Source organism: Halpernia sp. GG3 (genome assembly GCF_052976925.2).
In genome coordinates this window covers 346,028-403,698 of the sequence record NZ_JBRIIR020000006.1, presented here as the reverse complement: position 1 = coordinate 403,698, position 57,671 = coordinate 346,028, and the positions used below count along the sequence as shown (strand labels likewise).

Genomic DNA, 57,671 nt, shown 5'->3' with positions numbered 1-57,671 from the left:
GAAAAATCCAAACTAGAACTTGCAGATTTTAACACAACTTGATCTTCTGATACCTTTTCAATTTTTAAGGCAATCTCGGGCATTCCTTTCAAACCAAATTTAAATCCATCGTCTCTCGCTTCAAAATTTTGAAGTGAATCTGGCATCAAATGTCTATAATCTTCGGGGGTTTTTAACATTGCGACTAAATCTTCCCGGGATTTATTAACTAATATCTTTCGTCCTTCTAAATTCATTTTTATATTTTTGTATTAAATCTAAAGCCTTGCAAATGTATAAAGTTTTTGTGAATGAAAAAAAATTAAGTCTAACACAATTGCCAGAATTAGAAGTTAAGCATATAAAATTTGACGGTTCACACAGTCTGGAAATGGCAATTGACTTTTTAGAAAATACTGCATTGGAAGCTGTAAATATTTATGGCAAGCCAATAGAAGAAGTTTGGGAAAAATTTAAACATTTACACCGGGAAATAGAAGCTTCTGGAGGAATTGTTTATAATTCACAGAATAAAATTTTATTTATACATAGACTTGGCAAGTGGGATCTACCCAAAGGTAAATTAGAAAAAGGCGAATCTGTAGAGGAAAATGCCATTCGCGAAGTGGAAGAGGAAACAGGTTTAAGTGGCTTAATTTTAGATAAATTTATCAACCAAACTTACCACATTTATACAGAGCGAACTGGTGAAAAAATTTTGAAGAAAACCAATTGGTTTAAGATGTTTTACAAAGGAAATGAAACTCCAGTTCCGCAAATTGAAGAAGGTATTAAAGAAGTCTCTTGGAAAAATAAAGACGCAATTGAGAAAGATGTTTTACCTAAAACGTTTAAAAATATAAAATTAATTTTAAAAGATGTGCAAAAGTTAGAGCACTTCTAAAATCCTTTCTAGCGCAATTCCCCGCGAGGCTTTAAGTAAAATATTTTTAGTTTTAATCGGATTTTTCTCTAAATCATTCATTAAATCTTGTGTTGACGCATAAGTTCTTTCTGGTGAAACATTCATGAAATGAGATCCTACACAAATAATTTTATCAAAATTTAAACTTTCTGCTAATTTTAAAATGACAATATGTTCTTTTTCACTTTCAGCGCCCAATTCTAGCATATCACCAATAATAATTGTTTTCGAGCCTTCAAATTGGCTGAAATTTTTCAAAGATTCTATCATTGAGCTTGGATTGGCATTATAAGTATCGAGAACCAGAGTTTTCCCGTCGCGCTGCATTATCTGACTGCGCATGTTTGTCGGCTCATAATTTTCAACAGCATCTTTTATTTCATCAATAGAGACGCCAAATTCCAGACCTAAAGTAGCTGCCGCGCAGAGATTAGTAAAGTTATAATCGCCAGTTAATTGCGACATAATTTCTTGATCTTTATATTTAAAACCAACGAAAGTATTTTTCCGGATCAACTCAAAATCAAACTGACTTTTTGCATTTCCAAAGGTTATTTTAGAAAAATAATCTTTAGTTTTTTCAACCTGAGTGAAATCATTTTCGTTGATTAAAATTGTTTGGTTGTGTGAGATTAAATAGTCATACAATTCAGACTTGCCCTTTATTACACCTTCTACTCCACCAAAACCTTCTAAATGTGCTTTACCAAAATTAGTGATGTAACCAATATTTGGCTGAGATAAAGTGCAAAGAAATTCGATTTCATTCTGGTGATTTGCACCCATTTCAATTACGCCAATTTCATGAAAATCCTTTATTGAAAGGATGCTAAGTGGAACGCCGATGTGATTATTTAGATTTCCAAGGGTATATTGAACATTAAACTTCTGCGATAACACGGCATGAATTAATTCTTTTGTCGTGGTTTTACCATTGCTCCCGGTAAGCCCTATAATTGGAATTTTTAACTGGGATCGGTGATAAAGTGCCAATTCTTGCAAAAATATTAAAGTTGAGGGAACTAAAAGAATATTGTTTTTTAAATCTTCGAATTCAGAATCTTCAACAATCACCGCCAAAGCGCCCTTTTCAATTGCTTCCGAAGCTTTGGTAGCACCATTAAAAGTTTTACCAGAAAATGCAAAAAACAAATCATTTTCAGATACGTCTTTACTGCTGATACAAACCTTATTTGACCGTAAAAAAAGAGAATAAAAATCTTTAATATTCATTTTTCAAAAATAAAAAATAAAGTCTGAAATTACGCTAAAAATGAAAAACTTAAGCAAAATTAATTTACTTAAGTTTAATTTTAAGAATATAGTTTATTATTCTATTTAAAAATATAACTCAAGCCAACACTTAGTATTTGCTGAGATTTTTTCTTAGCAACATTGGGATCAGTAGTTTTGATTTCTTCCGGTGAATTTTTCAAATCTGGCAAAGCATTAGATAATCCTACATCATACTTCACGGTCAACTCCAGTTGTCTTCTATAACTGTAACCAACGCCAGCACCTATATTTAAATTAAAAGAACCAGCTTTACCGTAGGAATTAACTTCATAAGAAGCTTTGCTTGAATTTTTAATATCCTGACTAATCAAAAAGTCAAATCTAGGTCCACCAAAAGCAAAAAACTCACTTTCTGCTTCAGAGAAATAGGCTTTAAAATTTATAGGAACACTGATGTAATTTGCTGCATAAAGCGCATTATATCCTATTTTCCCTTTTGCCAGCGGATCTTTTCCAGTTTCACCAGCACTTAGATATAATATTTCTGGCTGGATGTAAAATTGATTATTGTAATCAATCGGAATGAGAGCTAAAACTCCGCCATAAAAACTATATCTTGGACCAGAAGGATTATGCGCATTTTGCACACGGGAATAGTTTGGTCCTGCTACAATACCCAACCGTGTGCTGTTAAAGTCTATCTGAGCAGACAGCAAAGTTATGCTCAGGACAGACATGATTAAAATAATTTTTTTCATATTTGTGTTTTTATTATTTATCTTAAAACTTTTGCAACAGTTTTGCCAATGTCTGCTGGTGAATCTACCACATGGATTCCGTTCTTTCTCATAATTTCCATTTTTGCCTGTGCAGTGTCGTCCTCACCACCAACAATTGCGCCTGCGTGGCCCATTGTTCTTCCTTTTGGAGCAGTTTGACCAGCGATAAAACCTACAACTGGTTTCTTAGAACCACTTGCAGAATAATATTTTGCTGCTTCTGCTTCTAAATTACCACCAATCTCACCAATCATTACAACGGCGTCAGTTTCAGGATCATTGATAAACATCTCTAAAGCTTCTTTCGTAGTTGTACCAATAATGGGATCTCCACCAATTCCGATGGCTGTGGAAACGCCGAAACCAGCTTTTACTACTTGATCTGCAGCTTCATATGTCAAAGTACCAGATTTAGAAACGATTCCTACTCGTCCTTTTTTAAAGACGAAACCTGGCATAATGCCGATTTTGGCTTCATCAGAAGTGATAATTCCTGGGCAGTTTGGTCCGATTAAACGGCAGTCTCTACTAGAAATATAATTTTTAACTTTTACCATGTCTTCCACCGGAATTCCTTCAGTGATACACACAATTACTTTAATACCTGCTTCTGCGGCTTCCATAATTGCATCTGCAGCAAATGGCGGCGGTACAAAAATAATACTTACGTTGGCGTGCGCTTTTTCAACTGCTTCTGCAACTGTATTAAAAACTGGTTTTCCTAAGTGCTCAGAACCACCTTTTCCTGGAGTTACTCCACCAACAACGTCAGTTCCATATTCAATCATCTGACCGGCGTGGAAGGTTCCTTCATTTCCTGTGAATCCCTGTACAATTACTTTGGAATCTTTGTTTACTAATATTGACATTTTAAAAATTATTTTATTTTATTATTAAGACTTCTTATGGTAAATTACTCGTTATACTTTTTTAAAATTTCTAAAAGATCTTCATCTTTGAACTTATTATAATTAATTTCGTCAATTGATGAGGCTAATTCTGGTTTATCAGATGTAAGTTCTTCTAAATTTTTCTTGTTATCTGAAAACAGATTTAAGACAAATTTTTTGTCCCCTTTTTGTAAATAGTCACCAATCTGTGTAGTGCTTCCATAAGTATTATTGGAATAAGTTCTGCACCAACTGATCTTTCCTTCCAACTTAACCTCAACCAAACCTCTAAAATTAGGATTCGATTTAAAAATTCTTGGTTTATTCTGTAAATGTATAAATTCTACCCTCTTAATATCAGATGAAGGATTATTCTCATATCTGATACCTTTGTCACCCGTTTTTATATTTAATCCTGTGATGCTTTGTTCATCAAGGTAAACTTCATGATAGCGATTTGTGTCAAATAGAATTTTCGTGTTAAGCTCATGACCATCATTAAAAGTAATTTTACTATTTATATATTCACTTTCAGAATATACGAAACTACTTATCAGCGAAAAAAAAAGTATAAATTTTTTCATTTTTACAAATTTAATTAATATTAACTGAAACTAAAATATTAGCAGTTCATTATTTTAAATTCTTGATTTTTATTTCCTTTTTTAAATAATCCCGAAACTCTTCAGCTAACTGTCCGAAGTAGGTTTTGCCACCTTCAAGATCTTTATTGACGCCAGTTTTACCGAGGATTATAGCACCTTTACCTATTCTTTTTCCGGAAGCCATCGCAACCTGTCCCCAAATGGTGACATCATCCTCAATAATACAGCAACCAGCGATTAAAGCACCAGAAGCAATTAAAGTTCTGTTTCCTAAAACCGTATCGTGACCAATCTGGATTAAATTATCCAGTTTTGAACCCCTTTTAATAATTGTAGAATCAGTAACGCCACGGTCAATGCAGCAGTTATTACCAATCTCTACATTATCTTCTAAGATTACATTTCCGACAGAGATCATTCTGTCATATTCACCGTTTAATTTTCTGTAATAAAAAGCATCGCCGCCTAAAACAGTGTTTGACTGAATAATACAATTATCGCCAATCTGGGTTCTATCGCCAATCACGACATTAGGAAAAATGGTACAATTATTACCAATAGACACGTCATTTCCAATTATTACGGAAGGATGAATATGCGTGCCATCTCCAACTTCAATGTTGTGAAGCTCGGTTATAAATGGATTAATTTTGGTAAAATGAGAATTTATCAAATTAAAATCACGAAAAGGATCATCAGAAATCAGAAGTGACTTTCCTTCTGGCACTTCTACTTTTTTATCAATTAAAATGATAGTTGCTTCAGAATTTAATGCTTTATCATAATACTTTGGATGATTAACAAACACTATTTCACCAGCTTTTACACGGTGAATTTCATTCGTGCCATGAATTGGAAAATTTTCATCGCCGATAAATTCAGAGTGAATTAAATCTGAAATTGATTTTAAGGTTTGAGGGTATTGAAAAGTCATATTGAAAGATAAATTTTAGATTTAGAATTATCCTATATTTATGAAAATTTTTTATTTTTATGCACATTGCAGCCCGACTTGAGTGAAGCTCATTTTGCTATAAAATATTTTCTAAAATGAACAAAATATTAAAAGCAAAATAGCGGGAACGGAAGGCGGAAATGTCTGCCCAAAAAAAATTATTTAACCCGTTCCAAATAACTGCCGTCTTCGGTATTTACTTTAATTTTATCACCTGCTTCTATAAATAAAGGCACGTTTACAATCGCACCAGTTTCCAAAGTTGCTCTTTTAAGTGCATTAGTTGCGGTATTTCCCTTCACACCTGGATCTGCTTCTACGACCTCCAAATAAACAGTTGGCGGTATTTCTGCGGAAAGTGGAGATTCATCTGCTTCTTTTAAAATGATGGTTACTTCTTCGCCAGGTTTCATAAACTGAGCATTTTCAATCATATCTTTGTCGATATAAATTTGAGAGAAATCATCATTGTTCATAAAATGAAAGCCATTTTCGTCATCGTATAAATATTGAAATTTTCTGGTAATTACTTTTACCTCATCAATTTTGTTACCGGCAGAAAATGTATTATCTAAAACCTTTCCGTTAGTTACACTTTTCAATTTTGTTCTTACAAATGCAGGACCCTTGCCAGGTTTTACGTGCATAAATTCAATTACTTTAAAGATATCATTGTTAAATTCAATACAAAGTCCTTTTTTAATGTCGCCGCTTGTTGCCATTTATTTATTTAAAAAATTATTTATTTATTCTTTACTGCTTCCGTAGCCTTTTACAATGCCCCGGGGTGAATTCTGTATGAAAGTTAAGATTTCATCCCGTTCTAAAGTTGGAAGCATTTCTTTCTCGATGTAACTTGCTGCTTGCGAAACATTTAGTTTCATCTGAAATATTGCACGGTAAATTTTTTGAATTTCAAAAATCTTTTCGTTGCTATAACCTCTGCGTCTTAAACCTACAGAATTTATTCCCGCATAAGTAATCGGAACTCTACCAACTTTTACATAAGGTGGAATATCTTTTCTGATAAGTGACCCGCCAGAAATCATAGCGTGTTTACCAATTTTTCCAAATTGCTGAATAGCAGAAAGTCCACCCATTATTACATAATCGCCAATTTCCACATGACCTGCAATTCCACAACCGTTTGCGATAATTACATTATCTCCGATTAAGCAGTCATGCGCAATGTGAGATGTTGCCATGATGAGACAATTTTTTCCTAGTTTAGTAAAACCTAAAGCTTTCGTGCCACGGTTTACCGTCACACATTCTCGAAGCGTGCTTCCATCACCAATAATAACCTGCGTGACTTCCCCATCAAATTTTAAATCTTGAGGAACAGCAGAAATTACGGTCCCTGGAAATATCCTGCAATTTTTACCGATTCTTGCCCCTTCATAAATTGTTACATTAGAACCTATCCAGGTCCCTTCACCAATCTCGACATCAGCGGCTACACTCGTAAATGCTTCTATGACCACATTTTTCCCAATCTTTGCTCTCTTATCTACAACGGATAACTGGTGGATCATATGCTATTAATCTTTTTTCATTTTTGCGACTTGAGCCATAAGTTCTGCTTCTACCACGACGCTATCTCCTACATATCCATAACCTTGCATGTGAACTATGCCTCTTCTTATAGGTTCCAAAAGTTCAATTTTGAAAATAATAGTATCGCCTGGAACTACTTTTTTCTTAAATTTTACTTTGTCAATTTTAATAAAATACGTAGAGTAATTTTCTGGATCCGGTACGCTTGCTAAAACTAAAATACCCGCAGCTTGAGCCATTGCTTCTACCTGCAGAACTCCCGGCATTACCGGTTCCTTAGGAAAATGACCTTGAAAATAAGGCTCATTCATCGAAACATTCTTCAAACCAACAACATGACTGTCAGAAATTTCAAGTATTTTATCTATTAATAAAAATGGAGGCCTGTGCGGTAGCATCCGCATAATATCAACGATATCAAAGACAGGTGGTTTAGTTAAATCAAAATCAGGAACATTCTTTTTTTTCTGAAGCTTCCACTGACGGTTTAATTTTTTTGCAAATTGCGTATTTACATGATGACCGGGTTTATTTGCAATAACTTTTCCTTTGATCTTAACACCAACTAAGGCCAAATCACCGATTACATCTAAAAGTTTGTGGCGTGCAGCTTCATTAGGATGGTTAAGCGTTAAATTATCTAAAATCCCATTTGGACGAATTGAAATACTTTCTTTCCCAAATGCTTTTTTTAATTTATCCGTTGTTTCTGGTGTCAATTCTTTATCTACATAAACAATTGCATTACTGATATCTCCACCTTTTATTAAACCATTATCCAAAAGTGTTTCTAACTCATGAAGAAAACTAAAAGTTCTAGCGTTTGCAACTTCATCTTTAAATTCAGAGATATCTTTAATAGTTGCATTTTGCGTACCTAAAACTTTGGTTCCAAAATCCACCATGGTAGTCACTTCATAAGTATCAGACGGAATGATTGTAATCTCTGAACCAGACTCACTATCTACATAACTTAAGACTTCTTTTACTACTAAATACTCTCTGTTAATATTCTGCTCTACAACACCAACTTTTTCTATGGCTTCTACAAAATACTTCGAAGAACCGTCCATTATTGGTGGCTCGGCGTTATTCATTTCAATAAAACAATTGTCAACATCCATTCCAACTAAAGCAGCTAATATATGTTCACAAGTATGGATTTTAACGCCTAATTTCTCTAAAGTGGTTCCTCTATCGGTAGTTGTTACATAATTGACGTCTGCTTCCACTTGAGGATGTCCTTCTAAATCTGTACGCACAAAAACAAAACCAGTGTTTTCTTTCGCAGGCTTTAAAGTTACATACACCTCTTTTCCTGTGTGCAAACCAATTCCAGAAAGACTTACCGCTTCATTAATTGTTTTTTGCTTATCACTCATTATTTTTGTCGTTTGAGTTTTTTTCTAATTTATTTAGTCTTTGCACAATGGCTGAAAGGTTTCTGAAATGAACGTAATTCCTACGATAATCACTCGCATTCATTGAAGGTGATCCATATAAAATTTCGCCATCTTTCACATTACTAATTATGCCGCTTTGTGCCTGAATTTTTACTTCGTTCCCTATTTTGATATGGCCCACAATTCCAACCTGTCCACCGATCATATTCCAGTCACCAATTACACTTGATCCTGCAATACCCGTTTGGGCCGCAATTACATTATGTTTACCAATTTTTACGTTATGTGCAATCTGGATCAAGTTATCAATCTTTGTTCCTTCGCCAATTATGGTTGAACCTATTGTTCCTCTGTCAATACTGCAGTTTGAGCCAATTTCTACATTATTTTCCAAAATAACGTTTCCCAGTTGAGGGATTTTTTCAAAACCATTTTTTGTCGGCTGGAATCCAAAACCATCGGAACCCACAACTGTATTTGAATGAATGATACAATTATCGCCAATAACACAAAAATCATAGATTCTGGCGCCGCTGTAAATTTTGCAATTACTGCCAATTTTTACATTTCGACCTATATAAACTTGCGGATATATCTGCGTAGAATTACCAATATTAGATTTTTCTGAAATATAAGCATGGGATCCAATATAGATATCACTGCCTAATTTTACGCTCTCATGAATATGGGCGCCTTCTTCAATGCCAGATCTTTTAGACTGCATTTCCTGATAGAGATTCATTAAAACCTGAAATGAGAGATAAGCATCTTCGACCACAATAATCGTGGGGCTGTATTTTTTATCTTCAATTAATTTTTGAGAAACAATTAAAACAGAACAGCGTGAATTTTGCAAATGTTCAGCAAACCTTTCTTGTCCAACAAAAGACAAATGGCCCTCCAAGCCATTTTCTATAGGTGAAACTCCGCTGATCACGGCATCCTTATCCCCTATAATTTTACCGCCAATAATGCCGGCAATTTGCTCTGCTGTAAATTCCATATTTTGCAAAGATAATAAAAAACTCTTTTACGAAAATAGTTTATAAAGTGGAAATATTTACCCTATTTCCCGCGGGAAATACAGAATATATTTTGTGTTCACCTGTGTTATAAATGAAGAGAGAATCTGATTTTCAGATTCTTCAAGCTTTACTTTTTTTCCTTCCTTTTGAAGTAAATAAATAGGTTCATTTTCCGCATCGTAAGGCAGAAGAATTCTGATAGTTATTCCAACCATTTCACTTCCTTCTTTAATATCAAAATACTGATTTACTTTTTCAATTTTTTCATTAATTAAATCTTCCGAGAATGGTTTTGACGAAATAATTGTCTTAGGAAAATTCCGGTTGATAATAGATTTACAGTAATACGACAAAAGAAAATCTGAGCTTTTAGTCCACATTTTAATACTTAAAAGTACATCATAATCATCCAGCTCTGTAAATCGCTCGATATCTTCCACGCCAGTTTCCGAATTCGGATTTCTGTTTAAAAAATATTTTAAATTATCAGAAGCTGGCAAATCCTTTCCTGCCGAACTCAAATATTTTGCCCGTTCTAAAATTTTAACTAAAAAATGCTCCGCCAGAGATGCCGTTTTATGAAAATACACCTGCCAGTACATAAACATTCTGGCTGTGAGAAAATTTTCAATAGAATAAATACCTTTTGCGTCAATCACCAGTTCATCTTCCGAAACGTTCATCATAGAAATAATGCGTTGCGCATTGACATTTCCTTCGGAAACACCAGAAAAAAAACTGTCGCGTTTCAGATAATCTAGACGATCGACGTCAATTTGAGAAGAAATTAACTGATTGAAAAATTTTCTGTGGTATTTGCCTTTAAACATTTCGATCGCCATTGTCAGTTCGCCAGCAAATTCTGTGTTCAACTGCTCCATTAATAATAAAGACAATTTCTCATGGCGCCAGTCTTCAATTAATATATTTTCTAAAGCGTGTGAAAATGGACCGTGACCAATATCATGCAATAAAATTGCTAGAAGCGCTGATTTTTCTTCCTCTTTTGAAATTTCAATTCCCTTTAATTTTAAATTCTCCAACGCTTTAAACATTAAATGCATCGCTCCTAAAGCATGATGAAATCTAGTGTGAGTCGCACCCGGGAAAATTAAATTTAAAAGACCTGTCTGAGAAATTCTACGCAACCGCTGGAAAATCGGATGCTCAATGATATCAAATAAAATTTCATAAGGGATTTTTATAAATCCGTGAACGGGATCGTTTATTATTTTTAATTTGTTCGTCATCAACACAGTATTTTTAAAACTTCACAAATCTAAAACTTATAAAACCAAACCGATAATAAATAAATAGATTTCTACTCAATATTTTCTTTTTAAAGCCTTGGTAATTAACTAATATTTAACTTTAAAATAGCACAATTTGGCTATCCCAAACCAAAGAATGGTTGTAATTTTGAAATTATAAATATTAAAATTAAATAGAATGTCAGGAAAAATATTATGGATTGATGATGAAGTGGACCTTTTAAAACCACATATTGTTTTTCTGGAAAACAAAGGATATACCTTAAAACCAATTAATAACGTAAATGAAGCTTTAGAAATATTAAGTAAAGAAAAATTTCAGTTAGTCCTACTGGATGAAAATATGCCTGGAATTTCTGGTTTAGAAGCTATTCCACTTTTAAAAAATATCGATTCTTCTTTGAAAATTGTAATGGTTACAAAAAACGAGGAAGAAAATATTATGGAACAGGCCATTGGCTCTCAGATTTCAGACTATCTGCTAAAACCGATTAATCCCAATCAGGTTTTATTGTCTTTAAAGAAAAATCTTCAAAGCGAAACTTTAGTTGAGCAGCACACCATATCAGAATACCAGCAGGAATTCCGTAATCTAAGTCTAGAATTATCTTACCTAAAAACCTACGGTGATTGGGCAGAATATTATAAGAAAATTCTTGCTTGGGAAATAAAGTTTGATAAAGTTTTCGATAATGATTTTGCAGATCTGTTGCAGAGTCAAAAAGAAGAAGCGAATATCCAATTTTCAAAATTCATAGAAAATAATTATGAAGATTGGTTAAATACCAGTGACAAACCATTGATGAGCCATACACTTTTTAAGGAGAAAGTAAAACCTGTGATTGAGAAATATAAAACTCTGCTTTTAATGGTCGATAATTTACGCTATGATCAGTGGAAAATGATTGAGCCACTTTTTACAAAATTCTATGATAAGACATCTGAAGATTATTATTACAGCATTTTACCAACAGCGACACAATATGCTAGAAATTCCTTTTTTGCTGGACTTCTACCGTCAGAAATAGAAAAAAGATTTCCAGATAAATGGTTTAATGACAATGAAGAAGGCAATAAAAATGAATTTGAACGTGATTTTTTAGAAGACCAAATGAAAAGATTAGGGCTCTCTAACAAAAGTATAAAATATCTAAAAATATTAAATTCAGATTTTGAAAAGAAAGTCTTGGATGATTTTAATCAACATAAAAACAATGATTTATTGGTAATCGTCTATAATTTTATAGATATTCTATCTCATGCAAAAACAGATAACAATATTGTAAACCAATTGATTAGAGACGATAAAACTTTCCGATCTCTTACTTTAAACTGGTTTGAAAATTCTTCTTTAATTAAAATTATAAAGCTCGCGGCAGAAAATGGTTTCAAACTCGTTCTTACGACAGATCATGGAACAATCTATGTGAAAAAACCAAGTAAAGTAGTGGGTGACCGTGAAACTTCTACCAATATCCGATACAAAACCGGCCGAAGTTTGACTTATGAAAACAGCGATGTTTGGGCCGTAAATAATCCTGAAAAACTGTTTTTACCCAAAGGAAATCTAAGTTCCAAATATATATTTGCGAAAAACAATTTCTTTCTGGCTTATCCTAAAAACTACAATCATTTTGTAAATTATTACAAAGAAACTTACCAGCACGGCGGAATTTCATTAGAAGAATGTATCATTCCGATCTGCACATTTGAACCCAAATAGTTTTTTCATAGTTTATTTTATTTGGGCTCAGGCGGGAAAAATCTCTGGATTTTTCCCGCTTTTTTTATAAAAATTTTGTAGTTAGTTAGAATATAATTGTCTATTATAACTCTAAATATTGAATAATTGCTGTTGAAAAAAAGTGCTCAAAATTCTAGCCCCGGGTGAAGCGGCATCCTTTTGTGGCGCGAGCGCAGCGAGCGCCACAAAAGATACAGCGGAAAACGGGAACAATCTTCTAGGGAAGCACTATTCTTCTAGCTCCTTATTTTCAGTTTTATTGCGGTTGATAAAAAGATAAACCGGCACACCGAGAAGAATTAAAATAAATCCTGGCCAAGTGTATTGTGGTTTATAAAATATTAGAAGCACGCAAAATGCAGTACCAATAATTAAATAAATGAGCGGTGTAATTGGATAAAGCCACGTTTTATAAGGTCGTTCTAAATCTGGACTTTTAAATCTGAGATAAATAACGCCAAAAACAGTGATCATATAAAACAAAACAATTACAAAAGAAATCATATCTAATAAATCACCGTACTGACCGCTTAAAGCTAATAGACACGCCCAACCACCCTGCATCCAAAGTGATTTTTCTGGGACATCGTTTTTATTATTTGCAATGGCGGCTTTGAAAAATAAACCGTCTTTTGCCATAGTTTGAAAAACCCGCGAACCTGCGAAAACCAATCCGTTGATACAGCCAAAAGTTGAAACCATCACTAAAACGGCAATAATGACTGTTCCACCATTACCGAAAATTTGTTGGGAAGCGGCGACTGCAGTTCGGTCATTTGCGGCAAAAGCAATTCCATTTCTATCTAAAACATTAAGGTAAACCAAATTGATTAAAAGATATAAAACCATTACCACAGAAGTTCCTAAAACCATTGATTTTACAACGTTTTTCTTCGGATTTTCAATCTCGCCAGACATGAAAGTCACATTTTCCCAAGCCACGCTCGAAAAAACGGAACCAACCATTGCAGCAGCAATCCCTCCCAATAAAGTGACACCAGAAATTGGAACCCAACTTGTATTTTTAAGATTTTGAAACGCTTGGGTTCCAAAACTCATATTTTCTGCCCAATGTGAATTTTTCACCAAAATAAAACCTAAAATAATAATTCCTAAAAGCGCAATTACTTTGGAAGCTGTAAAAATGTCCTGTACAATTTTTCCATTTTTCATCCCTTTTGTATTAATGTAGGTAAGGAAAAGTATTACAACAATAGATAGAATTTGAATCCAAGTGATTTGAAAAGTGCCATGTTGGAAAATTGGCGCTGCTTCATTTAAACTCGGAATTAAATACGCGGTAAATTTGCTGAAAGCCATTGCAACGGCGGCGATTGTCCCAGTTTGTATCACGGTAAAAAGTCCCCAACCGTAAAGGAAACCTGTCATTTTACCAAAAATCTTGGTGATGTACGTGTATTGTCCGCCAGCTTTTGGGAATAAGGCGGAAAGTTCGCCGTAACTTATTGCTGCGGCAATTGTCATTACTCCGGTAATTACCCAAACGACGATGAGCCAAAACCCGGAACCGAGATTTCGCATCATATCTGCGCTCACGATAAATATTCCGCTACCGATCATTGAGCCCATTACAAGCATTACGGCGTCCCAAAGTTTGAGTTTTCTGTTCATTAGTTTTAGTTTTTAAAGCAGTAAATATAATTTTTTTTGGGATAAATTATTAATGAATTTCAAAAAGGTTTTTATAAATATTAAAAATAAAGTTCTAATTTTACCAGAATCAAATTAGAAAAATAACTGATCATGAGCAAATTCGGATTTTCATTTTCACTAAACAGATTATTAGGTGTTACTCGTGCAAAACAAAGATTTGCCAGACAAACCGGAATCCCAACCACAAAAAGTGGATTGCAAAGGAAAATTGGAAGTCGTATTTTGAATTTATTTTTTAAAAAATAAGTATCGAAAATCTTTACTAGTTTAAAATGAAATCTTACACTATTTATTTTGTGCTGGACTTTTTTGAAAGAAAAAAACTAAACCTCAACTTTAGCCCTGATCGTAATGGAAATCCTGGCATTGCATGCTGACAATTTCAACGAATTACTCCGTTCTTCGCAATGACAGATTGCAATGAAGAGCGGGAAGACACTTTGAAAAAAGCAGAAATTTCCTGCTCCAAATATTTACAATTACTAAAATTTTAGCAAAAAAAATCCGCTCTAATATTAATTAAAGCGGATTAAATATTTAATGAGAATTACGATTTCGCCATTCTGTCATTTCTCTTTCTTTCGTCTTCAGACAAGACTTTTTTACGCATTCTGATAAAGTTTGGCGTTACTTCTATCGCCTCGTCTTCCTGAATATATTCCATACATTCTTCTAGAGAGAACAATGTTTTAGGCGCAATATTTCCGTCTTTATCTTTACCGGCTGCACGGATGTTATTCAATTGCTTTGCCTCCACGATATTGATAACCAAATCTCCCGGTTTGTTTTGCTCACCGATAATCATTCCACCGTAAATTTCTTCACCTGGATTTACATAAAATACACCTCGATCCTGTAATTTTGCGATAGAATATTCCGTTGCTGGACCTTGCGTTTTACTAACTAAAACACCATTACTTCTACCTGGAATTGAACCTTTGAATGGTTTGTATTCTAAAAAACGGTGTGCCATAATTGCTTCACCTGCGGTTGCAGTTAACATCTGAGAACGTAAACCGATCAAACCTCTGGAAGGAATTTCAAATTCCAAATGTTGCATTTCACCTTTTGTTTCCATAATGTGAAGATCGCCCTTTCTTTGTGTGGCTAAATCAATCACTCTAGAAGCAAATTCTGCGGGAACGTCTACAACCATACTTTCGTAAGGCTCACATTTTACGCCATCTATTTCTTTTATGATAACTTGTGGTTGTCCGATGGTCATTTCATAACCTTCTCTACGCATGGTTTCAATTAAAACTGATAAATGCAAGATACCGCGTCCGAATACTAAAAATGTATTGGCATCTTCAGTTGGCTCCACTTTTAGGGCTAAATTTTTCTCCAGTTCACGCATCAACCGCTCTTTCAAGTGATTGGATGTGACGAATTTTCCGTCTTTTCCAAAGAAAGGTGAGTTATTAATTGAGAACGTCATATTTAAAGTCGGCTCATCAATTGCAATTCTAGGCAATGGATCTGGATTTTCTAAATCTACAAATGAATCGCCAATTTGGAATTTATCAAAACCAACAATGGCGCAAATATCTCCTGCTTTTACTTCTTGAACTTTCTTTTTACCAAGACCTTCAAAAACGAATAATTCTTTTACTTTACCTCTTACAATTTTGCCGTCTTCCTGCGCAAGACCGATCCACTGTGATTCTTTTACAGTTCCCTGGATGATTTTACCAATCGCAATTCTACCTAAAAATGAAGAGAAATCAAGAGATACAATCTGCATTCTTAAAGGACCTTCTTTAGCTTCCGGCGCTGGAACGTGCTCCAAAATACCGTCTAATAATGGGAAAATATTATCAGTTTCTTCTAGTGAAGTATTAAACCAACCTTGTTTTGATGAACCATAAAACGTTGGGAAATCCAATTGTTCTTCCGTTGCATCTAAATTATAAAAAAGATCAAAAACCTGATCGTGAACTTCATCTGGACGACAGTTTGGTTTATCAACTTTGTTGATAACGACAACCGGTCTTAAACCTAATTCTAATGCTTTAGAAAGCACAAATCTTGTTTGTGGCATTGGTCCTTCAAAAGCATCAACTAATAAAAGTACACCATCTGCCATTTTCAAAACACGCTCTACTTCTCCACCAAAATCGGCGTGACCAGGCGTATCAATAACATTAATTTTTGTACCATGGTACATCACAGAAATATTTTTTGACAAAATGGTAATTCCACGTTCTCTTTCAAGATCGTTGTTATCCATGATCAATTCGCCAGTTTCCTGGTTGTCTCTAAAAACACTTGTTGCGTGGATAATTTTATCAACCAAAGTTGTTTTACCGTGGTCAACGTGCGCTATAATCGCGATATTTCTAATATTTTGCATACCTATTTTTTACGTGTGCAAAAGTAATCATTTTTTTTGGATTATGTTTAATGTAATCATTGATGTAAATCATTGTTAATATTAAAATTTAAATAATTTCACAATTTATAAATGTACAAGTTTGACAATAGGATTTGCGGGAAGACTTAACCTGATTTATTAAAATAATTTTTTGGATGAAGCTTTACCAGAGAAGTTTTAGTAATTTTCTAAAAATTAATTTAAAGAAGTAATTTTCTTTCTCCGACCCTAAAGCGCGGAAAATTTCTCACAAAATTTCATTAAAATTACATCCTTTAGGGTTGGGGACATATTTTTGATGAAATTTTCCACCAATTGCATTTAGTAAACTGAAACCTTACTTTTGTCTTTTAACTATTAGTTATGACAAACCTCAATTTCATTCAGCAAAAACTAAATATTCCCACCAATAGTATTGAAAGTACTTTAAAATTGTTTGCTGAAGACTGCACGATTCCATTTATCGCCAGATACAGAAAAGACAGAACGGGAAACCTTGATGAAGTCCAAATTGAAGACATTTTTAAACTTAATAAAGAGTTTTTAGAAATTGTAAAGCGAAAAGAAAGTATTTTAAAATCAATTGAAGAGCAAAACGCTTTAATGCCGGATTTAAAACAAAAAATAGAACTAAGTTTTAACCTTCAGGAATTGGAAGATTTTTATCTGCCTTACAAGAAAAAACGCAAAACCAAAGCCGATTCCGCCCGCGAAAATGGTCTAGAACCTTTGGCTAGAATCATCATGGCGCAGAATTCTTCTGGTCTAAATTCTTTAGCCAGCAACTATTTAAATGAAAATATTTCCACAATTGAAGAGGCTTTTCAAGGTGCACGCGATATTATGGCAGAATGGATCAATGAAAATATCTACGTCCGAAAAAACCTGCGACGATTGTTTCAGAAAACGGCTTTGATTACTTCTAAAGTCATCAAAACAAAAGCCGAAGAAGAACCGGCACAAAAATTTAAACAGTATTTTGATTGGCAAGAAAGTTTAGACAAAATCCCTTCGCACCGTATATTGGCGATTTTGCGCGCCGAAACAGGAGGTTTTGTACGCATGAAAATTGAAGTTGAGAAAAATGAAGCCTTAAATTTCATGGACAAAACTTTAATTAAAAATAACTCTGAAAGTGCGGAACAAATTTATTCAGCCATCGAAGATTCCTACAAAAGATTGCTAGAACCTTCCCTTTCCACCGAAGTTTTAGCCGAAGCCAAAGCGAAAGCCGATGAAAAATCCATTCAGGTCTTTGCAGAAAATTTAAGTCAGTTATTGCTTGCGCCACCTTTGGGCGAAAAAAGAATTTTAGCCATTGATCCTGGCTTTAGAACCGGTTGCAAAGTAGTTTGTCTGGATGAAAAAGGCGATCTTTTGCACAACGAAACCATCTTCCCGCATCCGCCACAAAATGAAACGGCAATGGCGGTAAAAAAAATAAAATCTTTAATCTCTGCTTATAATATTGAAGCCATTTCGATCGGCAACGGAACAGCAGGAAGAGAAACCGAATTTTTCATTAAAAAGATCCGTTTTGAAAGAGATCTCGAAGTCTTCGTGGTTTCGGAAGCGGGCGCGTCCATTTATTCGGCGAGTAAATTGGCACGTGAAGAATTTGGCAATTATGATGTTACCGTTCGGGGCGCAATTTCCATTGGCAGAAGATTGTCTGATCCGTTGGCAGAACTGGTAAAAATTGATGCAAAATCTATCGGCGTCGGACAATACCAACACGATGTGGACCAAAGCAAACTTAAAAACGAACTCGATTCTGTGGTGATGCGCTGCGTGAATTCCGTCGGCATCAACCTCAACACGGCGAGTAAATCTTTGCTTAGTTATGTTTCCGGCATCGGGGAGAAAATGGCGGAAAATATTGTGACTTACCGCACAGAAAATGGCGCCTTCCAAAGCCGGAAAGACTTAAAAAAAGTGCCGCGTTTGGGTGAAAAAGCCTTTCAGCAGTCGTCTGCGTTTTTGAGGATCCATCAGGCGAAAAATCCTTTGGATAATTCTGCCGTTCATCCCGAAACTTACGCTTTGGTAGAAAAAATGGCCAAAGACCTCAAATTAAAATCCGACGAACTGATCGGCAATAAAGAGAAAATAAAGTTGATCAATCCCGAAAACTATATTTCTGAAAACACCGGGATTTTAGGCATCAAAGATATTTTAAAAGAACTTGAGAAACCCGGTTTAGACCCACGAAAATCCGCAAAAGTCTTTGAGTTTGACCCGAATTTAAAATCCATAAAAAACCTAAAAGTGGGCATGACCGTTCCCGGCATTGTGAACAACATCACGGCTTTTGGCTGCTTCGTGGATCTGGGCATTAAAGAAAGCGGCCTCGTGCATATTTCCCAGTTAAAGGAAGGTTTTGTGTCGGACGTCAATGAAGTCGTAAAACTGCAGCAGCAAGTGATGGTGAAGGTTTTGGAAGTAGATGAAGACCGAAAACGGGTGCAGTTGACGATGGTTTTGTGAAATTTTTATAGCTAGGAAAGGCTGCTTTTTAAATTTCACAACAGAACAATAAAATTTGTATTTTAGTTGAATAAAAATAATGTAAAAAGACACGAATAATTAAATTTTAAAGATTTCAGAGTTTGATTGATATAAAAAATCAAAAGAGAAGAAGAATTAGAATTCAGTAAGTTTTTAAAGGTAAGGAAACTAAAAGTAAAAGGCTTGAATCGGTTAAATTTATAAATAAAAAATAATCACATGAAATTAGAAAAAATATTAGATAAACTTGGCTCTTTGGAGAAAAATTCATTTATAAAAATTATCGACCATATAATTACAAACAATCCAAAAAACACAAAAGAAATTGAGAAGATTTTAAGTTCGTCTGACAAGGGATTAAAGTCGGTTGATAATCTAAATGTTTCTAATATTTTTAGTCTAACTTCTGACGAATTTACCAAATACTTAAAGTGTGAATTTCAAGAAGCAAACTCTCAATTAGACATTCTCATAGACATTATAATTCGAGATGGAAATTGTATAATGAAACAAGATTGGTTTTCGAGATTGTATGAAATTGAAATCAAAAATTTAAAGGTCAAAATTAAATCTTTAAGCAGCGAGTTAGAAAACGATAAATCTGAAATTAGTGAATACAAAAAAAGAGATTTTCGAATTTACAAATCTTGCCTGTTTACCGCCTATAACAACGATATTGAAAATAATCGTGAAGCAAAAATAACATCAGACGAGCTATCAATCATTTTAACTTTATCAAAGCAACTTGGTTTATCACAAGAAGATGTAAAACTTATAAATTACTCTATTTTACCAATTAAAAAATTTGATATTCAAGAAGTTATTAATAGTTTAAAAAATCTTGGAATTATTTTCTTTTCAAAAAAAGAAAACACAATTTATGTAGCTGATGAAATGATCAGTCTTTTGCGAAAAGTTAGAAAAAAAGAAGTTGCAGAAAAATTTTACCGGCGAACTTTAAAATTATTGAGAGAACCGATAATTAATCAAATAGCCAAAGAACATAATATTGACCGAAAATTAACGGCTTCTCAAAAAATAGAAACAATTATAAAAGAAGGTATTTCATTTTCGAATTTACTTTCTAATGAAATTTACAAATTGGGAATCACTTTAACAGAAAAGAAAAAAAGTATAAATGAACTTTGTGAGAAAGGACTTAATATTTCCAATTTAAAAGGTAATACTTTAGAAGAAAAAATAAATAGTCTTATTAATCATTTTGAAAATATAGAGAAAGACGAGAAAGTTGGAATCTCAATAGATGGATTTGCCAAAATGCTAACAGAATTAAATGTTTCTTTACCAAAACTAAATAAAGAATTAAAAGAACAATATGAACTTCAAGAAGAATTTGTTTTAAACGCTGATTTTCTTTTAGATTATAATATCAAGCCACGAGATATATTAGATTTAATTACAAAATCAGATTTAGCAACATTTATAAAAGACAATAAAATTAGACAAAGAGGTGATGATATTTTAAATATTCTTGAGCATTACAAAGATGTTGAAAACTTATATCTTGAAAATTATGAAAATGTTGCTTACCGAAATTTAAACCTATTAAAAGAAAATGGGATTTCAGTAAAAGAAAGTGAATTAGGACTAAAGTTTGAAGAACTTACTAAAATAATGCTCATTTCATTAGGTTTTAATGTTGATGACAAAGCAAAAAATCTACTGAACACTCAGAAGGACAAAATTGATATTCTATTAAATTTAGGGAATAGTGAAATAATTATTGTAGAGTGCAAAACGATAAAAGAAAAAGGTTACAATAAATTTAGTACAGTTTCAAGACAGCTCAAATCATATCAAAACTTGGCACTAAAAAATGATTTACGAATTGTAAAGATTCTACTTGTTGCTCCCGAATTTAGTGATGACTTTATCTATGACTGCGAAATGGATACCGAAATGAATTTGTCGCTTTTAACTGCATCAACTTTATCTAAAATTTTTGATGCTTTCAAAACATCTAAATATAAAGAGTTTCCACATGTTTTGTTTAGAGATATTGTAATTAATGAAGAAAGAATAGTGAAGGCTTTAACAAAATAAAAAAAATCCCGATGGCGCGGATTTTTAATTCGTGTCCCGATGGCGCGGATTTGCAATCCGTGACCAATAATCATAAAGTTTTTGTTTACTTCATCAAAAACTTTTACAAGAAAATAAAATTTAAAATTTGTCCTTTATTGTTGTGTTAAAAGTCACGGATTAAAAATCCTCGAAATTGAATTAAAAAATTCGCCCTATTTAAATTTTTAAAAAATAAGCAAAACATTTAAACCAAAAATAAATTTCTACTTTTAGGAAAACAATTAAATATTAAAATTATGATGAAGAGTTTTAGTCTGGAAGAAATGGCGCAAAAAAATTGGGATAAACAAAAAGAAGGCAGAATATTTATTGATCATTTGTATAAATTGTTTAACGAAAATAAATTTCAAAATTTTAAATTAGAAAAAATTCAAAACGGATATAGTTTAAAATCAGAAGAAATTTCCTATTTTTTGGAAAAAGAATCAGTGAATGATTATAACTCACGACTTACTGTTATTTATAAAGATGGGACAAAATGCATGTTTAAAAGAGATGAAATACTTGAAGAAAAATATATTAATGGAAGTTTAAAAGTAGGTCTTGATGAATTTCATGTTTATCTTGAAACATTATTAGAAAATAACGATCATATTAAACATTTGTAAAAAAACCCCGATGGCGCGGATTTGCAATTCGTGGCCAATAATCATAAAGTTTTTGTTTACTTCATCAAAAACTTTTACAAGAAAATAAAGTTTAAAATTTGTCCTTTATTGTTGTGTTAAAAGTCACGGATTAAAAATCCGCGCCATCGAATTCGCACCGTCGATTAACGCTACTTAAACTCGACATTAGATTTGCAAAGGGTAAACAATATATTTATATAATTTTACTTTATGTCAATCAAATACAAAGCAACCGAAATAGAGCAAGCCTATTTCATTACCATCACAACTGTTGGTTGGGTTGACGTTTTTACCAGACTGAATCAAAATATATCATAATAAATGCTTTAAAATATCGCTAGGAAAATAAAGGTTTAGAAATTTATGCTTACTGTCTTATGCACCGCCATCTGCATTTATTTTGCAAAGCGGTGGGTACATACAATCTTTCAGAAATAATGCGGGATTTCAAAAAGTTTACTTCAAAAAATATCATTAGAAGTATTTCAGAAGAACCTGAAAGCAGAAAAGAATGGACACTCGATTACTTTAAAAAATCTTGTGAAGATTTACAATCCGTGAACAATATTTTTTTTAAACTGTAGATTTCTAAAAACAAAACTTCGCTACTTTGATAGAATTAAAAAACTTATCACAGTTTTACTTTAAATTAAAAATCTGGATCAACGCCAAATTGATTTTATCAAAAGTATAAACTATTAAGTTGGAACTCAAAAATAAAATTAATTTATAAGGACTTAAAAAGCGTTTCAACTAATGTTTATTAAAAATTATTCGCGCATCACACAATTATTTGCTCAAACTAACTGGCTTGAATTTTGTTTTTCCTTCGTATAAAACATAAAGTAAAACTTTAAATAAAAATAATGAAGAATTTTCAAAATAAAAAAATTGCTATTTCGGGCGGCGGTAGCGGAATTGGCAAGTCACTTATTGCCGAATTATACAAAGCTGGAGCAAGAGACTTTGCCGTAATTGGTAGAACCGAAGAAAAATTAAAAGCGCTTGAAAGTGAGTTTCCAGAAGCAGATTTTTTGCTTTTTGGTGGTGATGTTTCGCAACCTAAAGATTTAAAAGATTTTATCCAAAAAATAACAGAAAAATGGGATGCGCTAGATTTTCTTATTAATAACGCAGGCATTGTAAGTGCAGGACTTATAGAAGATATTTCCGATGATGACATCATAGCCCAGATCAATACCAACGTTACCGGTTTGATCTTAATGACGAAATACGCACTTCCACTATTGAAAAAAAGCCCGGAAGCCGCTATTCTAAACGTATCATCTAACTTGGCTCTCATTGGCTTGCCATTTTATGCGACGTACGCAGCAACAAAAGGCGCAGTAAAAGTTTTTTCTGAAGCTTTGAGAAGAGAGTTAAAAGATTTCCCTATTCAAGTAGTCACACTTTACCCTACTGGAACAGATACACCGATGATGGAAACAGCAAAATCAGAAAGTTTACATTCATCGGAAATGGTTGCACAGCGCGCATTGGAAGGCTTACAAAATAATGCGATCGATATTACCTTAGGCGATGAAGCAAACATAAAACTAAACCGCGATAATCCAATTGAATTCGACAAAAAAGCTGCTTCTATGTATGATTCATTGGCTAAAAGAACCGCAAGCCACAGAGCGATGTAGGCGCAAACGAAATTTTATACAATAACACATTTAATAATAAAGCCATCTTTTTCAGATGGCTTTCTACTGTAAAAATTATAATTTATTTTTTAAAACATTATCTTGATAGAATATGAAAACTGCGACTTGTATAACATGTTTTATCTTATCTTCAAATGAACTCAAAATAAAAAATTGGTTGATTTAAAAAGCAATTTAAAAGTTTGTATATTATTTATGGTATAGTCGATAACGGATTAGAAATCCGCGCCACCGGAAAAAACATAGTTCCGAAAAGCGCGCAAAAATTTCTTCTAATTCAGCTTCAAACAATTGCTATCTTTCTAAATTTCGTTTTAAAGTCACTAAACTGGAGGCGATGTCAGTTCCTATTAATTTTTCAAGATCTACAAAATAGATAATAATATTTAAAGGAAATTTATACAAACTTCTGAAAGTCCAGGTCACTTTTGTTTCACTGTCGCTAATTTCAGTCAACGAAATTGTCGCAACCGATTTTAGTGGAAGTGGTTTTGTGAATTTAATATCACAAACGATCTCCCGTCCTTCCGCAATGTTTGAGATAGTTTGGGTGCCGCTTCCGATACTGTTTATTTTGCTTTTCCAGATGTAGGTAAAACCAACCTCGCCATCTATTCCTGAATATGATTTTATAATTTCGGGGTCCTTAATATTGTAATAACTGTATTCGTTTTGATTTTTCAGGAATTTAATGTAATCAAAAACCTGTTGCTTAGGCTTATCAATAGTTATTTCTCTTATTATTTGGTATTCTTTTTTTAAGAAAATTCCTAAAACTACAATGCTAAACGCAAGAACTAAAACTATGATCATATTTTTAAAATTTAAGAATGATATTATTTTAAAGTAAGCAAACTGAGGCTAAATCAAAAACACTGGCGTAAGATAAAACATTTAAATATCGCAATTTTAAATTAATCAACGCGGTTGACTTGTATTGAATTTTTCTATAATAAATATAAAATGTTTTATTACTATATTTCAATAATTAGTATGTATATTTACCACATGAGAAAATTAATTCTCAATTAAATAACATTTTAAAATGGCAAATGACATCGTAACAATCGCATCAACAGAAAGTAAAACACTTGCAGCAGCAGTAACAGCTGCAGGTTTAGTAGAAACTTTACAAAGCGCCGGACCATTCACAGTTTTCGCACCTACTGACGCTGCATTTGCAGACATCCAGTCAAGTGTTGACACTTTACTAAAACCAGAAAATAAAGCAGAACTTGCTAAAGTTTTGACTTACCATGTGGTTAGTGGAAGTACGCACGCTGCTGATTTAAAAGACGGTCAAGAATTAACAACTGTACAAGGAGGTAAATTACACGTAAGTATTAAAGATGGTAAAGTAACCATTGGTAATGCTACTGTAACAACTGCTGATATTGATGCATCAAATGGAGTGATCCACGTGATTGACAAAGTTTTATTACCTTAAGATCAAATTAATTTAAACTTTTCAACAAAGCCTCAATTTATTTGAGGCTTTGTTCTTTTTTATTTCTTCCTCATAAATGCAAGTTTATCAAGTCTTATTATTGTTTTAAATATTGTTTTTGAATTCATCAAAGTAATGTGAATAAAAATACTTTCGCAGCAGAATAGATTTAAAATCACAGTTCAGTCAGATCACTTACATCTGCTATATAATTTTTACAATTGCAAAGTTCTTTTCGACTATTTTTTTATGTCTATCAACTTTAAAAATTTACTATTTTCAAAAGTCATATCGTAGATTAAATTAAAGTAAGGACAATTTCAAAAATATTTTGTTTAAATGTAAATTGTGCAGGACGAAATAACCAAACACACAACAGAAATTTATAAAGAGGCAAAAAATAAGAAACATTCTCTAACAGAAAAAATTAAAGAAATCAGTATTGAGATCTTCATCATTGTTTTTGCAGTAACGCTTTCTATCTGGCTACAAAGCCGGAGCGAGCACAGACATGAACAGCAGGAAGTAAATAAATTTCTGAAGGAATTGCGGGAAAATCTTTCTGCTGACATAAAAATTTTAGAACAAAACAAGAACGCAGCGATCTTACTAAAAGATGATTATAAATTTGTATTGGCTTTAAAAGAAAGTGATGTAAAGAATGGAGCTATTTACAATCATTTAAATTTTTTGCTGCTAACAACAAACTTTAATGTTAGACCCTATGAAGGATTTAAATCCAGCGGAAAAATCGCAACTATTGAAGATGATCAATTGAAATATAATATTTTAAATTATTATCAACAATCCATACCAAACTTAAATGGCACGGTAACCTTTATAAATACCGAGCAGTTAAAAATGCAGGATTATGATCTGCAGATTAAAGGAATTTTCCTTTCCTTGTCCGATTCAAAAATTCAGCAAAAATATAGAAATCTTAATCACGACATCAAATCTGTAATAAATGATTACGATGAAATTATCAATAAGGCAAAAGACATTATTGCTGAAAGTAAAAAGGCGGAGTAATCTATTTGCTTATTAAAAATGAAAATTAAAGTGCTTTCAAGAATTATAACGCACCATTTCTATTTCAATATTTCTTTAAACTGATTTCCAGGCAGCTTCCAATGCCAATTCAATCATCGGCTTTAAGGCAGTTTCCCGTTGATCAGCAGAAATATTCTCATGCGTTGGGATGATGTCTGACACCGTTAAAATAGTGGCTGCATTTTTACCTAAATATCTCGCATTAGCAAAAAGTCCGAAAGCTTCCATTTCTACGGCCGGGCAGTTATATTTTGTAGCAATTGCAGGAATTGCAGGATTTTTACGGTAAAAAATATCGCTACTGTGGATATTGGAACTTTTTGTAGCCAAAGATAATTCTACCGCAGTTTCATTAATAAGCTGAAAAATAGTGCCTTGGTGTGGCATCAGTTCTTCATCCATTTCCCAGGCGTATTTGGCATAAGTACTTTCGCTTGCTGCATTTTCTACGTTTATCAGGTCGAAAACCTTTAAATCTGTTGTGTAAGCTCCACAAGTTCCGATACGGATGATGGTATCTACTTCATAATCAGTGTAAAGCTCAAAAGAATAAATGCCAATACTCGGAAAACCCATTCCGCTAGCACCTACAGAGATTTCTTTGCCTTTAAAAATACCTGTGTAATATAAAATCCCTCTTGTCTGACTGACCAAACGTGGATTTTCTAGAAAATTTTCAGCAATATATTTTGCCCTAAGTGGATCACCTGGTTGTAAAACGACTTTCGCAATTTCTCCTTTTTTCGCACTAATGTGTATGCTCATAATTTTATTATTTATATAATTCCCAAAGATAAAAGCTTTTAAATCATTCAACAAACGCAATTCAAAATATCAATTACACAAAAAGTTTTCTTGATGCCAGTCTTCTAAATTTTAAACACCTTCTTGCCAAGATTATTATTTCTCAAATAAAAGTATCTATTAATATTATATCTCTTTCGGACTTAGATTCACTTCAGATTATTTTGAATATTATTGACAATATTTAACTAATAAATATTTAAAAAATATAAGTTGAAACACCGAAATTTTATAAATTGCAGTTGTATTTATGTCTTTAAAACTTGTTTATATGGATCTTGGCATTCCTTTTAATTATAGCATTTGGATCTTCATCGCTTCAGTTATTCTGCTTTGGCTGTTCAGCAACAAACTTTCGAAGGTTGTCAATTATATTGATGATAAATTTAAACTAGGCAGTTCCTTTGGTGGTACTATTATTTTATCGATCGTCACCAATCTACCCGAGATTGCTATTACAATTAGTGGTGCTGTAAAAGGCGATATTGATCTGGCCGTAGGAAATATCTTGGGCGGCATCGTGATTCAGTCCTTACTTCTGGTGCTTTTTGATTTTGCCTCGCGCAAAGAAAAAAAACCTTTAAGCACACTTGTGAGTAATAAAGCAAGCCTTATTCAGGGTTTGTTTTTGATTATTATTTTGGTTCTGGTAATCTTAGGAAAAGAACTCACCACTTCTAATTTAATTTTTAGAACCACTCCTCCGGAATTGTTGATCGTTTTTTCCTGGATCACCAGCATCACTATTATTAGGAAAATACAATCTGAAAAAGAACCATCTAACACTAATTCTTCTACTACGAATAAGACTAAAATGACGCCGAAATCTTCTATTATTTGGTTAGTTGCTATATCACTGATCATTCTGGTTTTTGGAGTTTTACTGGAAGAGACAAGTAATACAATAGCGGGACACTTTAAAATCAATGGTTTAATTTTTGGCGCAACAGTTTTAGCACTTGTCACCTCATTGCCTGAGATCTCAGGCGGTTTGGCTTTTGTTAAAAATAAAACCTACCAGCCAATAATCAGTGATATATTTGGGGGCAATGCGTTTCTTCCCGTTTTATTTTTAGCAGCCACGATGATCACTAATAATCCCATTCTACCTAAAGCAAAAAATGTGGATGTCTATTTAACGGCAGTTGCGATTATTATCACTGCCATATATTTAATCGGAATGATCCTAAAATTACCGGATCGCAAGAAAGGCATGGGGATAGATTCGTGGATCGTGTTAGGTTTTTATATTCTTTCCATTATTGGGATGGTATTTGCAATAAAAATTTAAATAAATTTAGCGTTTATGAAAATTTTTAGCATTCATTTCAATAATAGTTTTAAATTAAAAAAGAGAGTTACAACCTGTTATCTCATTTTCTGTTCTTTGTAAATTTTGTAAATTAGCGTTTTAAAATATAAAATATGTCCACACTTACTTTTGCTGAAAAAATAGCGCAAGCCGAAAATTTCTTACCAATAAATGGTACAGATTATTTAGAATTTTATGTCGGAAATGCGAAGCAATCGGCGCATTATTATAAAACCGCTTTCGGCTTCCAAAGTCTGGCTTATTCTGGCCCGGAAACTGGCGTACGTGATCGCGCTTCTTATGTTTTGCAACAAGGGAAAATAAAACTGGTCTTAACTTCTGGTCTAAATTCTAATTCTCCAATTGTAGAACATCAAAAATTGCATGGTGACGGAGTGAAAATTCTTGCACTTTGGGTGGATGATGCATACAGCGCTTTTGAGGAAACTACAAAACGTGGTGGAAAAGTTTACATGGAACCAAAAACAATTTCCGACGAAAACGGAGAAATAAAAATGGCCGGGATTTACACTTATGGTGAAACGATACATATGTTCATTGAAAGAAAAAATTACCACGGTGCATTTATGCCTGGTTTTGTAAAGTGGGAAAGTGATTACAATCCTGCTGATGCCGGCCTATTATACGTTGATCACTGCGTGGGAAATGTGGGGTGGAACCGAATGCTTCCAGTCGTGAAATGGTATGAAGACGTCATGGGTTTTGTCAATATTTTATCTTTTGATGATAAACAGATTAATACAGAATATTCTGCGCTGATGTCTAAAGTAATGAGCAATGGTAACGGTTTTTCTAAATTCCCGATCAATGAACCAGCGGAAGGAAAGAAAAAATCACAAATTGAAGAATATTTGGATTTTTATGAAGGTGAAGGTGTTCAGCACATTGCGGTTGCGACTAAAGATATTATTAAAACAGTAACTGATCTAAAATCCAGAGGCGTTGAATTTCTTGGCGCACCACCAGAAGCTTATTACAATATGATCCCTGAACGCGTTGGAAATATTGACGAGGATATAAAAAAATTACAGGATTTAGGAATCTTGATTGACCACGATGAAGAAGGTTATTTACTCCAAATTTTTACAAAACCGGTAGAAGATCGTCCCACTCTTTTCTATGAGATCATTGAAAGACATGGGGCACAAAGTTTTGGCGCAGGAAATTTTAAAGCTTTATTTGAAGCTTTAGAAAAAGAACAGGAAAAAAGAGGTAACTTATAGTTGGATTTTTTGTTAGATATTTACTGTAAAATTTTAAACACATTCAATGAAAAAAATATTGTTAACAAGTATACTTTTTATGACCGCTATTAACCTCCACGCGCAGGATTTTAATTCTATCAGTAATATTTTGGATAAGCTGGAAGCTAATAACAAAAGTGATAAGGAGTATGATCGTTTCCAATTAAAAGGTAAAAAATTCTTCGTTTTAGTTGATGCGGCAGATCACTCTGAGCGGCACATTATCGAATTTTTACCGAATGATAGGGTTCAGGTCATTGAATTGATTAAAGATAAAAAAACAGGTGAGGATTTTTCAAATATCTTTGGTGGAGATGTTATTCGCAATCACAACAGTATTTCTGTAAGAGGTGATATTTTGGAAGGCAAAAAAATTCCTATATCGAAAGTGTATAATTTGCTTTTAAACTATTCCAAGGGATATTGGTATTTAATTGACATTAATACTGGTGAAAAATGGCTTGAAACCCATTATCTAGATAAATAAAAAATTAAACTTTGCGCAAGCAAAGTTTTTTTATTTTCGTAACTTTTAAATTTTAATTTTAACATATAATTTCATGACATCTTTCACTCAATATTCCGCAGATTCAGATTTTTCAATTCATAATATTCCTTTTGGAGTAGGCGTTTTTAACAAAGAATATATTGCCTGTTGTACCAGAATTGGCGATATGATCGTTGATCTTGCTACACTTTATGACTATGGATTTTTAGACAATATCGAAGGATTAGATGATAATTATTTTGAAGCTTATACTTTAAATTTATTTATAGAATTGGGAAAACCAGTAACAAATGCAGTTCGTGAGAAATTACAGGAACTATTTTCTGAAAATTCTTCTTTGGCAAAAGATGAAAAAAGTATCGGCGACTGTTTTTTTGATTTAGATCGGGTTCAAATGATGATGCCGGTTCATGTGCCAAATTACACTGATTTTTATTCCAGTATTGAGCATGCAACAAATGTTGGCGCGATGTTCCGTGATCCAGAGAATGCACTATTGCCAAACTGGAAACATTTACCAGTTGGCTATCACGGAAGAGCTTCTTCAATTGTAATTTCGGGTGTAGAGATCTTTAGACCTAAAGGACAAACAAAACCGCAAAATGAAACTTCCCCAATTTTTGGTCCCTCTTTACAACTTGATTTCGAACTTGAAATGGGTTTCATTATTAATGAAAATACAGAAATAGGAGATTCTATTTCTGTTGATAAAGCAGAAGAATCAATTTTTGGGATGGTTTTGTTCAATGACTGGAGTGCACGTGACATTCAATCTTGGGAATATGTACCGCTCGGACCGTTTTTAGGAAAAAATTTCGGTTCTTCAGTTTCACCTTGGATCGTGACTTTAGAAGCTTTGGAACCTTTTAGAACATCCTCGCCAAAACAAGAGCCAGAAGTTTTAGATTACTTGAAATTTAGCGGCGATAAAAACTTTGACATTAATTTAGAAGTTTATTTAAAACCGGAAGGTGGGACAGAAAATTTAATTTCAGAAAGTAATTTTAAATATATGTATTGGAATATGGCGCAGCAGCTGGCGCACCACACCGTAAATGGCTGTAATGTGGAAGTTGGAGACTTGTATGCGTCGGGAACAATTTCTGGAAAAGATAAAAATTCTTATGGCTCAATGTTAGAATTGTCTTGGCGCGGAACGCAACCTTTGACTCTAAATGACGGCACAGAAAGAAAATTCATAAATGATAATGATACGATCACGATGAAAGGTTGGGCGGAAAAAGAGGGAATTCGTGTTGGTTTTGGAGAAGTTTCCGGAAAAATTTTACCTGCGAAATAAATAGAAATATTTTAGCAATCACGGAATGAAAGTGACAAAAATTCAGGTTTTTACAGTCCTTTCAACTATTGGATTTCTTATCTATGAAATTTGGTATATTCCAGGTTGGCTGAAATCTTTCTTCCAATAATTGTTTTATTAATAATGCTTTCAGTAATCCAGTTAATAAGGAAAAAATAATTCTCAACTTTAATTCACTTTGATAATTTATAATGAAATCAATCGATCTAAAAGATTTAAATAATTTTGAGCTGCAAACTTTGCTTCAAACAGCCATCGCGCCCCGACCAATTGCTTTAGCCTCTACCATCGATAAAAATGGAAATATTAATCTTTCGCCTTTCAGTTTTTTCAACATTTTTAGCAGTAATCCTCCAGTTGTAGTTTTTTCACCCGCCAGAAGAGTTCGTGATAATACGACGAAACATACTTTAGAAAATATTCTGGAAATACCCGAAGTTGTGATCGGAAATGTTAGTTTTGATATGGTTCAGCAAGTTTCCTTAGCTTCCACGGAATACGGAGATGGTATCAATGAATTTATAAAAACGGGTTTAACAATGAAACCTGCTGATCTGGTGAAGCCACCTTTAATTGTGGAAAGTCCGGTAAATATGGAATGTAAAGTTTTAGAAATAAAACATTTAGGTAAAGAAGGTGGTGCTGGAAATTTAATTATCTGTGAAGTTTTAAAAGTTCACATTCGGGAAGAATTTTTAGACGAAAATGAAAAATTAGACCAAACAAAATTAAATCTCGTTTCAAGATTAGGAGGAAATTGGTATGGAAGAACTTCTGCCGAAACATTATTTGAAGTACCAAAACCATTGGTAACAAAAGGGATTGGTTACGATCAACTTCCTGAGGAAATTAAAAAATCAACGATTTTTACAGGAAATGATTTGGGAATGTTAGCAAACGTAGAAGAACTTCTGGAAGGTGATTTTTCTGCCAACTTAGCACTTCATAAAAAAGCGCAAGACTTACTTTTAGAAAGTAAAATTAATGAAGCCTGGCAATTATTATCTAAATAATTGTACATCCAAACCACCATCCAAAAAAAAAAGAATCTCAAGTTGAAAGGATAATTTTATTTAGTGGTGCCGTTTTTGCGATTGCCATTGCACTTTCAGTCATTGATTTAAAAGTCCCCATTATTAAAGGTGCAATTACAGATCACAATTTTTTATTGGCTTTATCTAATGAACTTCCACAGATCAGCGGTTTCATTTTAAGTTTTTTTATAATTGGTTTGTATTGGAGCATACATCATAATATCTTTGGATTTGTAGTTAATTACTCAAAAAAATTGGATTAAATATTTTTACAAAACATAATCAAGATTTTTAAGAAAATCAATCGCTGTATTTACCACAGAGTTCATCGCAACGGGAAGTTTAAAATCCGTCCAGGGTTCCTTCGTATTAAAAGTATGGCCAGTGTTTTCAACTAAAATTAATTTGGAATGCGACATCCATTTATTTAAATTTTTAGCTGAAGAAGTTTTTACACTTTCATCATTTTTCCCGTGGATAATCAACGTTGGAATTTTCAAAGATTTTGCGGCATTTTCAACATTTAATCTTTCTTTATTTTCTAAATAATTATTTAAAAACTGAAGTTTATGTGGCATTTGCTGCTTAGTTCGGCTATTAAAAGTATTATAGATTCCAGTCTTTTGCCATTCTTCTAATTGCTCGCCAGTCACGAACCTATTCATAGAATCTACACTTCCTAATGTAATTAAAGAAGAAATCCTAGGATCTTCTGATGCTTTTATAGTGCAAATTCCACCACCTCGAGAATGACCCAGTAAAGTAATTTTAGAAGTATCTACATTTTCTAAAGTTGAAAAATGATCAATCACAACGTCTAAATCATCTAGTTCCTGAGTATAATTATTTTCTGAAAAGCCTTCAATATCAGTAAAATCTGACGTATTTTCTAAGGCAATTCCGTTCATAGAGAAATTAAAACTCACAAAAATAAATCCTGATTTGGCAAATTTTTCAGCCATCAAATTCCAGGCACCCCAATCTTTAAAACCTTTATAACCGTGTGCAAAAATAACGAGTGGTAATTTTTCTGAACTTTCTGGTATGTATAAATCCCCTAAAAATTCTTTTCCATCTTTATTTTTTAATACCAAATTTTGTTCTGTTTTAAATTTCATTTTTTTATTTAATAATTCTTAAAGTTAAGAAATAAAAAAGCCTTCCAGTTAATTTTCTGGAAGGCTTTTAATATAAAATTATTATTTACCAAATTCTAATTCTATCTTCTGGAGATTTATAAAGTTTGTCGCCAGGTTTTAAATTAAAAGCTTTTTGGAATGCATCTAGGTTGACAATTGGTCCAAATGAACGGTAATATCCAGGAGAATGTGGATCTGTTTTTATTTGATTGGTTGTTGCTTTATCTGTCGATTTAGTTCTCCAGACTGTTGCCCAACTCATAAAAAATCGCTGATCTTGCGTAAGTCCACTAATTTTCCCTGGATTTCCGTGCTCTTTTAAATACATTTGAAGTGCATCATAAGCAACCGAAGAACCACCTAAATCCCCGATATTTTCGCCCATTGTAAATTTACCATTTACAAACGTACCTTTCACTGGCTCATAAGCACTGTATTGCTCGCCCAATTTAGTAGTCGCAGCATCGAAGTTTTTTCTGTCAGCATCTGTCCACCAATTATTAAGGTTTCCATCACCGTCAAATTTAGAACCGCTGTCATCAAAACCATGAGAAATTTCGTGACCGATAACTGCACCAATTCCACCGAAATTTACCGCAGGATCTGCTTTGAAATTAAAAAATGGCGGTTGTAAAATTGCAGCTGGAAAAACGATCTCATTATTTGAAGAACTGTAATAAGCGTTTACTGTTTGAGGCGTCATTCCCCATTCTGATTTATCTACCGGTTTTCCGACCTTATCTAACTTTTTCTGGTAAGACCAATCCGATACGTTTTGTAAGTTAGAGTAAAGCGTACCACCTTCTGCAGGTGATTTTAAAGATAATTTAGAATAATCTTTCCACTTATCAGGATATGCAACTTTTACTGTAAATTTTGACAATTTTTCCTGTGCCTTAGCTTTCGTTGCATCAGACATCCATTTTAAGTTTGCAATATGCTGTTCAAATCCTTTTTTAATGTATCCAATCATAGTCAACATTTGCGCCTTTGCTTCTGCTGGAAAATATTTTTCAACATATAACTTTCCAAACGCTTCCCCTAAAACACCATTTACTAAACCTAAACCGCGTTTATCCATAGGTCTTTGAACCTCCTGACCTTGCAAATATTTAGAATAAAAATCAAATTTCGTTTGATCTAATTTTTGAGATAAACTTCCCGCATTCCCAGACAACATATGGAATTTCATATATTCCTTAATCAACGGCAGATTACTTTCTGTAAGAAAAGAATCCATGTTTTTATAATAATTGAGCTCGCCCACAATTACTTTATCGGTATTTACACCCACACTTGTAAGATAAGTGGGCAAATCAACATTTTTTACCAATGTTTTTAACTGAGACATCGTTTCCGGATTATATCTTAATGTTGCATCTCTTCCCTGCTCTAAAGTTAAAAGATAGGACGCTAATTTATTCTCAAATGAAACAATTCTTGCAGCACCTTCTGTCGGAGTTTTTTCACCTAATACGTCTAACATTGACGCTACATATTTTTGATATTCTGCTAAAACCTTTGTATTTGCCTCGTTTTTTTTCTGGTAATAATCTTTCCCCAGACCTAAACTTGGACCGCCAAGATAAACTGCGTTCATATTAGAATCTTTCAAATCTGAAGAGACACCCCAACCATAGAAAGGATTATCGCCAGTTTTGGTTGCTTCTATTAAATATTTTTGTAGATCTGCAATCGAATTGATAGCATCTACTTTTGCTAAATCAGATTTGATTGGATTAATTCCTTGCTCATCTCTCGTTTTCACATCCGAGAAAGTTGCATACAAGGCCTGTATTTTTTGTCCTTCAGACCCCTGAGAATATTTTTCACCTAAAATTTTATTTAAAATTTCTAAAGAGGAATTATCAGTCTTTTCTCTAAGTTCATTAAAAGAACCCCAACTTGGTTTATCAGCAGGAATGACCGCGGTTTTCATCCAGCCACCATTTACATAATTATAAAAATCATCTTGTGGACGAACTGCAGAATCGGCATAAGTTAAATTTAGACCTATGTCTTTCACCGTTGGAGATTTGCTGGTCATTAACTTTGAATACTGAGAAGATTTCTTTTGCGCATGGGCAACATTAAAAAATACAAGCGTAGAAAGTGCAAATACACTAATTGTTAGTTTTTTCATTGAGAAATTTAAATTAAGATATTAGTAATTGAGTTTAAGGTAAAGATAATTAAAAAATTTATATTTGAAGAAAAGTATATGAAGGCATTAGTTTTGGGTGCAACAGGCGCCACAGGAAAAGATTTAACAAAATTATTACTAGAAGACTCCATTTTTTCTGAAGTTCACGTATTCATAAGAACTGCTTTACAACTTGAAAATCCTAAATTAACAATGCACATTGTAGATTTTGATAAACAAGAAAACTGGTCAAAACTAGTTACCGGAGATGTTGCTTTTTCCTGTATGGGAACGACACTTAAAGATGCAGGAACAAAAAAAGCGCAAAGAGATGTAGATTTCCATTACCAGCTAAATTTTGCTGAAGCAGCTAAAAAAAATGGAGTAAAAGATTTCATTTTAGTTTCCTCTTATGGCGCAAATCAAAAATCTAAAATATTCTACAGCAAAATGAAAGGAGAACTGGAAGAGGCTGTAAAAAATTTAAATTTTGAAAAAACCACTTTATTTCAACCGGGAATACTTGAGCGGAAAGGAAGCGAAAGATTTGCTGAGGTTTTAGGATTAAAACTAATAAAATTTGCAAATAAATTAGGCCTGTTTAAAAATCAGAAACCTTTGCCAACAGAAATTTTAGCGCAAGCAATGGTGAATGCGTCCAAAATAGAATCAAAGGGTGTGAAGGCAGTAAAACTTTCAGAAATATTTAATTTTGCTGGAAAAGGTTAAATAAAAAAACCAGCGATTAAACTGGTTTTATTTGAATATAATGAAAGCCTGAACACAATTTATTACTTAAAATATTTTGTAATACTTTCGCTAGTAGGTTTTGTGGTACTCACAAAACTGTCTATTAAATGACCATTCTCATCAACTAAAAATTTAGTAAAATTCCATAAAATAGTAGTATTTCTTACACCATTCAAATCTTTATCAGTTAAATACTTAAAAATGGGTGCAATATCACTACCTTTCACTGAGACCTTTGAAGCCATCGGAAATGTTACCCCATAATTTCTGGTGCAAAATGTACTAATTTCTTTATTAGTTCCTGGTTCTTGGCTGCCAAAATTATTTGCAGGAAAACCAATAACAACTACTTTGTCTTTATATTGCTCTGCAACTTTTTCTAAATCAGCATATTGAGGCGTGAAGCCACATTCAGAAGCGGTGTTTACGATTAAAATTTTCTTACCTTTAAAATCCGCAAAATTAATCGTTTTTCCTTCCTCCAAGCCTGAAACATTAAAATCATAAATAGATCCTGGTTTTGCCATTGTTTCAGATTTTACCATTGTTTTTTCTTTTTTTTGATTGGTACAACTTTGCAAAAATGCAACTGCACTTAAGACGAGTATGAAGATTTTTTTCATTTATTTAAATTTAAAAGTGTTATTTGGAAACTCCTTATTAGTTTCAATTTTAGTTATAAGCATCACGTAATCACCATCTTTTTTAGGTGAAGAAGATTCAATTCTGAACGCCATCAAAAATGCGCCCACTTTTCGATAATCAGAATAATTTATGATTTCTTCTTTCTTTATCTCCTTTAGAAGCATATAAGTTTTAACATCAAAATAATAAATGTTTTTATTTACATTTTTTGTCAATTCTACTTTATAGCAGAGATTATCGCCTATTTTTTCTTTACCTTGAAGTACAGCAGAAAATCCTTTGTTTTCGAAATCTATAAAATCATTATCAAAACTTTCAGGCGAATAATTATCGTAAACTTGTATTTTATTGGTTGCATAATTCATCGCATAGCCTTTTTCACCATCGTAACCTTCAATCGCGGTATCTTTCTTACCCATTGTAATAACGGTTTTAGTCAAGTTTGGTCGCTGTTGATAAATTTTAATGGGATAAATATCATTAATTCCCAAGGACACTTTTCCCTGCAACACGATAGAATTCAATAACTTCCAGTTTGTTAAGCCACCAGAAAGTTGTAAATTTTGATCAATGATTTCTTTCGCGGATTGTGCAAAAATTAAAGTACTGAAAATGAAACTAAATAAAATTGATAACTTCTTCATTAAATCGATAAATACGGTGAAAATTGATTTCGTTAAAAATTATGAGACTTCAAATATAAGTATTTAATGAAGTAAGCGTGATGTAAAAAATCAGTTTTAAGATTTTTTTATGTTTAATAAAGTACGGGCTTTTTCCAAATCTTCTGGAACATCAATTCCCACACCTACAAAATCGGTTTCAACCATTTTTATTTTCATTCCATATTCTAAATAGCGGATACATTCTATTTTCTCAGAAATTTCCAGTGAACGCATTTCTAGTTTTGTGAATTTTAAAAGTGCTTCTTTCCGAAAAGCATAAACGCCTATATGTTTGAAATATTCTATATTATTTGATATTTCGCGCGGATATGGTATGACAGAACGGCTAAAATAAAGTGCAAATCCGTCGTTATCGGTAATTACTTTTACATTATTTGGGTTTGAAATTTCCTTTATGTTCAACATTTTAGTTTTGAGTGAAGCTAAAGAAATATCATTATTTTTATCAGATTTAAAAACAGAAATCAGTTCCTTCAACGGCTTTTTATTAAGGAATGGTTCATCGCCTTGCACATTAACCACAATATCACATTCTATATTTTGCACCGCCTCAGCGATTCTGTCACTGCCCGTTTCATGTTTTTTGGTGAACACCGCTTTACCACCATTTTGTTCAATTTCCTTTAAAATAATTTGAGAATCTGTCGCGACAAAAACCTCATCAAATAGTTTTGTTGCAACCACATTTTGATAAGTAGTGGAAATAACAGTTTTATCACCTAACATTTCCATTAACTTTCCGGGAAATCTTGTGGCTTCGTATCTAGCAGGAATAACGGCTATAATTTTCAATTTATTTTATTTAATATTCTCTAACGCAATCTTTAATCTCGGAATCATTTCTTTAATCTCCGCTAAACTTAAACCTCCAACAGACGCTCTAAACCAAGGTGTTTCAACAGAATTTCCAAATGCAGAAAATGGAACCAAAGCAATTCCCGCTTCATTAATTAAATAAAAAACCAAATCTGTTGAATTTTTTATTTCTGTTCCGTTGGGTTGAATTTTTCCAATATAATCCAGTTTGATTGTCAAATATAAAGCACCCATCGGAACGATACTATCAACAGAAAGATTTTGATTTTTTAAATCTTGAATTCCTTCATGCAAAACTTCTAAACTTTTAGAAATTTTAGTTTTAAAATCGTCAACAAATGCATCTACATTTTCTTTGTTTTCGAAGAAAATTCCGGTGGCTTCCTGTTCAGGTTTTGGCGCCCAAGCTCCAACATGTGTATTTAAAGAAGTCATTTTTTTAATAATTAATTCCGGACCAAAAGCCCAACCAACGCGAACACCTGTCGCCGCTAAACATTTGGAAATTCCATCAATAAAAATAGTGTATTCTGCCATTTCTGGAAATAAAGAAACCGGGTTATAATGTGTCTCACCAAAAGTAAGATTAGCATAAATCTGGTCGTACATCACATAAAGTGGCTTTTCATTTTCACCACGATCATTATTTTCAGCCAAAACCAATTCACAAATTTGGGACAATTGTTCTTTAGAAAACATGGTTCCGGTTGGATTCAAAGGTGAACAAAGCGCTAATAAAACGGCACCTTTTAAATGCGGCTTTAAATCTTCTGCCGTCGGCAAAAAGTTATTCTCTTGAGAAGTTTGCACCTCAACTTTATCAGCTGAAGTCAAGTAAGCATAATGGTTATTATTCCAAGAAGGCACGGGATAAACCACTTTTTCACCTTCATCAACAATTGTTTTAAAAAAGGCATAAATTAAAGGTCTAGAACCGGCCGCAATTAAAATTTGATCTGCTGAATAATCTAAATTCCATCGATTTTTGATATCATTTGAAACTGATTTTCGCAAAGAAAGTAAACCACTCGCCGGCGGATAATTAGTTAAATTATGATCATAAGCCTTAGTGATTTCCTCTTTTAAAAGCTTTGGAATTGGATAAATATTTGAGTTCAAATCACCAATCGTTAAATTAGCAATTTCTCTTCCCTGAGATTTTAAGTCATTTACCTGATTTCCTATTTTTATAATTTCTGAGCCTACTAAATTTTGCGCGAGTTTTGATACTTTCATTTTTTTAGATGTTGGATGTGAGATATAAGAGTAGAGACAACGTAGATTTTACAGTTTTAAATCCTTTTTAATTTGTTCTATTTTATCACTTAACGTTACTAGTCTTTCTTTAAAGTCTGATTCGGAAGTAATATTGCCTTTTACAGAAAAGTAAAACTTAATTTTTGGTTCCGTTCCAGAAGGTCTGATGCAAATTTTAGAACCATCTTCTGTGTAATAAATTAGCACATTAGATTTTGGAATTTCGTCCATCACTTCTCTCCTATTTTCCTGCAAATAGAGACAAGTTTGTTCCTGATAATCTTTTACTTCTATAATGTTTGAACCGGCTAATTCTTTCGGTGGATTTTCTCTAAAATCTACCATCATTTGTTTAATTTCTTCTGCGCCGTCACGTCCTTTTTTTGTAATTGACGTTAAACTTTCAAAGTACATCCCAAGATCGCGGTAGATTTCTATTAAATATTGATACATCGTTATTCCATGCGCTTTGCAGAAAGCTGCAATTTCGCAAGCCAATAAAATACTGCCGCAAGAGTCTTTATCACGAACAAAATCGCCCGTCATAAAACCAAAGTTATTCACACACAGATAAATTTTTCTTTACCTTCATTGTCGCGAATCATTTTTCCGATCCATTTAAACCCTGTTAAACTAGATTTACATTCTACACCAAAACGTTTCGCAATATCAAAGAAAATATCAGAAGTCACAATCGTAGAGCCAATAAATTCATTACCCTTTAATTTGTCACGGCGTTTCCATTGGTCTAAAATATAATAAGTAAGAATCGTATTACATTGATTACCATTGAGCAATTGCATTTCATTTTCTAAATTTCGCACTGCAATTCCCAATCTATCGCCGTCTGGATCTGTTCCAATAACAATGTCTGCATTAACGATTTTTGCTAAATCCATCGCCATTTCTAGAGCTGCAGGTTCTTCCGGATTTGGACTTTCCACTGTTGGGAAATTTCCACTTGGAATCATTTGCTCCTGCACCAGATCAATTTTTTGAAAACCTGCTTTTCTCAAGGCTTTTGGAACCGTCGCGTAAGTGGTTCCGTGAATTGAAGTAAAAACAATATTTAAATTTTCTTTACCGATATTTTGGTACGTTGAATTTACAATACACGCATCGATGTAAACATCATCCTGTTCCTCGCCAATCCACTCAATTAAATCATCATTACCGTCAAATTTAATTTGATCAAATTTTGTATTCTGAACTTCATTAATAATCGCAGTATCTTGCGGCGGAACGATTTGCGCACCGTCATTCCAATAGACTTTATAGCCGTTATACTCGGGTGGATTGTGAGACGCCGTTAAAACAATTCCCGCATTACAATGTTTTTCCCGAACCGTAAAAGATAATTCTGGTGTGGGACGGTGGTTTTTAAAAAGCAACACTTTTATGCCATTTGCCGTTAAAACATCGGCACACATTTTACCAAATTCTTTTGAATTATGTCGAACATCGTAAGCAATCGCAACTTTAATTTCTTCACCAGAAAATTGTTGATGCAGATAATTTGCCAGACCTTGCGTGGCTTGTCCAAGTGTATATTGATTTAAACGATTCGTGCCAACGCCCATTACGCCGCGCATTCCCCCAGTTCCGAATTCTAAACTTTTATAAAAACTATCATCCAGATCTGGCGATTGAGAATCAATGAGTTTTTTTACTGCTTCCTGAGTTTCTGCGTCAAATGGTTCTTTTAGCCAAAGTTTTGCTTGTTCGGTTGAAGTCATATTTTTATATTATTTAAAATCTTTTAGTTCAGTTTTTTATTTTCTACAGTTGCAGTTTTTTCAATTTTAAAAGCACTTATTGGCGAACCATAATAAGTAAAAGTAGCCGTATTTTTAATATTTCCGCTAATTTTATCACCAACACTTACTTCAGAATAATTACCTTTATCAGAGTTAATATTTAAATCATTTATCTTCCAATAAGGCGCAATTAAACTTGCAGTGTCCGATATTTTTACAAACGCATTATCTGTTTTGCCCAAAAGGTTCGCGCGGCTTTTATCGATCATGTCTAAATCCAATTTCTTAGAATTAACGGCACCAATAAATTTAGCATTATTTTTCAAATTGAGTTTAAAATTGGGTGATTTTATTTCACCTGAAATATTAAATTCCACAGAATCTGAGAGTTTTACTTGGTTTAAATTATCCTTTGAATAAATACTGATGTTATAAAAATCTAAACCTTGCGTTTGTCTTTTTTCGTGAATATCTAAAATATTGTCTTCTGCGTTAATATCAAGATTTTTAAAAAACTTCGGATTGGTTTCTACGATCACAAAATTTTTCTTTGAGTGGATATAAAAAACGCGAAATTTTCCATTCAAATTTAATTGATTAAAATCTGCAATTTTAATTTCGTGTGTTTCGATGGCACCTTCAGGTCTTATTTTTGCGCAAGACGAAATTGTGAAAATTGATAAGATTATAAATAAGTATTTCATAGCAATTTTTAAATAATTTGGTAGAAAGTTAAATTATAAAAATGATTTAAATTAAATTACCTCATCTGTATAATAATCTTTATGACCACGATTATTTCGGATCATCATTTCTCCTAAAAAGCCTGCGATAAATAGCAATGTTCCTAGAATCATCATCGTTAAGGCAATAAAAAACCACGGATTATTGGCTAATAAATGACCGTAAATTCCGCGCGAAACATCAATTAATTTAGATAAACCCAACCAGAAAGCAGATAAAAATCCGAACAAAAACATGACCGTTCCGACCGCACCAAAAAAGTGCATCGGTCTTCCACCAAAACGGCTTACAAACCACAAAGTGACTAAATCTAGAAAGCCTCGCACAAAACGCTCGGTTCCAAATTTTGAAGTACCATAAGGTCTTGCCTGATGTTGCACTTCTTTTTCGGTAATTTTTCTGAAGCCTGCATTGGCCGCCAAAACTGGTATATAACGGTGCATATCTCCATAAACATCAATTGATTTTACAACTTGTTTTTTGTAGGCTTTCAAACCACAATTAAAATCGTGTAACTCAACGCCAGATAATTTTCTTGCGGCAGAATTAAATAATTTTGAAGGTAAATTTTTTGTCATTACATTATCAAAACGCTTCTTTTTCCAGCCGGAAACAATATCGTAATTTTCTAAGACAATTTTGTCATAAAGTCCAGGGATTTCTTCTGGAAAATCCTGCAGATCGGCGTCCATCGTGATAATGACCTCACCTTTCACCTTCTCGAAAGCAGCATGTAAAGCCTGGGATTTTCCATAATTTCTGGAAAATTTAATCCCATGAATTTCAGGATTATGAAGTGATAAATTTTCGATTATTGGCCAGGACATATCGGTACTTCCGTCATCTACAAACCAAATCTCATAAGAAAGTTGATGGTTTTCACAGACAGATTTTATCCTGGAAAATAATTGTTCCAAAGATTCTTCTTCGTTTAAAAGTGGGATAACTATTGATAAATTCATCTATATAAATAAAAATCTAATTTATGTTTTCTAAAAGTAAAACTGCTTCCTCAGGTGCAAGGACTTTAATCTCTGATGTTGAAAAATTTTTTAAATCTCTCGTTACAATTGCTGCCAGATTTTCTATTTTGTGCGCACAAAAAATCTGAATAGCATCCTCAAAATCTTTATGATTTGACTTAAGCGCCTTTCTTAGGACATCTTCTGTAACTGGAATTATTTCTATCAAATCTAAAATATTAGATAAAGCAACTCTGACTTTTTCTTCAGAATATACTTTTTTTAAAATATAATGTGAAGTAGCAAATGTGAGAGAAGAAGCATATAATTTTACTAAATTTTGCTCACAAAATTTAAAAATTGAAACTGCAGAACCTCCGAAGGGTTCTCTAAATGAAATAAAATCAATGATAATATTTGTATCAATATAAAGAGCCTTCACAATTTATACTTTTTGGCATAATAATCATCTAGTGCAGGGTCAGAATCAAAACCATCGGGAAGTGGTAAACTCCCTGCAATTCTATCTACAATAGGCGTTAAACTGAGATTATTTCCCTTTTTATTTACCAAATAATCCAAATAATTTTGAACCATTTCTGAAAGACTTCGTTGCGTTCCTTTAGCATAGACCTTGGCTTTTTTTATCGTTTCCTCTTCTATCGTTAAAGTTAATTTAGTTGTCATTACGTGTAATTTAATCAAATATACGTATTAATTATAAAGTACAACATTATTTCGCGCTTCTACTTCGAAAAAATGCACCTAGAAAAATGGCAAATATAAAATCAAATACTAAAATTGCAGCGAAGTAAAGTGAAAAAAACTTTATCGTGAACATATCTTTACCTTTAACTCTTTCAGGTGCAAAACTTTGCAAACGTTCCTGGTATTTTTGTTCAAGATCTGCAATATCTTCTTTTTTCGCGAGAATTTTTTTAGACTTGTAATATTCACTATTTAATTCTGCCTTTTGGCGCGCAACATATTGATAATTCAACATATCTTTCGCCGCAGGATCTACAAAATTTAAGAAAACGAACATTCCTAAAATTGATAAAAATCCACCGATGAACATAGGTAAAAAAGCATTTTTAAATGCTACTTTGAAACTGATCGTATTTTCAGTTTTCCAAACTTCACGCACAGAAAAAAAGGCAAAAAGCGCATAAGTAATTGGTAAAATGAATGAGTTCGCCATCATCGTGCTATCAAAATAATGAAGACCACCGTAAAAATAGTACACCACGAAGAAAATAATCATAGTGATGCTGAATAAGATAAGGCCTTTTTGACCGGGATTTAGTTTCATTTTAAAGTTTTATTTTCAAATTTTATTAAAATTTGTATATTTGCACCGGCAAGTCCTACACAACCAGCTCCCGAAAACCCTCCAGGGTGGGAACGCAGCAAAGGTAATTGGTTGTAGCGGTGTGATGTAGATCGCTTGCCATTTTTTTTGTTTTAAATTTGAGAATATTAATTCTCTTTTTTTTGCTTTAAATTGAAAATTCTTCGCCTAATTCAGGCAAAATTAATTCGATGTTTCTATCGCTAAATAAATTTTTAGCCACATGATGATCAATTTTAATGGCATCAAAAGTATCAAAATGACAGCCTATTACTTTCGGGCATTTTAACAATTCCGCTGCAGCAAATGACGCTTTTCTCGCACACATCGTATAATGACCGCCGATTGGTAAAATGGATAGGTTAATCTCTCCAAATAATTTTGGAAAAAGTTCCATATCTGATATTACGCCTGTATCGCCAGCGAAATAAATATTGTTACCTGAAAATCTGAAAATGTAACCGCTTGGTTCGCCACCATAACTTCCATCCGGGAAAGAACTGGTGTGAGAAGCCGGCACCATTGAGATTTTTAAATCTGAAAATTTTGCAGAACCACCAAAATTAAGATCAATATTATTTTTTGCTTTAAAATAACCACAAATCTCTGGCTGACCGATAACAGTTGCCTCTGGATGATGTTGTAAAACTTCCGCAACATCTGCAATATGATCGCCGTGCGCGTGCGTAATTAAGATATAATCGATTTTTTGCGCAGAAATATCAAATCCAGACTTCTCTTTACAAAAATTGTAAAAAGGATCTGCTAGTATTGTTTTTCCGTCGTAGGTGAATAGGAAACAGTTTTGTCCTAAGAATTTTATTTTCATTTTGAATTATTTTTAATCTACTTTATTAGTTGAAATAATTTAATCCTATCGCCACCATGATGCTCATCATAAAGGTAATGATCCCGACCTGTTTTAAAAATTGATCTAGTTCATGCGGTTCTTTTACTTCCATTATCTTTCGTCTGATGGCCATTAGAGGCAACAATAAGATTAGATAAATGAATGCGTAATAATGTGCAGTTTCATGCAGTTTGTTGATCAGCATAAAAGCCAGCATAATAATTAATGGCAATTGAAGCAATATAATTTCATAAACCATCGCATTTTTAAAACCCAACCGCAATGCTAAAGTACGCTTTCCACTTTCAGCATCACTTTCAATATCGCGCATATTATTTAAATTTAAAACCGCAGTGCTGAATAATCCGATGGCTGTTGCAGGTAATAAAATATCCCACGAAAATGATTTTGTGAAGAGAAAATAACTTCCACAAACAGACACCAATCCGAAAAATACGAATACAAAAATATCGCCTAAACCATAATAACCATAAGGTCTTTTACCAATCGTATAGCCAATTGCTGCTAAAATAGAAGCAATTCCCAAAACTACGAAAATATAAAAAGCATTCATATAATCGAGCAAAAAAGCGACATATAAAAGCACGATTGTTGCGATTAATGAGAGAATTGATAAGACTATTACGCCCATCTTCATTTGGTTTGCGGTAATATGTCCGGCTGCAACTGCTCTTGCTTCACCTTTTCGGTTTAAATCTGTACCACGAATTCCATCACCATAATCATTAGCATAATTTGAAAGAATTTGATACAAAAGCGTCACTAAAATTGCTAAAGCAAAAATTTTCCAATCCCATGTTTTTCCGTGTAAGTTTAAGCGCCATTTTGCGATAAAAGAACCGAGAACGATTCCGCTCATCGAAAGCGGTAAAGTGCGCAAACGTGCGGCTTTGATCCAATATTTCATATTTTTTTTTGATATTAGACAGTAGATATTAGATATTAGATATATTGACGTAATTAGTCTAACTTCTAAGATCTAAGTTTAAGAGATCCAATTATCCTTACCAAAATCTGGTTTTCTTTTTTCTAAAAATGCATTTCGGCCTTCTTTGGCTTCATCCGTCATGTAAGCCAAACGCGTCGCTTCACCGGCAAAAACCTGTTGACCAACCATTCCATCATCCGTTAAATTCATTGCAAATTTCAGCATTCTGATAGACATTGGTGATTTTCCTAAAATTTCTTGCGCCCATTCGTAAGCCGTATCTTCTAATTCAGCGTGGGGAATTACAGCATTTACCATTCCCATATCTGCCGCTTGTTGCGCCGTATAATTTCGACCTAAAAAGAAAATTTCTCTGGCTTTTTTTTGCCCAACCATTTTAGCCAAATAAGCAGATCCATATCCGCCATCAAAACTGGTCACATCTGCATCAGTTTGTTTAAAAATCGCGTGCTCTTTACTCGCTAAAGTTAAATCACAAACGACATGAAGCGAATGTCCGCCGCCAACTGCCCAGCCTGGAACAACTGCGATGACAACTTTTGGCATAAATCTAATTAACCGTTGAACTTCTAAAATATTTAATCGGTGTCTTCCATCTTCGCCCACATAACCTTTTTCGCCGCGTGCATTTTGGTCGCCACCGCTGCAAAAAGCCCAACCACCATCTTTTTTACTCGGACCTTCGCCAGTTAATAAAACCACTCCAACTGAAGAGTCCTCAGAAACATGGTAAAATGCATCATATAATTCTGAAGTTGTTTTTGGTCGAAAAGCATTGCGAACTTCCGGTCTGTTTATGGCAATTCTGGCGACACCATTACATTTTTTGTAGGTAATATCTTCATATTCTTTTACAGTTTTCCAGTTTATCATGCTAAAAAATTTTGCAGCAAAGATAGTTTGTTAAAAGTAAAAAGGCAAAAGTAAAATGTAAAAACTAACAAGTAAGTTAAATTCAAACCTATCTTTTATTTAAAGCGAAAATCTGTCTGTCAAAATCTCAATAAACCTTTTAAAAATTAATTGATAAAGCCTGAAAATTAAAAATTGTCAATCAAGGTATTTATTATAAATTGCTGCTCATTAATTGTGGCTATCTTAATAAAATTCTACCTATGATTTTTAATACAGCACGTTCATTTATGAACAAAAAAAATTATCGAAATTTGTTATTTTCGACTCTAGCGGTTCTTTTATTGGGTATTTTTGGATTTAAATATTTAGAAAAATGGAGCTGGATTGATTGTGTTAATTATTCGGTTTCTACAATGGTTACAACAGGTAACGCAGGAGTCATTCCTATAACAAAAGCAGGGAAAATATTTAATATTTTTTACATGTTTACCAGCGTTATTCTTATTTTAATTTTTATAAATACCATTACACAACATTTCCGAGATGTGCGAAAAACCAAAGATTTTAAGCATGAAAGACATCAGAAGATTGTTAAAGATCACGTTAGTGAATCTATAAAATCCGGCATTGAAAAAATTAATTAACAACAAATTTTCTTTCGCCAATTAAATCAGCAATTGCTAAAATATCTTCACCAATTAAACGGTCGTTAGTTAATTTGGAAACTTTAGATCTTATCACATCATACGCATCTTCTATAAATTTGGAGCATTTTGCAGGTCTTCTAAATTCTAAACCTTGTGCGGCAAACATTAATTCTACGGCTAAAATATTTTCCAAATTCGCCAGAACTTGGTTCAATTTTCGCCCCGAAATACTTCCCATGGAAACATGATCTTCTTGCCCTAAACTTGTCGGGATTGAATCTGCGGAAGCGGGAAAACACAAAGATTTATTTTCTGAAACCAATGCCGCAGTCGTATATTGCGGAATCATAAAACCGGAATTTAGTCCGCTACTTTCTATTAGAAGTTTTGGCAAACCATATTTTCCTTCTAAAAGTAAATAACTTCTGCGGTCAGAAATATTACCTAATTCCGCAGCAGCCAAAGTAGCGTAATCTAATGGCATTGCTAAAAGTTGACCATGGAAATTTCCACCAGAAATAGCTTCTAATTCCGAAAGTATAATTGGATTATCGGTTACAGAATTGAGTTCAATTTCTGTCAGTTTTTTTAAATGTTCAAAAGCATTTCTACTTGCGCCGTGAACTTGTGGTACGCAACGCATAGAATATGGATCTTGCACGCGGTCACAAAATTCGTGGGCATTTAGATTTTCTGAATTTTTTAGAAATTTGCGCATTCTCGACGCCACTTTTTTACTGCCGTCAAAAGGACGAAGTTCGTGCAATTCTTTTTTGTAGGGACTTGCAGAACCGCGGTAGGCTTCTAAACTCATTGCAGCCGTTAAATCTGCTAAATCTAATAAATATTCGAATTTTTGCAAACCTAAAATGGAATGCGCTAAAATAAACTGCGTTCCATTGATTAAACCCAAACCTTCTTTTGGTCCTAAAATTAAAGGTTCAATATGATGCGTTTCTAAAACTTCTTTTGTAGGAATGGGAACATCATTTTCCCAAACTTTTCCCAAGCCTAAAAGTGGCAAAACCATGTGCGCCAAAGGTGCTAAATCGCCGGACGCACCAACAGAACCTTGCTCCGGAATTACGGGAATGATGTCTTTTTCTACCATTAAAATTAACCGTTCAACTAATTCTAATGAAACCCCCGAAAAGCCTTTCGACAAGGCGTGAATTTTCGCGACCATCATTATTTTTGAAAGTTTTTTTGAGATTGGTTTTCCAACGCCGACGGCATGAGAAATAATTAAATTATGCTGTAATTGCTCTGTTTCTTCTTCTGAAATTTTGGTATCGCACAACGGTCCAAAACCTGTGTTTATGCCATAAACGGTTCTTTCTGACGCAATTATTTTCCTTACATTTTGTTGCGATTCTGTAATTTGTTTTTTTGCTTTTGCGTTTAATTTTGCAATTTTTGGACTTTCAATAATGGTTAAAAGGTTTTCAATTGTAAAATGATCAATGCCATAATTCATAAGGGAAATTTTTCTTAAAAGTACGGAATATAAATAATGTCAATAATTCGAGTTAGTAATAGAATTAATTAAATCATACAATTATAATTAATATTTCCCAATATTATCAATAATTATGCATTGAAACCCGACTCTATTAAGTTTACAAAGGACTTCCCTTCTTTTTTCTTTTATCAACTTATTAAAAAATACATTGCAGCCCGACTTGAACGAAACTCCTTTTGTGAGGCGCAAGCCGAACCAAAGAGTGAGAGTGGAAGGCGGAAATGTCTGCCAAAATAAAATGATAAAAAGACATTCGACATAGTCAAATGTCTGCCCAAATAGAAAGTAGAATTAAAAATTTTACAATTTTATGAGGTCAGATTTTTTTGTTTAATTTTGCGGCTTAAAATTAAGAACGATGAACGCTTTTATTGAAGAACTGAAATGGCGCGGACTTTACGCCGATTCTATGCCCGGAACCGATAAACAACTGGATAAGGAAATGACGACGGGTTATATTGGCTTTGATCCGACGGCGGATTCTCTTCATATTGGTAGTTTGATTCAGATAAAAATTTTGGCGCATTTTCAGCAGCACGGTCATAAGCCAATTGCTTTAGTGGGTGGCGCGACGGGAATGATCGGTGATCCAAGTGGGAAATCTAACGAAAGGAATTTGCTGGATGAAGCGACTTTGAACCATTATGTTTCTTGTCTTAAAAAACAATTGTCGCAGTTTCTAAATTTTAAAGGAAATGAAGCGAATAAAGCGGAATTGGTCAATAATTTTGACTGGATGAAAAGCATTACTTTTCTGGATTTTGTGCGTGATATCGGGAAAAATCTGACCGTGAATTACATGATGGCAAAAGAATCTGTGAAGAAAAGACTGACCGGCGAAAATGGCGCGGAAGGCATGAGTTTTACAGAATTTACATACCAATTGTTGCAGGGTTTTGATTTTTTGCATCTTTATCAAAATAACAATGTGAAACTCCAAATGGGCGGAACTGACCAATGGGGAAATATTACGACGGGGACGGAATTAATCAGAAGAAAAGTGCAGGGTGAAGCGTTTGCTTTGACGGTTCAACTCATTACAAAATCTGACGGTTCTAAATTTGGAAAAAGTGAAGCGGGTGAAAATTATTGGCTGGATCCGAAGAAAACGTCACCGTATAAATTTTATCAGTTTTGGGTAAATGCTACGGATGATGATGCTAAACGGTTTATTAAATATTATACATTTTTATCTGAAGAAACGATCAATAATTTAATCAAAACCCACGATGAAGCGCCACACGAAAGACAATTACAGAAAACATTAGCGGAAGAAATTACAGTTTGGGTGCACGGAAAAGAGGAATTTGAGAAAGCAGTAAAAGCCTCAAGTATTCTTTTCGGCAAATCTACGGCAGAAGATCTCGTAGCTTTGGATGAGGCTACTTTTCTGGAAATTTTCAACGGCGTTCCACAAAAGGAAATTTTAAAAAGGGAAATTTTAAGGGGAAATATTGTGGATTTATTGTCTGATCAAAGCGGATTTTTAAAATCTAAAGGTGAAGCGCGACGGGAATTTGCGGGAAATGCAATTTCATTAAACAAGGAAAAAATTACCGAAGCGTATCAAATTACCGAAAAAGATTTCGTGGATAATCAATTTTTATTACTTCAAAAAGGCAAGAAAAATTATTTTATTGTAAAAGGAATTTAGAAATTACTGATTAAAATAAAAAAAGCAGATTCGGATTGAAATCTGCTTTTAATTTGAGTGAAAATATGTTTAAAAAACACCACTTGAATAATTAGTAATAAGATAAAAAGCAGACCACGCGCCGATGATCATGATCATGATCCAGACCCAAACGGGGACAGTTTGCGGTGTTTCACTTCCTTCTATCACGAAACTTTTTGGCATTCCTTTATCATAAGCATTGATCATTAATGGTAAACTACCGTCTACAATATCATTTTCAGTAAGTCCTTCCACACTTATTGTTGGACCATTTTTTACATTAAAATTTATATTTCGTATGCCCTCTCTACCTGTGATAGACCGGCTAACGATTTTTAGAATATGCTCACCATCTGTTAATTTCGTGGTATCAAAATTAAATACGATTGGTGTTTCCAGTTCTGCTATTGGTTGTTTTTCATCATCTAAAAAGAGAAAAACTTTACTGTGATCTTTGGTCATATTATTAAAATTTTAATCCTGTAAAATTGAATACTTAATATGGCTATTCTTTTCTTCACCAGGTTTTGCTAAATATTTTATCGAAAATACTAAAGTGTAAAGTATTATTACAGAAACTACGGCAACGATGATCCAATCAATTGCTCCATGTGTAACTGTATAATCAAAGATGACGGAAGGTTTAGTATTACATAATTGTGCCCAACTTAAATTAATAATCAGTAAAAAAAGTAAAGTTAATTTGAGTTTTAAATTTTTCATTTTCTTTCTATTTAATTTTGTCGTAAGCCGCTTTAACATCCTCCAAACTTACGGGTTTTGCTTTATTTCCCCAAGCGGAACGCTCATAATTCATAATTGCGTGGACGATTTCGGGTGTAAATTTAGCTGTTGTTCCAACCGCAGGCATTGGTCCGTAACCAGGTCTTGCCTGATATCCCTTCATCATAATAGTAACAAACAGTTCAATATTATCACCCATAACTACAGGACTACCTTTTAACGGTGGAAATGCGCCAGCCAAACCTTCGCCATTTGCCTGGTGACAAGATGCACAATTTGTGGTATATAATTCTTCACCATTTGGTCCCGCAGCTGCAGCTCCTCCACCAGCAGCCTTCGCTATATCTTGCTTATAAACAAATTCTATAGGTGCAGTTCCTTTTGGTAAAGGTGCTTGCTTCAGTGACAAAAGATAGGCAATTAATTCCTGTGCTTCTTTCGTCGCAACTATTACCTTATTTTTATGTTTTTTAAATTCATCTGGCACCTTTATTTCTAAATCACCTTTTTCTAAAAGGTCTTTTTCTTCAAAAAGCCATTGGAATGCAGGCATAATCGATTGTTTCACTAAAGCACGAGGTTGGTAAAGATGAACGTAATGCCAATCTTTGCTAGGCTGTCTTTCACCAATAGATGTTAAATCGGGACCTGTTCTTTCCGTACCCATCAATGTTGCTGTATTTTGCCAGATATTTAATCTTTTATTCCCAGCATAATCTGCAGAAATACTTGGTCTGGAACCGAACATTTTATCCATATCCGCTTCCCGCACTTGCTGCGTGTGACAAGCTACACATCCATTTGCAATATAAATTAATTTACCTGCGGCTTGCTCTTTAGTTAAAGGTTTAGCATCTGGCAATGGTTGATAAATATCCTGATTTGTGATGGCTGGAAGAATACAAACATTTAATGTAAGAAAGACAAAAAATAAAAGTGCGGTCCAATAAAGCAGTTTGTGGTTGCTATACATTTTCATAATCTTAATTATTTGTAGTATTAAATTCTTGATTTGTAATAATCCTCTTAGCTTCCAAAATTTCAGCTGGTGTTTTTGGGATAAAAATTTCTGTTTTTTTATTAACCATTGTATAAAAATTATAGGCAAAAATTAGGTGAGAAACCCACATCATAGTACCGCCAATTGCGCGCCACAACCAAAAAGGTGCCATTAAGGTTAGTCCATCAACGAATGGTTTGCCTGCCATCCAAAGCAGTCCTTTTTCTGTGGAACCAATCATTAGTGAAACAATATAAAACATCAAACCAATTAAAGCCAACCAAAAGTGGATACCTACCCAGGTTTTGTGCGGCTCCTTATTAGTCAAACGTGGTACAAGTGTGTAGATAAAACCCCAAAGCATAAATGTAATAATGCCGTACATTGTCATGTGCGAATGAGCAACTGTAAAATCTGTGAAATGCCACATTAAATTTGTGGAACGAAAAGCTTCCGCTGTTCCCTGCAAAGAACCGGTAAAATAAAATATAATTCCGATAAGATAAAAAGGCAGTGTGTAACTTGTTCTCAATTTATACCAGGAACCATTGAACGTCAAAAGAAAGTTGGTAGTTCCTGCAACCACTGGAATGATCATCCCGACACTACAAACAATTGCAACAGTTTGCAACCACCAAGGAATAGCACTAAAAATAAAGTGGTGACTACCCAAAGCGGTATAAAATAAGATCTGCGTCCAGAATGCTAAAATCCCTAAACTGTATGAATAAATTGGTTTATTAAGTTGTTGTGGCAAGAAATAATACATAAGACCTAAAGTTAAGAACATAAACCACATTCCAACTCCTTGGTGCATGTAATAACCCTGCGTAATGGTCTCTCCTAATCCTTTTTGCCAAAATGGTAAATAACCAGTTAAAGAAATAACAATAACATACATCATTGCAGCAACAATATACCAGTTAGACACATAAATTTCACCAGTTGTTCTACTCGCAATTGTTTTAAGGAAATTATATAATGAAAGCCCTATACCAATTGCAAAGAGAAGCATAATAGGCCAGATATATTCTCTGTATTCACCACCCGAATTGTTGATGCCCGCCATTAATGCCAAACTTCCGAAAACAATTGCTGAATTCATAAAAATCAGTGAGTAATAACCAATTTTTACGCTAAAGATTCTGACATTACTAACTCGCGGAATAACGTAATAAGCCAGACCAACCATTGCTATAGAAGCCCAACCCCAGAAAACAATGTTGGTGTGCACAGGTCTTAAACGTCCAAAACTTAACCAGCTTTGATGATCGACGTCCGGTGCGACGAATTTTATACCTAAATATTCACCGACAGATGTTCCTATTATTAACCAAACTGTTGCGCATCCTAAAAAATAAATAATCAGTGTCGCTAAATGTTGTGAGATATATTTCTGTGACTCATAACTTTGCTTTTCCGGAATAACGCGGATATTATCAACCGTGTTAATATTGGTTATAATACCCTTGTTATCAGAAACAGGAAGATGTCCTGATAAAACGTTTTTAGGTAAATTAAAAGCTAATTCCTCTTTCCTTTTTTGGTAAGCATCTAATTCCTCTGGCGTCAAATCTCCTAATTTCTTAGAAAATTCGGAAAGTTCTCTTCTCTTTTTTAGACTTAGGTAAGAATTGTATAATTTTATTATCCCTAAAATCAATCCCGCTATTATGGGTAAAAGAATAAGAAGTAATGTAATCTGTATACCAGATTGCCCAAATAAATTGTTATTCATAAAATAGAAATTTTAACTCTAAAATTATTTAATATTAAGTTCTAATTAAGAAAATTTGACCATTCAGAAATCTGCGAGCTAATGCATCTGAAGTCGTACTTTCTAATATTTTTTTTATTTCTTGTCTCCCAGCCGTTAACTGATTGTGCAAAATTCAAGGTTTTTTCAGGTTCGCAATTGAAATATCCCAAACTGAAATTAACAAATAGTACGTCAAAATCTATAACATATACACCTTTCAATAAATTTACTCTATTAAGATTTGCTTGTTCTACGTAAAGTTCTGAATTAGATCCTTTAGCTAAAATTTCAACATTTGCTTTCATTGCTTTATGCAAAACTGCTGTAAACGCTAAAGGTGAATGTATTTTTAAAGCCATTTCACTTTGGATAACATTCCCCTTTTTTGTGGACTGTTCCTTACCGAAGATTGTGGCGCGAAAGGCGTATTCACAAGACTTAGAAATCATTTAATATTCGTAAAATTAATTCCACAAATTTATAACATATTTTAACAAAAACCCCTAGTGTCTTTTATTATTTTTAAAAAAAACCATGAGAAATGACAGTCTGTTTGAGTTAGCTACTGATAATTTATTTTAAACTAAATTTTGTACGTGAAAAACTATTTAAAAAAGTGATGGATTTTCATCAGCCAATTTTGGAATGTGAAGTTCTGTGCCGGTTTCTTTATTTAATTTTTCGATGAAATAGGCCGAAAGCAGTGGCGACGCTTTCTCAATATTTTGATGAACAAAGAAATAAAAACTTTCTAAACCTTCCTTTTTCCACAGTTTTACTCTTTCAATCCAGTTGTCTAAACGGTCGTAATCACTTTTATGATTAGCTCCAACATATCTTACGAAAGCTGTTTTAGTCGTTAATCTCATATGAAGCAAATCTCTTCTCCCAGCAGTATCTACAATAATATTGGTGATATTATTTTCTTCAAAAAGTGCCATTGTTAGGTTAAAAATCTCTTCATCCGCAAACCATTCCTCGTTTCTTAATTCCACGGCAAGCGGCACTTCTTTTGGCCAATTTTTTATAAATTCTTCAAGCCTTTCGTAATCTTTTGGTTTAAAATTATCGTGAAGTTGTAAGAAAACCATTCCCAGTTTTTCATCAAATTTTAAAACCGACGTTGCAAAATGAGTCACGACATCCGTAATATTTAATAAACGGCGATAATGTGAAACTGTGTTGGTGATTTTTGGAAAAAATTTAAAATCGGCAGGAGTTTTATCTTTCCATGTTAAAATTTGATCTGGCGAAGGCAAACTGTAAAAAGTAGCATTCAGCTCAATGGAATTAAATTGCGTGGCGTAATAAGTCAATTCATCCTTCGTCCCTTTTGGATAAAATCCTTTCAGATCAGTTTTGTTCCATTTGGCGCAACCCACGAAAGCATGAAATTTTTTAGATTTATTTTCCTTTAAAATTTCTTTGGTTCTTAGATGGTCTTTTGGCAGCGTAAAATCAATTTCTGAAGGATCTGGGACTTGTCCGAATTTCATTTTTATTCAGGTTTTAGGTGGTAGAAATTAGGTTTTAGTAAAAAAAATTAATTAAAATTTACTACAATCCACAGCAAAATCAAAACTTTGATTTTCATTATTAGTTGTAGTAATTGGCTGAATTAATTTACGTTCTAAACTATAATTTCCATTTACAAAATAAGAAAATTTCAAAAACATTTTGGCGGACGGTTTCGCTAATAAACTTAAAGAAATCATTCCATTTTTGTCAACAGCGACATTGTTAAAAGTTCCGCTATCTTCACTTAACATTGTGGCAACAAGCAAAGGCGGATTACTACAATTTGTTATATTTAAGTTGAAATTTACAGAAATTGGTTTCCAAGCGTTTATGTCTCTTGTATTATTTTTTCCTTGTTCGACTGTTTTTATATTATTTTCTATAATGTATCCATTTGCATTTTCAGCAGTTACAAAATAACCGTATTCATTTTTTGTACTATCAATTATATAATCGAAATCAAAATGATATGATCCATCTTGAGCGCTTACAGTAGATTGAATATCTTCAATTTTGTAACAACTTAAAAAATTACAAATACCTCGGTATTGACGTTGAAGTTTAACCCGGTAATTTGGAACTGGAATATTTCTTTGAAAATCATAAACTTTTCCAGATACCAAACTGGGAATTTTATTGGGATCATTCGCTACAGAATTGCTTTCGGTTCGGCACGAAAACAAGGCGAATAATAAAAAAATGCTAAAGAGATGTCTCATCTTTTTTTTTCCAAATTTAAGATTTAATATTTAATAAAAAATTGATTCAAATCAAGAAACAAAAAAAGCCGCAGAAAAATTTCTGCGGCTTACTTTATACTTTTTACATTATACTTTGAACTTCAAACCTACGCCTCACACGCACTGCAACTTACAAAATTTACCATCATTTCCTTAGAAACCGAAGAACTTCTTTGGTAATACAACGTTTTTACGCCTTTTTTCCAGGCTTCTATGTAAAGATAATTCACGTCTTTTATCGGCATTGTGGCAGGGATATTTAAATTCAAACTTTGTGCCTGATCAATGTATTGCTGTCTTTGCGCCGCTTGCGAAATCACTTCCATTGGCGAAATTTCTTTAAAGGTTTTAAAAACCAATTTCTCTTCGTCCGTCAATTCCGCTAAATGCTGCACGGAACCATGGTTCAGCATAATGGTGCGCCACGTTTCTTCATTATCTAGACCTTTTGCTTGAAGTAATTTTGCCAGATATTTATTCTTGCGCATAAAATTACCTTTCGCCAAACCGGCTTTGTAATAATTTGACGCAAAAGGCTCAATTCCCGGGGATGTTTGGCCTAAAATTGCCGAGCTAGAAGTTGTCGGTGCAATTGCCATTACGGTTGTATTACGCATGCCGTAACCTTTTAGGATTTCTGGTTCGCCGTAGATGTGCGCCAATTCTCGGCTCGCAATATCGGCTTCCGAACGGATATGTTTAAAGGCTCTTGCATTAAATTGCGTCGCTTCAAAACTTTCAAACGGAATATTATTTTTCTGCAAATAAGAATGGTAACCCAAAACGCCCAAACCTAAAGCACGGTGACGCAAAGCAAAAGTCCGCGCACCATTTAAGTAATAATTACCTTCTGTTTTCTCAATAAATTCGGATAAAACGGCATCTAAGAAGTAGATAGCCAATTGTACCGCGTTCGTGTCTTTCCATTCATCATATAATTCCAGATTCATGGAAGATAAACAGCAGATAAAAGATTCATCCTCTGTGGAAGGCAACATTATTTCCGAGCAAAGATTACTCGCATTCACCATTAATCCTAGATCTTTATAAACTTGCGGCTTGTTTCG

At 33.5% G+C, this 57,671-nt stretch carries 56 protein-coding genes, 1 other RNA gene and 1 pseudogene (2 of these 58 running past the window's edge); 19 read left to right on the top strand and 39 right to left on the bottom strand.

All coding sequences use genetic code 11. From position 1 onward, the window contains the following. A protein-coding gene (locus ACVBED_RS02910; protein WP_447121073.1) for an SRPBCC family protein crosses the window boundary here: on the bottom strand, positions 1 to 236 show its 5' portion. The gene continues 151 nt to the left of window position 1, outside the view; the window shows 236 of its 387 coding nt (coding positions 1–236); the start codon lies at positions 234 to 236; its stop codon lies beyond the left edge, outside the window. Positions 237 to 271: 35 nt separating this feature from the next. Here ACVBED_RS02910 and ACVBED_RS02905 point away from each other — a divergent pair, with 35 nt between their 5' ends. Then, positions 272 to 883: an NUDIX hydrolase gene (locus ACVBED_RS02905; protein ID WP_447121072.1), complete on the top strand. Its 612-nt coding sequence runs from the start codon at positions 272 to 274 to the stop codon at positions 881 to 883. Here ACVBED_RS02905 and ACVBED_RS02900 read toward each other — a convergent pair. The 10 genes from ACVBED_RS02900 to ACVBED_RS02855 form a co-directional block, all read right to left on the bottom strand. Continuing rightward, a complete protein-coding gene (locus ACVBED_RS02900) occupies positions 869 to 2,137 on the bottom strand; it encodes a UDP-N-acetylmuramoyl-tripeptide--D-alanyl-D-alanine ligase (RefSeq protein WP_473094450.1) in 1,269 nt (422 codons plus the stop codon). The two genes, ACVBED_RS02905 and ACVBED_RS02900, sit on opposite strands and share 15 nt — an antisense overlap. Before the next feature lie 101 nt (positions 2,138 to 2,238). After that, positions 2,239 to 2,898: a porin family protein gene (locus ACVBED_RS02895; protein WP_447121071.1), complete on the bottom strand. Its 660-nt coding sequence runs from the start codon at positions 2,896 to 2,898 to the stop codon at positions 2,239 to 2,241. Positions 2,899 to 2,915: 17 nt separating this feature from the next. Continuing rightward, the gene (gene sucD, locus ACVBED_RS02890) at positions 2,916 to 3,788 is read right to left on the bottom strand and encodes a succinate--CoA ligase subunit alpha (RefSeq protein WP_447121070.1); all 873 of its coding nucleotides are present in this window, start codon (positions 3,786 to 3,788) and stop codon (positions 2,916 to 2,918) included. A gap of 44 nt (positions 3,789 to 3,832) precedes the next feature. Then, positions 3,833 to 4,393 carry a hypothetical protein gene (locus ACVBED_RS02885; protein WP_447121069.1) on the bottom strand — a complete coding sequence of 187 codons (561 nt, stop codon included), beginning with the start codon at positions 4,391 to 4,393 and terminating at the stop codon, positions 3,833 to 3,835. Between the two features lie 49 nt (positions 4,394 to 4,442). Then, positions 4,443 to 5,348, bottom strand: coding sequence for an LpxD N-terminal domain-containing protein (locus ACVBED_RS02880; RefSeq protein ID WP_447121068.1), 906 nt, complete (start codon positions 5,346 to 5,348; stop codon positions 4,443 to 4,445). A 179-nt stretch (positions 5,349 to 5,527) separates the two neighbouring features. Continuing rightward, positions 5,528 to 6,091 carry an elongation factor P gene (gene efp / locus ACVBED_RS02875; protein ID WP_447121067.1) on the bottom strand — a complete coding sequence of 188 codons (564 nt, stop codon included), beginning with the start codon at positions 6,089 to 6,091 and terminating at the stop codon, positions 5,528 to 5,530. A gap of 24 nt (positions 6,092 to 6,115) precedes the next feature. Continuing rightward, positions 6,116 to 6,904 carry an acyl-ACP--UDP-N-acetylglucosamine O-acyltransferase gene (gene lpxA, locus ACVBED_RS02870; protein WP_447121066.1) on the bottom strand — a complete coding sequence of 263 codons (789 nt, stop codon included), beginning with the start codon at positions 6,902 to 6,904 and terminating at the stop codon, positions 6,116 to 6,118. A 6-nt stretch (positions 6,905 to 6,910) separates the two neighbouring features. Further along, the gene (locus ACVBED_RS02865; RefSeq protein WP_473094449.1) at positions 6,911 to 8,308 is read right to left on the bottom strand and encodes a bifunctional UDP-3-O-[3-hydroxymyristoyl] N-acetylglucosamine deacetylase/3-hydroxyacyl-ACP dehydratase; all 1,398 of its coding nucleotides are present in this window, start codon (positions 8,306 to 8,308) and stop codon (positions 6,911 to 6,913) included. Beyond that, on the bottom strand, positions 8,301 to 9,332 hold the full coding sequence (gene lpxD, locus ACVBED_RS02860) for a UDP-3-O-(3-hydroxymyristoyl)glucosamine N-acyltransferase (protein ID WP_473094448.1): 1,032 nt from the start codon (positions 9,330 to 9,332) through the stop codon (positions 8,301 to 8,303). Before lpxD ends, ACVBED_RS02865 begins: the two co-directional genes overlap by 8 nt. 57 nt (positions 9,333 to 9,389) lie before the next feature. After that, positions 9,390 to 10,604: an HD domain-containing protein gene (locus ACVBED_RS02855; RefSeq protein WP_447121065.1), complete on the bottom strand. Its 1,215-nt coding sequence runs from the start codon at positions 10,602 to 10,604 to the stop codon at positions 9,390 to 9,392. 199 nt (positions 10,605 to 10,803) lie between these two features. Between ACVBED_RS02855 and porX the strand changes: the two genes are divergently transcribed. Continuing rightward, positions 10,804 to 12,348 carry a T9SS response regulator signal transducer PorX gene (gene porX / locus ACVBED_RS02850; protein ID WP_447121064.1) on the top strand — a complete coding sequence of 515 codons (1,545 nt, stop codon included), beginning with the start codon at positions 10,804 to 10,806 and terminating at the stop codon, positions 12,346 to 12,348. 249 nt (positions 12,349 to 12,597) lie between these two features. Here the strand turns inward: porX and ACVBED_RS02845 are convergent, their stop codons facing one another. Together ACVBED_RS02845 and typA are read right to left on the bottom strand one after the other, a co-directional pair. Beyond that, positions 12,598 to 14,001 carry an APC family permease gene (locus ACVBED_RS02845; protein WP_447121063.1) on the bottom strand — a complete coding sequence of 468 codons (1,404 nt, stop codon included), beginning with the start codon at positions 13,999 to 14,001 and terminating at the stop codon, positions 12,598 to 12,600. A 589-nt stretch (positions 14,002 to 14,590) separates the two neighbouring features. Further along, a complete protein-coding gene (typA, locus tag ACVBED_RS02840; protein ID WP_447121062.1) occupies positions 14,591 to 16,396 on the bottom strand; it encodes a translational GTPase TypA in 1,806 nt (601 codons plus the stop codon). 384 nt (positions 16,397 to 16,780) lie between these two features. Between typA and ACVBED_RS02835 the strand changes: the two genes are divergently transcribed. The 5 genes from ACVBED_RS02835 to ACVBED_RS02815 all read left to right on the top strand — a co-directional run bounded on the left by ACVBED_RS02835 (position 16,781) and on the right by ACVBED_RS02815 (position 23,309). Beyond that, on the top strand, positions 16,781 to 18,904 hold the full coding sequence (locus ACVBED_RS02835; protein ID WP_447121061.1) for a Tex family protein: 2,124 nt from the start codon (positions 16,781 to 16,783) through the stop codon (positions 18,902 to 18,904). A 240-nt stretch (positions 18,905 to 19,144) separates the two neighbouring features. After that, entirely contained in the window at positions 19,145 to 20,989 is a 1,845-nt protein-coding gene (locus ACVBED_RS02830) for a hypothetical protein (RefSeq protein WP_447121060.1), read from the top strand. Between the two features lie 278 nt (positions 20,990 to 21,267). Then, the gene (locus ACVBED_RS02825) at positions 21,268 to 21,639 is read left to right on the top strand and encodes a hypothetical protein (protein WP_447121058.1); all 372 of its coding nucleotides are present in this window, start codon (positions 21,268 to 21,270) and stop codon (positions 21,637 to 21,639) included. Between the two features lie 398 nt (positions 21,640 to 22,037). Beyond that, complete coding sequence (locus ACVBED_RS02820) at positions 22,038 to 22,244, top strand: transposase (RefSeq protein WP_447121057.1); 207 nt, start codon at positions 22,038 to 22,040, stop codon at positions 22,242 to 22,244. Between the two features lie 282 nt (positions 22,245 to 22,526). Continuing rightward, positions 22,527 to 23,309 carry an SDR family NAD(P)-dependent oxidoreductase gene (locus ACVBED_RS02815; RefSeq protein WP_473094447.1) on the top strand — a complete coding sequence of 261 codons (783 nt, stop codon included), beginning with the start codon at positions 22,527 to 22,529 and terminating at the stop codon, positions 23,307 to 23,309. A 315-nt stretch (positions 23,310 to 23,624) separates the two neighbouring features. Here the strand turns inward: ACVBED_RS02815 and ACVBED_RS02810 are convergent, their stop codons facing one another. After that, positions 23,625 to 24,143, bottom strand: a complete 519-nt coding sequence (locus ACVBED_RS02810; protein WP_473094446.1) for an SRPBCC family protein — start codon at positions 24,141 to 24,143, stop codon at positions 23,625 to 23,627. Positions 24,144 to 24,375: 232 nt separating this feature from the next. Between ACVBED_RS02810 and ACVBED_RS02805 the strand changes: the two genes are divergently transcribed. Continuing rightward, complete coding sequence (locus ACVBED_RS02805; protein ID WP_447121051.1) at positions 24,376 to 24,777, top strand: fasciclin domain-containing protein; 402 nt, start codon at positions 24,376 to 24,378, stop codon at positions 24,775 to 24,777. Between the two features lie 348 nt (positions 24,778 to 25,125). Beyond that, entirely contained in the window at positions 25,126 to 25,809 is a 684-nt protein-coding gene (locus ACVBED_RS02800; RefSeq protein ID WP_447121050.1) for a hypothetical protein, read from the top strand. A gap of 75 nt (positions 25,810 to 25,884) precedes the next feature. Here the strand turns inward: ACVBED_RS02800 and deoD are convergent, their stop codons facing one another. Further along, positions 25,885 to 26,595, bottom strand: coding sequence for a purine-nucleoside phosphorylase (deoD, locus tag ACVBED_RS02795; protein ID WP_447121049.1), 711 nt, complete (start codon positions 26,593 to 26,595; stop codon positions 25,885 to 25,887). A gap of 289 nt (positions 26,596 to 26,884) precedes the next feature. Here deoD and ACVBED_RS02790 point away from each other — a divergent pair, with 289 nt between their 5' ends. The 6 genes from ACVBED_RS02790 (at position 26,885) to ACVBED_RS02765 (ending at position 32,337) form a co-directional block, all read left to right on the top strand. Beyond that, on the top strand, positions 26,885 to 27,925 hold the full coding sequence (locus tag ACVBED_RS02790) for a sodium:calcium antiporter (protein WP_447121048.1): 1,041 nt from the start codon (positions 26,885 to 26,887) through the stop codon (positions 27,923 to 27,925). A 134-nt stretch (positions 27,926 to 28,059) separates the two neighbouring features. Further along, on the top strand, positions 28,060 to 29,190 hold the full coding sequence (hppD, locus tag ACVBED_RS02785) for a 4-hydroxyphenylpyruvate dioxygenase (protein ID WP_447121047.1): 1,131 nt from the start codon (positions 28,060 to 28,062) through the stop codon (positions 29,188 to 29,190). A gap of 46 nt (positions 29,191 to 29,236) precedes the next feature. Then, positions 29,237 to 29,698, top strand: a complete 462-nt coding sequence (locus tag ACVBED_RS02780) for a hypothetical protein (protein WP_447121046.1) — start codon at positions 29,237 to 29,239, stop codon at positions 29,696 to 29,698. 73 nt (positions 29,699 to 29,771) lie between these two features. Further along, complete coding sequence (gene fahA, locus ACVBED_RS02775; RefSeq protein WP_447121045.1) at positions 29,772 to 31,019, top strand: fumarylacetoacetase; 1,248 nt, start codon at positions 29,772 to 29,774, stop codon at positions 31,017 to 31,019. Between the two features lie 212 nt (positions 31,020 to 31,231). Next, positions 31,232 to 32,053: a flavin reductase family protein gene (locus ACVBED_RS02770; RefSeq protein WP_447121044.1), complete on the top strand. Its 822-nt coding sequence runs from the start codon at positions 31,232 to 31,234 to the stop codon at positions 32,051 to 32,053. Continuing rightward, entirely contained in the window at positions 32,050 to 32,337 is a 288-nt protein-coding gene (locus ACVBED_RS02765) for a TMEM175 family protein (protein WP_447121156.1), read from the top strand. Before ACVBED_RS02770 ends, ACVBED_RS02765 begins: the two co-directional genes overlap by 4 nt. 6 nt (positions 32,338 to 32,343) lie before the next feature. Here ACVBED_RS02765 and ACVBED_RS02760 read toward each other — a convergent pair whose 3' ends face one another. Both ACVBED_RS02760 and ACVBED_RS02755 read right to left on the bottom strand, forming a co-directional pair. Next, positions 32,344 to 33,192 carry an alpha/beta hydrolase family protein gene (locus ACVBED_RS02760; RefSeq protein ID WP_447121043.1) on the bottom strand — a complete coding sequence of 283 codons (849 nt, stop codon included), beginning with the start codon at positions 33,190 to 33,192 and terminating at the stop codon, positions 32,344 to 32,346. An 85-nt stretch (positions 33,193 to 33,277) separates the two neighbouring features. Beyond that, on the bottom strand, positions 33,278 to 35,356 hold the full coding sequence (locus ACVBED_RS02755) for a M13 family metallopeptidase (protein WP_447121042.1): 2,079 nt from the start codon (positions 35,354 to 35,356) through the stop codon (positions 33,278 to 33,280). A gap of 78 nt (positions 35,357 to 35,434) precedes the next feature. Between ACVBED_RS02755 and ACVBED_RS02750 the strand changes: the two genes are divergently transcribed. Then, positions 35,435 to 36,085 (top strand): NAD(P)H-binding protein, encoded by a 651-nt coding sequence (locus ACVBED_RS02750; protein WP_447121041.1) that lies wholly within the window; start codon positions 35,435 to 35,437, stop codon positions 36,083 to 36,085. Positions 36,086 to 36,147: 62 nt separating this feature from the next. Here the strand turns inward: ACVBED_RS02750 and ACVBED_RS02745 are convergent, their stop codons facing one another. The 10 genes and pseudogenes from ACVBED_RS02745 to ACVBED_RS02700 all read right to left on the bottom strand — a co-directional run bounded on the left by ACVBED_RS02745 (position 36,148) and on the right by ACVBED_RS02700 (position 44,285). Next, the gene (locus ACVBED_RS02745) at positions 36,148 to 36,729 is read right to left on the bottom strand and encodes a glutathione peroxidase (RefSeq protein ID WP_447121040.1); all 582 of its coding nucleotides are present in this window, start codon (positions 36,727 to 36,729) and stop codon (positions 36,148 to 36,150) included. Continuing rightward, complete coding sequence (locus ACVBED_RS02740; protein ID WP_447121039.1) at positions 36,730 to 37,395, bottom strand: histidine kinase; 666 nt, start codon at positions 37,393 to 37,395, stop codon at positions 36,730 to 36,732. A 96-nt stretch (positions 37,396 to 37,491) separates the two neighbouring features. Continuing rightward, a complete protein-coding gene (kdsB, locus tag ACVBED_RS02735; RefSeq protein WP_447121038.1) occupies positions 37,492 to 38,229 on the bottom strand; it encodes a 3-deoxy-manno-octulosonate cytidylyltransferase in 738 nt (245 codons plus the stop codon). Positions 38,230 to 38,235: 6 nt separating this feature from the next. After that, entirely contained in the window at positions 38,236 to 39,489 is a 1,254-nt protein-coding gene (locus tag ACVBED_RS02730; RefSeq protein ID WP_473094445.1) for a pyridoxal phosphate-dependent aminotransferase, read from the bottom strand. Positions 39,490 to 39,537: 48 nt separating this feature from the next. Then, positions 39,538 to 41,246 (bottom strand): annotated as a pseudogene (locus tag ACVBED_RS02725) (phospho-sugar mutase). A 23-nt stretch (positions 41,247 to 41,269) separates the two neighbouring features. Further along, a complete protein-coding gene (locus tag ACVBED_RS02720) occupies positions 41,270 to 41,971 on the bottom strand; it encodes a GIN domain-containing protein (protein ID WP_447121036.1) in 702 nt (233 codons plus the stop codon). A 51-nt stretch (positions 41,972 to 42,022) separates the two neighbouring features. Beyond that, positions 42,023 to 42,973, bottom strand: coding sequence for a glycosyltransferase family 2 protein (locus tag ACVBED_RS02715; protein ID WP_473094444.1), 951 nt, complete (start codon positions 42,971 to 42,973; stop codon positions 42,023 to 42,025). Between the two features lie 16 nt (positions 42,974 to 42,989). Further along, a complete protein-coding gene (locus ACVBED_RS02710; RefSeq protein WP_473094443.1) occupies positions 42,990 to 43,415 on the bottom strand; it encodes a type II toxin-antitoxin system VapC family toxin in 426 nt (141 codons plus the stop codon). Then, complete coding sequence (locus ACVBED_RS02705) at positions 43,412 to 43,660, bottom strand: DUF6364 family protein (RefSeq protein ID WP_447121034.1); 249 nt, start codon at positions 43,658 to 43,660, stop codon at positions 43,412 to 43,414. The genes ACVBED_RS02710 and ACVBED_RS02705 overlap by 4 nt, the downstream gene beginning before the upstream one ends. Positions 43,661 to 43,706: 46 nt before the next feature. Further along, positions 43,707 to 44,285, bottom strand: a complete 579-nt coding sequence (locus tag ACVBED_RS02700) for a DUF4199 domain-containing protein (RefSeq protein ID WP_473094442.1) — start codon at positions 44,283 to 44,285, stop codon at positions 43,707 to 43,709. A gap of 46 nt (positions 44,286 to 44,331) precedes the next feature. Between ACVBED_RS02700 and ffs the strand changes: the two genes are divergently transcribed. Beyond that, positions 44,332 to 44,429, top strand: an RNA gene (ffs, locus tag ACVBED_RS02695) — signal recognition particle sRNA small type. Between the two features lie 43 nt (positions 44,430 to 44,472). Here the strand turns inward: ffs and ACVBED_RS02690 are convergent. From ACVBED_RS02690 to ACVBED_RS02680, 3 genes are all read right to left on the bottom strand, one after another. After that, a complete protein-coding gene (locus ACVBED_RS02690) occupies positions 44,473 to 45,153 on the bottom strand; it encodes a metal-dependent hydrolase (RefSeq protein WP_447121030.1) in 681 nt (226 codons plus the stop codon). 25 nt (positions 45,154 to 45,178) lie between these two features. After that, on the bottom strand, positions 45,179 to 46,102 hold the full coding sequence (menA, locus tag ACVBED_RS02685; protein ID WP_447121029.1) for a 1,4-dihydroxy-2-naphthoate octaprenyltransferase: 924 nt from the start codon (positions 46,100 to 46,102) through the stop codon (positions 45,179 to 45,181). 78 nt (positions 46,103 to 46,180) lie between these two features. Beyond that, positions 46,181 to 47,041, bottom strand: a complete 861-nt coding sequence (locus tag ACVBED_RS02680; RefSeq protein ID WP_447121154.1) for a 1,4-dihydroxy-2-naphthoyl-CoA synthase — start codon at positions 47,039 to 47,041, stop codon at positions 46,181 to 46,183. Between the two features lie 218 nt (positions 47,042 to 47,259). On the opposite strand from ACVBED_RS02680, the gene ACVBED_RS02675 reads away from it, so the two are divergent. After that, positions 47,260 to 47,643, top strand: coding sequence for a potassium channel family protein (locus ACVBED_RS02675; RefSeq protein WP_447121028.1), 384 nt, complete (start codon positions 47,260 to 47,262; stop codon positions 47,641 to 47,643). Here ACVBED_RS02675 and hutH read toward each other — a convergent pair. Then, positions 47,636 to 49,123 carry a histidine ammonia-lyase gene (gene hutH / locus ACVBED_RS02670; RefSeq protein WP_447121027.1) on the bottom strand — a complete coding sequence of 496 codons (1,488 nt, stop codon included), beginning with the start codon at positions 49,121 to 49,123 and terminating at the stop codon, positions 47,636 to 47,638. The two genes, ACVBED_RS02675 and hutH, sit on opposite strands and share 8 nt — an antisense overlap. A gap of 403 nt (positions 49,124 to 49,526) precedes the next feature. On the opposite strand from hutH, the gene tyrS reads away from it, so the two are divergent. Beyond that, positions 49,527 to 50,822, top strand: coding sequence for a tyrosine--tRNA ligase (tyrS, locus tag ACVBED_RS02665; protein WP_447121026.1), 1,296 nt, complete (start codon positions 49,527 to 49,529; stop codon positions 50,820 to 50,822). Positions 50,823 to 50,891: 69 nt separating this feature from the next. On the opposite strand, the gene ACVBED_RS02660 is transcribed toward tyrS, so the two are convergent. The 8 genes from ACVBED_RS02660 to ACVBED_RS02625 all read right to left on the bottom strand — a co-directional run. Further along, positions 50,892 to 51,305: a cytochrome C gene (locus tag ACVBED_RS02660; protein ID WP_473094441.1), complete on the bottom strand. Its 414-nt coding sequence runs from the start codon at positions 51,303 to 51,305 to the stop codon at positions 50,892 to 50,894. 12 nt (positions 51,306 to 51,317) lie between these two features. Further along, positions 51,318 to 51,566, bottom strand: coding sequence for a hypothetical protein (locus ACVBED_RS02655; RefSeq protein WP_447121024.1), 249 nt, complete (start codon positions 51,564 to 51,566; stop codon positions 51,318 to 51,320). A gap of 7 nt (positions 51,567 to 51,573) precedes the next feature. Next, entirely contained in the window at positions 51,574 to 52,566 is a 993-nt protein-coding gene (locus tag ACVBED_RS02650) for a cytochrome c (RefSeq protein ID WP_473094440.1), read from the bottom strand. Between the two features lie 4 nt (positions 52,567 to 52,570). After that, positions 52,571 to 54,325: a cbb3-type cytochrome c oxidase subunit I gene (locus ACVBED_RS02645; protein ID WP_473094439.1), complete on the bottom strand. Its 1,755-nt coding sequence runs from the start codon at positions 54,323 to 54,325 to the stop codon at positions 52,571 to 52,573. A 41-nt stretch (positions 54,326 to 54,366) separates the two neighbouring features. Beyond that, on the bottom strand, positions 54,367 to 54,795 hold the full coding sequence (locus ACVBED_RS02640; RefSeq protein ID WP_447121021.1) for a hypothetical protein: 429 nt from the start codon (positions 54,793 to 54,795) through the stop codon (positions 54,367 to 54,369). A gap of 159 nt (positions 54,796 to 54,954) precedes the next feature. Next, complete coding sequence (locus ACVBED_RS02635) at positions 54,955 to 55,842, bottom strand: DUF72 domain-containing protein (protein WP_447121020.1); 888 nt, start codon at positions 55,840 to 55,842, stop codon at positions 54,955 to 54,957. 51 nt (positions 55,843 to 55,893) lie between these two features. Then, positions 55,894 to 56,583, bottom strand: a complete 690-nt coding sequence (locus tag ACVBED_RS02630) for a hypothetical protein (RefSeq protein ID WP_447121019.1) — start codon at positions 56,581 to 56,583, stop codon at positions 55,894 to 55,896. 128 nt (positions 56,584 to 56,711) lie between these two features. Continuing rightward, on the bottom strand, positions 56,712 to 57,671 hold the 3' portion of the coding sequence (locus ACVBED_RS02625; protein WP_473094477.1) for a ribonucleoside-diphosphate reductase subunit alpha. 753 nt of this gene lie beyond the right edge of the window; only the last 960 of its 1,713 coding nucleotides appear in the window; the start codon falls outside the window, past its right edge; it ends in the stop codon at positions 56,712 to 56,714.

Coding starts and splice junctions, on each gene's coding strand:
- ACVBED_RS02905 (WP_447121072.1), top strand. CDS start 272: ATGTATAAAGTTTTTGTGAATGAAAAAAAATTAAGTCTAACACAATTG.
- ACVBED_RS02900 (WP_473094450.1), bottom strand. CDS start 2,137: ATGAATATTAAAGATTTTTATTCTCTTTTTTTACGGTCAAATAAGGTT.
- ACVBED_RS02895 (WP_447121071.1), bottom strand. CDS start 2,898: ATGAAAAAAATTATTTTAATCATGTCTGTCCTGAGCATAACTTTGCTG.
- sucD (WP_447121070.1), bottom strand. CDS start 3,788: ATGTCAATATTAGTAAACAAAGATTCCAAAGTAATTGTACAGGGATTC.
- ACVBED_RS02885 (WP_447121069.1), bottom strand. CDS start 4,393: ATGAAAAAATTTATACTTTTTTTTTCGCTGATAAGTAGTTTCGTATAT.
- ACVBED_RS02880 (WP_447121068.1), bottom strand. CDS start 5,348: ATGACTTTTCAATACCCTCAAACCTTAAAATCAATTTCAGATTTAATT.
- efp (WP_447121067.1), bottom strand. CDS start 6,091: ATGGCAACAAGCGGCGACATTAAAAAAGGACTTTGTATTGAATTTAAC.
- lpxA (WP_447121066.1), bottom strand. CDS start 6,904: ATGATCCACCAGTTATCCGTTGTAGATAAGAGAGCAAAGATTGGGAAA.
- ACVBED_RS02865 (WP_473094449.1), bottom strand. CDS start 8,308: ATGAGTGATAAGCAAAAAACAATTAATGAAGCGGTAAGTCTTTCTGGA.
- lpxD (WP_473094448.1), bottom strand. CDS start 9,332: ATGGAATTTACAGCAGAGCAAATTGCCGGCATTATTGGCGGTAAAATT.
- ACVBED_RS02855 (WP_447121065.1), bottom strand. CDS start 10,604: ATGACGAACAAATTAAAAATAATAAACGATCCCGTTCACGGATTTATA.
- porX (WP_447121064.1), top strand. CDS start 10,804: ATGTCAGGAAAAATATTATGGATTGATGATGAAGTGGACCTTTTAAAA.
- ACVBED_RS02845 (WP_447121063.1), bottom strand. CDS start 14,001: ATGAACAGAAAACTCAAACTTTGGGACGCCGTAATGCTTGTAATGGGC.
- typA (WP_447121062.1), bottom strand. CDS start 16,396: ATGCAAAATATTAGAAATATCGCGATTATAGCGCACGTTGACCACGGT.
- ACVBED_RS02835 (WP_447121061.1), top strand. CDS start 16,781: ATGACAAACCTCAATTTCATTCAGCAAAAACTAAATATTCCCACCAAT.
- ACVBED_RS02830 (WP_447121060.1), top strand. CDS start 19,145: ATGAAATTAGAAAAAATATTAGATAAACTTGGCTCTTTGGAGAAAAAT.
- ACVBED_RS02825 (WP_447121058.1), top strand. CDS start 21,268: ATGATGAAGAGTTTTAGTCTGGAAGAAATGGCGCAAAAAAATTGGGAT.
- ACVBED_RS02820 (WP_447121057.1), top strand. CDS start 22,038: ATGCACCGCCATCTGCATTTATTTTGCAAAGCGGTGGGTACATACAAT.
- ACVBED_RS02815 (WP_473094447.1), top strand. CDS start 22,527: ATGAAGAATTTTCAAAATAAAAAAATTGCTATTTCGGGCGGCGGTAGC.
- ACVBED_RS02810 (WP_473094446.1), bottom strand. CDS start 24,143: ATGATCATAGTTTTAGTTCTTGCGTTTAGCATTGTAGTTTTAGGAATT.
- ACVBED_RS02805 (WP_447121051.1), top strand. CDS start 24,376: ATGGCAAATGACATCGTAACAATCGCATCAACAGAAAGTAAAACACTT.
- deoD (WP_447121049.1), bottom strand. CDS start 26,595: ATGAGCATACACATTAGTGCGAAAAAAGGAGAAATTGCGAAAGTCGTT.
- ACVBED_RS02790 (WP_447121048.1), top strand. CDS start 26,885: ATGTCTTTAAAACTTGTTTATATGGATCTTGGCATTCCTTTTAATTAT.
- hppD (WP_447121047.1), top strand. CDS start 28,060: ATGTCCACACTTACTTTTGCTGAAAAAATAGCGCAAGCCGAAAATTTC.
- ACVBED_RS02780 (WP_447121046.1), top strand. CDS start 29,237: ATGAAAAAAATATTGTTAACAAGTATACTTTTTATGACCGCTATTAAC.
- fahA (WP_447121045.1), top strand. CDS start 29,772: ATGACATCTTTCACTCAATATTCCGCAGATTCAGATTTTTCAATTCAT.
- ACVBED_RS02770 (WP_447121044.1), top strand. CDS start 31,232: ATGAAATCAATCGATCTAAAAGATTTAAATAATTTTGAGCTGCAAACT.
- ACVBED_RS02760 (WP_447121043.1), bottom strand. CDS start 33,192: ATGAAATTTAAAACAGAACAAAATTTGGTATTAAAAAATAAAGATGGA.
- ACVBED_RS02755 (WP_447121042.1), bottom strand. CDS start 35,356: ATGAAAAAACTAACAATTAGTGTATTTGCACTTTCTACGCTTGTATTT.
- ACVBED_RS02750 (WP_447121041.1), top strand. CDS start 35,435: ATGAAGGCATTAGTTTTGGGTGCAACAGGCGCCACAGGAAAAGATTTA.
- ACVBED_RS02745 (WP_447121040.1), bottom strand. CDS start 36,729: ATGAAAAAAATCTTCATACTCGTCTTAAGTGCAGTTGCATTTTTGCAA.
- ACVBED_RS02740 (WP_447121039.1), bottom strand. CDS start 37,395: ATGAAGAAGTTATCAATTTTATTTAGTTTCATTTTCAGTACTTTAATT.
- ACVBED_RS02730 (WP_473094445.1), bottom strand. CDS start 39,489: ATGAAAGTATCAAAACTCGCGCAAAATTTAGTAGGCTCAGAAATTATA.
- ACVBED_RS02720 (WP_447121036.1), bottom strand. CDS start 41,971: ATGAAATACTTATTTATAATCTTATCAATTTTCACAATTTCGTCTTGC.
- ACVBED_RS02715 (WP_473094444.1), bottom strand. CDS start 42,973: ATGAATTTATCAATAGTTATCCCACTTTTAAACGAAGAAGAATCTTTG.
- ACVBED_RS02705 (WP_447121034.1), bottom strand. CDS start 43,660: ATGACAACTAAATTAACTTTAACGATAGAAGAGGAAACGATAAAAAAA.
- ACVBED_RS02700 (WP_473094442.1), bottom strand. CDS start 44,285: ATGAAACTAAATCCCGGTCAAAAAGGCCTTATCTTATTCAGCATCACT.
- ACVBED_RS02690 (WP_447121030.1), bottom strand. CDS start 45,153: ATGAAAATAAAATTCTTAGGACAAAACTGTTTCCTATTCACCTACGAC.
- menA (WP_447121029.1), bottom strand. CDS start 46,102: ATGAAATATTGGATCAAAGCCGCACGTTTGCGCACTTTACCGCTTTCG.
- ACVBED_RS02675 (WP_447121028.1), top strand. CDS start 47,260: ATGATTTTTAATACAGCACGTTCATTTATGAACAAAAAAAATTATCGA.
- hutH (WP_447121027.1), bottom strand. CDS start 49,123: ATGAATTATGGCATTGATCATTTTACAATTGAAAACCTTTTAACCATT.
- tyrS (WP_447121026.1), top strand. CDS start 49,527: ATGAACGCTTTTATTGAAGAACTGAAATGGCGCGGACTTTACGCCGAT.
- ACVBED_RS02660 (WP_473094441.1), bottom strand. CDS start 51,305: ATGACCAAAGATCACAGTAAAGTTTTTCTCTTTTTAGATGATGAAAAA.
- ACVBED_RS02655 (WP_447121024.1), bottom strand. CDS start 51,566: ATGAAAAATTTAAAACTCAAATTAACTTTACTTTTTTTACTGATTATT.
- ACVBED_RS02650 (WP_473094440.1), bottom strand. CDS start 52,566: ATGAAAATGTATAGCAACCACAAACTGCTTTATTGGACCGCACTTTTA.
- ACVBED_RS02645 (WP_473094439.1), bottom strand. CDS start 54,325: ATGAATAACAATTTATTTGGGCAATCTGGTATACAGATTACATTACTT.
- ACVBED_RS02640 (WP_447121021.1), bottom strand. CDS start 54,795: ATGATTTCTAAGTCTTGTGAATACGCCTTTCGCGCCACAATCTTCGGT.
- ACVBED_RS02635 (WP_447121020.1), bottom strand. CDS start 55,842: ATGAAATTCGGACAAGTCCCAGATCCTTCAGAAATTGATTTTACGCTG.
- ACVBED_RS02630 (WP_447121019.1), bottom strand. CDS start 56,583: ATGAGACATCTCTTTAGCATTTTTTTATTATTCGCCTTGTTTTCGTGC.